The organism is Nocardia sp. NPDC055029 (assembly GCF_053608525.1).
In genome coordinates this window covers 1-57,671 of record NZ_JBSGVQ010000036.1, presented here as the reverse complement: position 1 = coordinate 57,671, position 57,671 = coordinate 1, and the positions used below count along the sequence as shown (strand labels likewise).

The following is a 57,671-nucleotide window of genomic DNA, read 5'->3' as shown; positions in this document are numbered from 1 at the left end:
GCGATCCGCAACTTCCGTGAAGCTGCCGCCAGCGGTGACAAGGAAAAGGCTGCCGAGCAGCTGCAGTTCGCGAGCCGCAAGCTCGACAAGGCCGCTTCCAAGGGCGTCATCCACGCCAACCAGGCGGCCAACAAGAAGTCCGCGCTCGCGCTGGCTCTGAACAAGATCTGATCGGAGCGGGCCTGGTACCCGCTCAGCAACACTTCGCAAGACGCAGCCGCCGTGGCCTCGATGACCACGGCGGCTTTTGTCGTCGGCTACCATTCCGCGCATGTTGACGGTGTACGCGAATCAGACGGTGGTACGAGGCGACGACCTGGCCGAGGTGATCCGCGCTGCGGAGATCCTGGGGATCGGTCTCAAGATCGAGAACGTGATGGTGCCCGACGAGGACGGTGGCTTCACGGCCGCGTGGATCGTCACCAGGGAGGACGAGGTCCCGCTCTACGACGAGTGGGAGGGCCGCTACGAGGACCTCGAGGACGACGAGGAGCAGCTCGCCGTCATCGGCGACTGATCGGGCTCAGTTCACACAGGGGATCTGCCCCGAGGTGATGTCGCCGCGGACCGGCTTGCCCGCGTCGGGAGTCCCCGACACCGGCGCGGTCGTGCTGGTCTGCCGGGCGCCCGTGGATGTTTCGCCCGGCCACGCGGCGGGTGGTTCCGTCCGCGCCGCCGTGCGCCGGGTCGTCGTGGCGGCGGGGACGGGCATCCCGAACGCGGCGGCGATCTCGCGGCGGATCGCCTGCCGGTCCACGATGTTCACGTCCTGGCCGTTGACGACGTCGAAGCGAAGAACCGGTAGCGTGCGGAATTCGACCTGCGGGTTCTCCGCGGTGCCGAGGGTGCGCACGAACTCGGTCATGTTCCAGCCGTCCGACAGCACGATATTGCGGTGCGCCACCTCCATCAGCTGCCCCAGTTTGCCCGGATCGGTGAGGGTGCCCGCGCGGCGCAACTGCCGGGCCACCGAGGTGAGGAACGCCTGCTGACGGTGCGTCCGGTCCAGGTCGCCGTTCTCCAGGCCGTGCCGCTGCCGCACGAAGGCCAGCGCCTGTGCCGGATCGAGATGCTGGCGGCCTGCCGGGAAGTCGGCGCCGGAGAACTCGAGGTCGCGCACCGGATGATTCAGGCACACCTCCACCCCGCCGAGCGCGGCGGCCAGATCGTAGAAGCCCGCGAGGGTGACCTCGGCGAACCGGTCGATCGGCACGCCGGTCAGCTCACGCACGGTCCTGACGATCGCGGCCCGCCCCGCCTCCCGTCCCGCCTGTTCCAGCCGCCGCTGATCGGTGACGCCGCGCGCGATCAGCTGGTCCTGCACGGCGGCCTTCTTCAACCCGTACGCCTCCTTGATCTTGGCGTGGGTATAGCCGGGGATGCCGCTGACCGGCACGTAGTTGTCGCGCGGGATGGACACCGCGACGATCTTGTTCAGCGCGGCCGGAATATGCACCAGGATCAGCGTATTGGCGTTGTACCCGCCCTCGTCCCCGTCACCGGCGTGCAGCTGGTCGAGCACCTCGCGCGGCAGCTCGTTGCCGTTCTGATCGCGCCGGGTATCCAGCCCGATCAACAGGATGTTGAGATCGCCACCGAGCGAATGGGGCGCGTCGTCTTCGATGGCCTGCGACCGCAGAAACCCCGCGTCGAAGGTGCCCGCGGTAGACCACCCGTACGCGGTGACCGCGACCACCACGGCCGACAGACCGGCCGCCATCCCCTTGACCACGCCCCTGGCCCACCAGCCCGCCGAACTGCGAGCGCGTCGACCTAGCTCGCGCTCCCCGGTCCGGCTAACCGTCGGGTCGTCCATGTCATGATCAACTGTGCCAGCTCTGATAGCGGGAAGACATCGCGATTCGATCCCGATTACATGGCGGCACGGCGTGTCGCTTCATGGTGGTGCCCCAGCTGTGCGATCAGGAGCGGCACCGACGTCCTGGGTTCAGCCTGCGGCGCGGAGGTCGAGGATGCGGGAGAGCGCGTGTTCGAGGGCGTAGGTGGCGTCGGCGGCGCCGCCCTTGACGTCGGCGTTGAGGGTGGCGACCACTTGGAGGGCGGTGCCGATGGTGGCGGGGTTCCAGCCGCGGGTCTGGGCTTGGGCCTTCTTGACTTTCCAGGGGGGCATGCCGAGCTGCTGGGCGAGTTTGAACGGGTCGCCGCGGCCGGCGGAGCCGACCCGGGCGATGGTGTGCACGGAGTCGGCGAGGGCGTCGGCCAGCAGGACGTGCGGTACGCCGCGGTCGGTGGCCCAGCGCAGGGCTTCCATCGCGGCGGGGCGATCGCCCGCGACAGCGAGTTCGGCGACGTCGAAGCCGGTGACCTCGGCACGACCGGAGTAGTAGCGGCGCACCGCGTTCACATCGACCTTGCCGCCGGTGTCGGCGACCAACTGTGAACAGGCGGCGGCGAGTTCGCGCAGTTCGGAGCCGACAGACTCGATCAGCACCTGCACCACGTCGGCGGCCACCCGAACCCCCGCAGCGCGGAATTCTCCGCGCACGAACTCCATCCGCTCGGAGGCCTTGGTGAGCTTGGCGCATTCGTGCACCACCGCACCCTGCTTCTGCAACGCGGGCGCCAGCGCCTTGGCCCGGCCACCGCCCGAGTGCAACACCATCAGCACCACCCCGGCGGGCGGGTCGGCCGCGGCGTCGGTGATCACCGCGACCGCGTCCTTGCCCGCCTCGGCCGCCGACTCGAGCACGATCACCCGGTCCTCGGCGAACAGCGACGGGCTCAGCAGCTCCGCCAGCTCGGCAGTGCTCGCGTCACCGGCGCGCAGCCGGTCGACCGGCACCGACTCCGGATCGGGCGCACCCGCCCGCACCTGCCCGGTCACCTGCGCCACGGCGCGTTCGACCAGCAGCTCCTCGTCACCGAGAACCAGATGTACCGCGGCAGGGCGTTCGCTCACGAGGCGATCCTACGTTCGGCCACCGACAGGCTGATCGCCCGCGGTCTCCGAGCCGACCGTGACCGCCGCGGGTCCGACGGCGGGAGGTCACCGTCCGTAGGTCGGCGGCGGTGCCGAGGACGATGACATCACCATGGCGGTCTGTCCGGGCGGTGGTGGCGCCGAGTGTGTCCAGAGCGGCGGTGATCGTGGGGTGTGGATGACCGAACGTGTTGTCGGTTCCGGCACTGATCAACGCCAGGCGTGGCCGGACCGCTCGGAGGAATTCCGGTGTGGTGGTGCGGGATCCGTGATGTGGCACTTTGAGGATGTCGGCGCGGATGTCATTGTCGTGCAGCACACGGGACTGTGCGGCGGCCTCGATGTCACCGGTGAACAGGATCGAACCCACTGCGGTGTGTGCCTTCAGCACGAGGGACCGATCGTTGGCTTCGTCCAATTCCAGTGAGGACGGCACCTCACGGCTCGGTGCGAGCACCGCCAGTTCCACTGCCCCAAAGGTCAGCACATGCCCCGCATGGAGTTCCATCAGCGGGATTCCGGCAAACTTCGCGATCTCGACAACCCGCTCGACACCGCCGGACCCAGTGCCATGATCAGCCGAATGCCGCTGCGCTACAGCTGATTCACTGCGGGTTCGATCGCGTGAACCCTCGGCAGTTCCGCCCGAGCACGACGCTGTCACCTCGCCGGGGTGCGCTGGATGTCCCCCGGACACTTCCGCCACATCTGCCGAGGGCGATGCAGAAGCCTCAGGCCCGGGCGCGGGATGGGGTGCTGTCGCGGGTGTCGCCGGCATGGACGCCTGGCCTGGGAGTGACTGTTCCGAGTTCCCGGAGGAGTGGCGTGGTCGGGTGGTAGGTGCCGGTGGGGTGTGGGGATGCCTGTCGTCCGGGCAGTGGTCGCTAGTGGCGCGGAGTTCGCCTGGAGCCGTCGCGATGGCGTCGACGGTGCGGCCGCGGAGTGCGCCGGCCAGGCCGTCGATGTGGTCGGCGTGCGGGTGGGTGAGTACCAGGAGCCTGATCTGGGTGATGTGTAGCCGGTCGAGGCAGCGGCGGATCGGGCGAGGGTCGGGGCCCGTGTCGATGACCACGGCCGCGCCGGGTCCGACCGAGAGCGCGAGGCCGTCCCCCTGGCCCACGTCGCACATGGCCAGTACCCAGCCGTCGGGCGGCCATCCGGGTTGCCAGAGCCGCACCGGGACGAGCACCACGGCGACGCCCAGGGCTCCGACAGTGAGGAGCCGACGGGTCTTCGACCAGCGCAAGGCCGCCACGATTGTGACGACGATCGCCGCTGCGACCAGTCCTCCGGTCAGGCCCGACGGCACCGTGACGGTGGCACCGGGTACAGCGGCCGTGTAGTCGGCGACCGAGAGCAACCACCACAGCGGTGGGCGTGCGCACCACAGCGCCCACACCGCCGCGTCGTCCCACACGCACGCGAGCACCGCGCCCACTGCCCCGATCACCGTGATGATCCCGACCACCGGCGCGACGAGTGCGTTCGCGATGATCGCCACGAGACTCACCCGTCCTGACAGCGCGACCATGAGTGGCAGCGTCACGACGAAGGCCCCGGCGGACACCGCGACGATCTCCGCGGGCGCACGCCACCATCCGCGTGCCCGCAGCCAATCCGCCCAGCTGGGGGCGAGCAGGATCAGCCCCGCGGTGGCGAGCACCGACAACGCGAATCCCGCACTCACCGCCAATTGCGGTGCCACACCGAGCAATCCGATCACGGCGGCACCGAGCGCAGGCAGTGCCTGTTTGCGCCGGCCGGTGAGCAGCGCGAGCACCGTCACCGAGCCCATTGCCGCCGCGCGCAGCACACTGGGGTCGGGACGCGCGAGGACGACGAACAGCACAACCACCCCGGCGGCTGCCGCGGCGCTGGTGCGCGGACCTGCCGTGAGCAGCCGGGTGAGTGCCAGCAACGCAGTCAGCAAGATCGTGAAATTCGCCCCGCTGACCACACAAAGGTGTTGCAGGCCTGCGATTTCGAACGCATCGCGAACATCATCGGACAGTTCGGAGGTATCGCCGACGACCAGTGCCGGTAGCAGGCCCGCCGCGGCGGGCGGTAGCGCTCTCCCTGCTGCTTCGACAAGGTCTGCCCGCACGTCCGCGGCGAGCCGCTGCCACCACGGCAGGGTGCCGACGAGCTCCGGATCGGCCACCGCGTTCAGGGTCGCCACCGTCAGATCCGCCCGATTCGGTTCACTCACCCGGGCCCGGAACCGGATCACCTGCCCAGGCGACAGGCGGGCCCATTCGTCACCACCGGCGAGGACGACCACCGCCCCACCCACCCGCATCGTCGACGCACCGCCACCGAACTCGCGCAGCCCGGCATGGACAATCCACCGCCGCTGCCCACCGAACCCGCCGGCACGCATCGGTTTCGCGTCATCGGTGACAACGGCCAGCACCGTCACCGACCGCCCGAGCGATTCCCGCAACGGGTGCGCCTGCACGTGATACTCACGCCACGCACCCGCCGCCCCGAAACCAGCCGCGAGCAGCATCGTCGCCAGCCCCGCCACCGCGACGACTCGCCACCGCTCCCGCTTGTGCGCGATCGCCCACAACAACACGACCCATAACCCGATCGCCACCACCACGGCACCGACCGCCAGGACCAGCCCCGCGAACCAGCCAAGGGACACCGCAACGATCGTCGCAACCCAACACCCGAGTGCGGCAGGCACCAGCCGCATATCGAGAACCTGCCGCTCCGGCTCGTCCACCACCTCCTCTTCGCGCGGTGCCGCCTTCATTCGCCAGCCGGATTCGCGCCCGGGCCATCGCCTCGTACCGCACTACGCCCGACGACCGACCCGACCCCGAAGCACCCGAATTCCACACTGCTGTACGAATGTCCGACACAGTCCACGAAGCAGGGCGAGAAATCACCTGGCGAAGCAACGTGGTCGGCGCTCGACGCCACGTTGTCCGCAGTTGACCCGACGCATACTGCGGCAGCCGATGTCACACGTGCGGCGGTCGATGCCACGTGGCCTGGTCTCGACGCGACGCTGCCCGGGGCCAATGCGACAGGGTCTGCGACCGATGCCACGAGGTCGGCCGTCGATGTCAGGTGGTTGGGGGTTGAGGTTGGTGCGGGGCCGACCGATGCCGGGCATTCGCCCTGCGGATCGGTATCTCTGGTGGGGTCGGTTGTTTCGCCGATGCCGACCGGATCGGGCGGCCTGGTCATGTCGTCACCAGGTCGCGCAGGCGGGCGAGGCGGGCAGGGCCGATACCGTCTACTTCGCCTAGTTGGGCGACATCGGTGAATCGGCCGTTGGTCGAGCGCCAGGCGAGGATCGCTGTGGCGGTTACCGGTCCGACGCCGGGTAGTGCGTCGAGCTCCGCTGCCGTCGCGGTGTTCAGGTTGAGGCGAGCCTTGCCGCCTATTCCGTTCGAGGCGGTGTTCGTGCCCGTGACACTCGCCGCGCTCGGTGCGGTAGCGGGGGCGGGGTCGGCGGAGCCAATCATGGTGCTGCCCAGGCGTGGTGGTCCTGATTGGGGGCCGGTCGCGCCGACCACGAGCTGATCGCCGTCGGACAGGCGTTGCGCCAGGTTCAAGCCCGCCAGGTCCGCGCCGTCTCGGGCACCGCCTGCGATCTCGATGGCGTCGGCGATGCGGGAGCCACCGGGCAGACGGTGCAGACCCGGGCGGTCGACCAAACCCACCACGCTGACAACGACTTCCGTGCTCGCGCTCGGTCCGGTTCCTGCCACCGCGGCGGCTGTGGCGGTCGGCTCGGTTCGCCCGCCGATGCTCTCCGCACGAACTACCGGCACCGGCGGTATCGCCTGCCGCGTCGGCTGATCGCGCACCACGATGATGCCGGTGAGCACGACCGCGACCAGGCCCACCAAGCCGAGTACCAGCGCACCCCGGCGGCCGGGATCGAGGCGCGCCCCGCGGAACCGTTCGGGCACAAGCCGTTGCAGGCCGCCGGGTTGCGCGCCGTCGTCGAGCCAACCCGGCGCACGCACCTCCCCGCCCGACGGCGTGAGTTCATCGTCGTCCCAACGCCCCTCGGCGCCGCCATCGGTGCGGGCCCCTGCCGGTGTGGGTCCGCGAACTGACTCGCTGCGCAAGCCGCCCTGTCCCACCTTCTCGCGTACCGCCAGCCCGCCCAGCCGTTGCCGTACCCGCTCGTGCTCGTCGTGTCGTGACATGGCAGTGACGCTACGAGGCAGCGACCTCGGCAAACCGCCGCCGACCTGGGTGGGAAACGAACCTGTGGACAACGTCGAGCCTGTGGACAACTCCCGATCCTGGCGGCCGCACGCGTGCACGGCGAGGGCTTGGTCGGCCTCGTCGTCATCATCGGAAAGGCGGCCACGTCACGACTGGGACGTGTGCTGCTCGGCTCGAGGATGGTGCCGGGTCCAGGCGGCGTAACGCTGGGCCAGGGGTGCGGCACTGAGTCCATGGGCCAGTACCGAAAGTCCGATCGTCACGACCGCGGTGGTCAAGAGAAGATCTTCGTGGGGCAGTTCCTGGTGTTCTTCGAGGATGAGGATGACGAAGACGATGGTGGCGAGCCCGCGGGGGCCGAACCAGCCGACAAAGGCAATGGTCGGGGCCCGGGCGTGGGTGCCGATCATCGATAGCGCGACCGGGACCATCCGGACAACGGTGAGGCTCAGCACCGCGTAGCCCAGTACCGCCCAGGACAGGTGGCCGAGGGCGGGACCGAGCAGCACGGCGCCGAAGACAATGAAGGTGACGGCGTTGAACAGGTCGCCGGATTCGTCGAGCAGGCCGGCGTCGTCGCTGTCGTTCGCGGTGCGGCGGCGGATCGTGCCGAACGTCAGTCCGCCGACGAACGCCGCGATAAATCCCGACCCGCCCAGTGGCACGGCGACGGTGTAACCGAGTAGGGCGGCCGCGACGGGAACGATCTGCGCCCATAGTGGGTCGATTGTGCGGTGCCGCTGCGCAGTGACCAGGATCGTGGCGGCGATCGCCCCGGCGACCAGTCCTGCCAAGACGCCGTACCCGATCTGTTCGGAGACCAGCCGTGCCGCGGCGCCGCCGCCGATCGCACCGGATTCGGCGTGTGCGATCGCCAGCACGATCAAGAACAAGGGCACGCAGATTCCGTCGTTGAGACCACTTTCGACATTCAGGCCTTGCCGCACCCGTGCCGGCAGCACCGGAAGCGTGACCACCGCCTGTCCCAACGCGGCGTCGGTAGGAGCCAGAATGACCGCGAGCAGCAGCGCCTCTGGCCAAGCGAGGTCGCCGAGCACGACCACCGCTACAGCGAAACCCGCCGCGATAGTCAATGGCAAGCCGATTCCGAGCAGCCTCACGGGAAGAGAGATCTCAGCACGCAACTCGGCCAGGTCCACCCGCGAGGCATCGGAAAACAGCACCATCGCCAACGTCACCTCGGCGAGGAGTTTGATGATCTCGGCGGTGGCTTCCACATCGATCAGCCTCAGCGACACGCCCCCGAGTAACAGGCCGGCGGCGGTGAAGATCATCGGTGCGGTGATCGGTGTACCCGAGACCCGTCCCGAGATCGACGCGAAGATCAACAACACCGTGGCGATCGTCGGTAATGCCCACGTCACGCGTGCTCCGCGGAAACGATCAGGAACAGTCCGCCCGCACCACGGCCGTGGCCGGGAAGTCCGAATGTGATCCGTGCCGGAACGGTGTCGCGATCGATGCTCATCTCTCGGTATTCCCTTCCATCCGGGTAGGCGATGTCGGACAGAATCTGGCGTGAGTACGCTCGGCCGACTGCACGGCCACGCAGTATCAGGCCGGCGTCATAGGCCAGTTCAGCAATAGCTTCCTCCGAAAGTGCCGCTCACGCTTCACACGAATCGGGTGAGGCTCCCATACTTCGCTCACTCGGTTTCCGATCACCCCATGGGCGCCCTCTGGCGCGCCGACGCCGTAGAAATACTGCCGCCGACCGACCAGACGATCCCGCCCCGACTGTCGCCCGGCGCCCACCTGCTCGCACAGCGCGGCGAACTCGACCTCGAGCTGGCGGGCAGGGCCGAAGCGACGCAGGAAACGAACCTGTGGACAACGGCGAGCCTGTGGACAACGTCCGGTCAGCGAGCGCTGAGCGCGGAATCCGCGCGGTCCGAGCGAATACGGTGCGCGCATGGCCGAAACGACGTACGGATGGTGCCATGGACCTGGCACACCGATTCCGCGACTTCGCGTATCGCGAGGTACACAGCAATTCCCCGCTCTACCTTCGGCGGGCCGTCGACATCGCCGAGGACCCCGCGGTGCTGGCGTTGATCGCCGAGCTGCCAACGGACAAGCAGCAACCCAACCTGATCCTGGCGGCCGCGCGCGTGAACGGCGCGATCGCGGTGCCCTACCGCGAGTTCCGCGGGCAGCTGATCGCGCGCTGGCCCGCGATCTCGGCGACAGCGCTGGCCAGACGCACCCAGACGAACGAAGCCGGCCGCGCGGCAACACTGCTACCGGTGCTCGCCCGGCTTCCCGGACCGCTGGCGCTGATCGAGGTCGGCGCCTCGGCGGGACTGTGCCTGTACCCGGACCGTTTCAGCTACCGCTACGACGGGACAGCACTGGATCCCGCCGATGGTCCGTCCCCAGTGGTGTTGCCGTGCACGGTAACCGGCGACGCACCGATACCGGCTCGGCTACCCGAAGTGGTACATCGAGCCGGAGTCGACCTGAACCCGCTGGACGCGAGAGACATCCGGGATCGGGAATGGCTGGAAGCACTGGTCTGGCCGGGACAGGACGAACGTCTCGCGAGGCTGCGAGCGTCCTGCGCGATCGCTGCAGCGAATCCACCGCTCCTGGTGGCGGGCGACGTGAACGAGAAGGTCGCCGAACTGGTCCACACCGCGCCGCCCGACAGCACGGTGGTCGTGTTCCACAGCGCGGTGCTCACCTATCTGCCCGCACAGGCCCGCGAGGAGTTCATCACCTCGGTGCGTGCGCTGCCCTGTCATTGGGTGTCCCAGGAGGGCACCGGTGTGATCGCGGAGTTCGCCGACCGGCTGCCCGCAACAGACTCGGGCACAGCGCGGATGGTGCTCGCGGTGGACGGCGAGCCGGTGGCCTACGCCGGGCCGCACGGCCAGTCGCTGGACTGGTTCGGCCCGGCGTAGCGCGGTCGACGTCAGATCCTGCGCATCACCGAAACGACCCGGCCCAGGATCACGGCCTCGTCGCCGTCGATGACCGAGTAGGCGGGGTTGCGGGGCTCGAGTTGCACATGGCCGTTGCGCCGGCGATACACCTTGACCGTGGCTTCCTCACCGATCATGGCGGCCACGATGTCACCGGAGTCGGCCTCGCGCTGGCTGCGGACGACGACGAGGTCGCCGTCACAGATCGCGGCGTCGATCATCGAGTCGCCGCGGACGCGGAGGCCGAAAACCTCGCCGCGGCCGACGAGTTCACGCGGCAGGGTGAGCAGGTCGTCGACGTGCTGCTCGGCCAGGATCGGGGTGCCCGCGGCGATGTCACCGACCACGGGCACGGTCACCGACCCGCCGGAGCCGCCTGCCGGTGCGTGCCGCAGGAACAGACGCACATCGATGGGGCGGGTCATCGCGGCACCGCGGCGCAGGAAGCCGTCCTCCTCCAGCGCTTTCAGATGCTTGGAGACCGTGGACGTGGAGCGAAGGCCGACGGCGTCGGCGATCTCCCTGGCGCTGGGCGGGTAGCCGTGCGCGAGCACCGAATCCCGGATCACGGCGAGGATGTGTTGCCTGCGATGCGGCAGGTGCGCGGTGTCGGGGTAGTCGAAGTCGTCGTATCCGGTCACCGGGGCATCGTAGATGCCCGCGGGTTCAGACCGTCGGCGCAGGCTACCGGCGTGGCAGCCCGCAGCGGAACTCGGTGCCGGTCACGAACACCCGCCGGGCACAACGAGCACGCCGAGCGCGCCGACACCGAGGTGCACGCCCAGGGTGGGGCCGAACTCGGCGACGTAGAGCTCCTCGACCTCGGGCACCTGTTCGCGCAGCTGGGCGGCGATCGTCTCGGCGGCATCGGCGGCCCCCAGATGCTGGACGGCCAGCGCAGCGCCGTCCCCGCCCGCGGCATCCACCGCGGCCGCCACCAGCTTCGCGTAGGCACGCGATCTGGTCCGCACCTTCTCGCGCAGCTCCAGTTTGCCTTCGACCAGCTGCAGCAGTGGCTTCGTCACCAGTTCGCTGCCGAAGAACGCGGCGGCACTGCTCAGCCTGCCGCCCTTGCGGAGCTGTTCGGTGCGGTTGACCAGGATGAATGTGCGGGCGCGCGCGGCGGCCGCCACCGCGCGTTCGTAGACGGCATCCAGCGCCTCGCCCGCACGGGCCCGGCGCGCGGCGGCGAGCACAGGCAGACCGGTCGCCAAGCCGGCGCCGAGCGAATCCACCAGGCGCACACGATCTTCGGCGCCCATATCGCGGACCGCCTGCCGCCCCGACTCCCAGGTCGCCGACAGGGTGCGCGACAAATGCACGGCGACGACACCGTCGCCGTCGCTATGGCTCAGCGCGCGTTCGTAGGCCTCGCGCAGCTCTCCCGGCGAGGCAGCCGAAGTGGTGACCGAATCCGTCGAGTAGTCGATCTCGACGGGATCGATGCCCTCCCGGATCTCCCGGTCGCCGACGAGCACATGCAACGGCACCACTTCGATACCGAGCTCGGCGACGACGTCGGCGGACAGCCCGGCCGCCGAATCGGTGACCACCACAACGGCCACGGACTACCGGACCTCCTGCAGCGCCTTGGTCATCGCCGTCGCCACCGCCGCGTGCCCCGCCCAGCCCCAGTGGATGCCGTCCGGGTTCGCCGCACCCGACTCGATGTCCTCGCGCACGGCCTCACCGAGGTCGACCAGCGGCACCGAGGTACGGCCCGACCACGCCTGCAGCGCCTTGACCGCGCGCGCACGGCCCCGGTGCACCCGCCCGTAGGCATCGCACTGGTGTACCGACGGCAGCACCGCGACCACGGGCAGCTCGGGACGCAGATGGTTCAGCGCCTCGCGCGACTGCTCCAGGTAGTCGACACTCACCTTCGGCGGAAGCGCCACGGGCCGACCGAGTTTCGACAGCTTGGGCTGCAGCCAGTTGTAGGAAGCGCGCACGCCACGGCGCAGCTTCGGGGGACGGATGTAGCGGATCAGCTCCCGCAGCGCGGTGGGCAGCGGGGAGGGCAGGGTGTCCATACCACCGACGGCGAACACGACCGCGCCTGCCCGCGGCACCGCGGCCCAGACCCGGGGGTCACCGATGAGCGCCCAGTAGGCGTCGCGGCAGGTCCAGCCGATCCGGGCGATCAGCTCCACATCCCAATCCAGTTCGGCGGCCACCATATTCGGCCAGATCCGCGGATCGTCCGCGGGCAGACCACCCTTGGGGCCGTAATACGCGAGGGAGTCGGCGATCACCAGCAGCACGGGGCGCGGCGACGCGGATTCCACCGGCCGGGGCGCGGTCGATTCCTCGACGAGCACGACCTCCACGGCCGCCTCGGCGAGCGATTCCCCCTGTGCGACAGCGGTCTCCCCAACCAGCGAGTCCGGAGCGAACACCTCGGCCACCGAGGCAGAGTCCGCAGACACCGCGACGGACTCCTCCGCCACCGTCTCGGCCGAATCGCCCACCGTCTCGGCAACGGCAGCGGTGTCGGCCTCCGACGGATCGCTGGAACCACCAGCCGCACTGGCCGACTGGAGGTCTTGCGCCGCGGCGGGCTCTGCCACGGAGTTCGTCGTCGCCACGAGATCGTCAGCATCCGCAGCGGGACTGGTGCCGTCGGACAGCTCCGTGACGGACACCGCCGACTCGTCGGTATCCGACTGCGCAACAGCCGATTCGGCGTCGGCAGCATCCGGCTGCCCGGCAGAGTCCGCTACAACCTCAGTCGCGACCTCGGGCTCAGCCGCGGCCTCGGCGACACCATCGCCCGCTGTGGCAGGCTCGCCGTCGACATCGGCGTCCGAGTCCTCCGACGAGTCGCCCACCGACGCGGAATCGCTTGCCGCGGAGTCGACCTGCTCGGGCTCGGCGGCTACCGGCGCCGGCGGCGGGCCGAACAGCGCGTCGGGTAGCGAGCGTTCGCTGCGCGCGGTGACCTGCTTGAAGAGTTCGTCCGGCACCGAACGGATGGGCTCCTCACGCTCAGGGCGTGCGGGCCGAGCGGGTGGCGGGCCGAACAGCGCGTCCGGCAATTGCCGTCCGGGCTTGGCCGTCACCTGCTGGAACAGTTCGTCCGGTACCGATCGGACGGGCTCTTCAGAGGACATCGGGAGCTACCTTCGCCGCTGCGTTCCAAACATCGAGGCGCCAGCCGGGTCGGTCGATGTCAGGGCCGTGACTGGACAGCTGTACCCAGCTCGTATTGGCCAGCCCACCGAGGGCAGGCCAGTTCTCTGGGGGCAGTTCCAGCAACGCGGCCGTGAGGGCAGCGATCAGCCCGCCGTGCGCCACCAGGATGATAGTCCGGCCGGGCCAATCCTGTCGCTCGTTGTACAGTTCGCGCACCACGGGCAGCGAACGCGCACCGACCTCGAGTTTGCTCTCGCCACCGGGCGGTGTGTAGGTGGCGTCGAGCCGCCACTGCACGCGCGCGCCCGGGTAGTCGGCGTCGACCTCGAGATGGGTCAGACCCTCCCAGTCGCCGAGGTGGGTCTCGCGCAGCCGCTGATCGGTGACGACCGGCAGCTCGCTGATGTCGCCGAGCGCCTGCGCCGTCTCTTTGGCGCGCCGCAGATCGGAGGCGTGGATGGCGATGGCATTGCGCGAAACCAGTTCGCGCGCCGCCTCTTTGGCCTGCTGACGACCTAGCTCGGTGAGATCGGTATCGATCTGCCCCTGCATCCGGTCCGCCGCGTTCCATTCGGTCTGCCCGTGCCGCAGCAGGATCAGCGTGCGCACATGGGCGTACTTGCTCACTCGGTGTCGCCCTCTACCTGTGCGTCGTCGGCGGCCGGAGTCGGCGGGGCGGCGATGCCATCGACAGGGACGGTCGGGCAGTCACGCCACAACCGCTCCAGCGCATAGAAATTGCGCTCGTCGTTGTGCTGGATGTGCACGACGATGTCGACGTAGTCGAGCAGCGCCCAGCGACCCTCGCGGGTGCCTTCGCGACGGACCGGCTTGTGCCCGGCTTCGCGCAGCTTCTCTTCGACGTTGTCGACGATCGCGTTGACCTGGCGCTCGTTGGGCGCCGAGGCGATCACGAAGCAGTCGGTGATCACCAGCTGTTCGGAGACGTCGAGGACGACGACATCGGTGGCGAGCTTGTCGTCTGCCGCGAGTGCGGCGACCTTGGCCATTTCGACCGCTTCGGCGGTGGCACTCATGCGTCCTCCCCCAGACAGGTCAGACCCTCGATCGTGTGGCTCAACGTCAGCTACCTTCCGTTCCTGCGGGCCCATACAGGTGCCGCTTCGATATGTACTGCACCACGCCGTCGGGGACGAGGTACCAGACCGGCCGACCCTCCGCGGCGCGGCGGCGGCATTCGCTCGACGAAATGGCCAGCGCGGGGATCTCGATCATCGTCACGGCATCGGCGGGCAGGTCCCGCAGATGCTCCTCGAGATGGTCGGTGTTCAGCTCGTACCCCGGACGGCTCACCCCGACGAACTTCGCCAGTTCGAACAGTTCGGTCCAATCCTGCCATGTCAGGATGTTGGCCAGCGCGTCCGCACCGGTGATGAAGTACAGCTCGGCGTCGGGATGAGCGCTCTGCATCTCGCGCAGGGTGTCCACCGTGTAGGTGACCTTGTTGCGTTCGATATCGGCCCGGCTGACCGAGAACCTCGGGTTGGACGCGGTGGCGATGACCGTCATCAGATACCGGTCCTCGGCGGGGCTGACCTGCTTGTTCACCTTCTGCCACGGCTGACCGGTCGGAACGAAGATGACCTCGTCGAGCTCGAACCGGTTCGCGACCTCGCTGGCCGCGACCAGGTGGCCGTGGTGGACGGGGTCGAAGGTGCCGCCCATGACGCCGAGCTTGCGGCGCGGCCGAGCTGTTTCGTGCATGAGGTCCGAGCTTAACGGGACTGCCACCGTCGGAGCGGACCGGACCGCTCCGTGGCAGCTCGGCGTCAGCACGGACCCGACGCCTGCGCGCACATCTGCGCGAACTGGGCGCGGGTGCGATCCAGCTCATCGGCGATGTGCGGGCCCGGATCGGTGGCGAGCCGGTTGTTCAGTTCGGCCATCAGCACGTCGATCGTGACCCACCACGGCCCGCGGACCCTGCCCCGGGGTCCACGCAGCTGCAGCCAGGCCGCCGCGCGGAGGCAGCGGGCACGCGGCGCGATCTTGCCCAGCTCACCCCACAGGCCGGCGGCCCGCAGATAACCGCCCAGCGCGGCCGACTCCTGCCCGCAACATTCCCGGGCCACGGCCGCCGACCACACCAGATCGGCGTGCCGATGCCGCTGCGTGGCCGAACCGGCGAGCAGCCGCGCCGCCTCGGTGAACTGCCAGGCGGCCTGGCGGTGACGGCCGAGCCGCATCAGCGACTCGGCGAACTCGGCGCGGACCAGCGCGAGCTCGCCGGACGGATAGCCGGCGACGCCGCTCAGCAGGGGCCGGTCGAAGGCGGTGACGGCCTCGACGTGCCTGCCCGCCCGATGCCAGGCCCGGCCCGCGACCAGCCACAGGTGCGCGGAATCGGCCGCCGAGATGGAGTGCCAGCACGCGGCGGCCGAGGCTGCTGCCCTGGCCACATCGCGGTCGCGGCCCGGTTGGGCGGCGATCGCGGTGACCAGCCGGGTGCGCAACTCGGCGAGTTCCCGGCCACCGATTTCGCCGAAGCCGACGACCAGCGCGCGACGCAGCTGCTCTTCGGCGGCGGCGGGCGCGTCGGCCAGCCGCGCTGCCGCGATCCCGGCCAGCCTGCGCGCTGCCCGTGCTCCGGAACCTGGGGGCAGGTGCCCGGCCTGCACCGGCTCGCCGGCGGGTTCGACTGCTGCACACAAACTCTCGTTGGAGGATGGGTCGGTCACCAGGCGAACCACATCCACCGCGCGACGGCTCGGGCCCGCCGCGCTGTCACCCTGTCCGATACCCGTCGGTCGGACCGCTCGTCGTCGCGCGACGCCCCTGCCAGCATGGCGGTGATCTTGGTGGGCAGGCCATATGAGCGGCTTAACGTCCGCTGAAGCCGTCAGGCCTTGGGGCGCTTCGACTTCGGGAGCTTGGCCACGACGGCGTCGTAGGAGGCGTCGATCAGCTCGCGCAATTCGTCGGGCGGGACGGCGCCGCCGACACTGATGCTGTTCCAGCCGTAGCGCCCGATATAGGCGGACGCGCTGACGTCATCGGGGTAGATGTGGACCAGCTCGTCGGCCTCGCCGCGGTCGCGCCCGCATTTGAGCCCGATCGACGTGCCTTCCCCGAGGAAGGCGAAGATCTTGTCGCCCACTTTGGCGACGACGTCGCCCTCCCACGGTTCGTCTTGCCAGGCACCGGGTTTGGCCAGGCAGTAGGTCAGCAGATCCTCGCTCATCACCAGCTCCTTCAGACGGGCAACAACCGGGAGACCACGTCGGTCAGCTGGCGCGCGGATCGGCATTCGTGCATCTCGATCACCTCGCCGTACTCGCGAGCCGCCGAATCGCCGGTACCCCACAGATTCCGCGGTTCGGGATTCAGCCAGTGCGCGTGCCGGGCGGTGTCGACCAGCTGCCGCAGGGTGTCCAGCTGCGGATTGCGGTAGTTGGTGCGGCCGTCGCCGAGCACCAGCAGGGAACTTCGGCTGGTGACCGCGTCACCGAAATTGTCGGCGAAGGTGGTCAGCGCCTGGCCGTAGTCGGAGTGCCCGTCGGCGTCGATGATCCGCGACTCGGTGAAGATCCTGGTCAGCACGTTGTCGAGGCCGGCATACGGGTCGAAGAAGGTGGTCACTTCGTCGGTGCGGTCGACGAAGGCGAAGATCCTGACCCGGGAGAACTGCTCGCGCAACGCGCTGACCAGCAGCATGGTGAAGTTGCTGAATCCGGCGACCGAGCCCGAGATGTCGCACAGCAGAACCAGTTCCGGGCGGCCGGGCCTGGGCTTGCGGTTCACCAGGTCGATCGGCACGCCGCCGGTGGACATCGAGGCCCGCAGCGTCTTGCGCAGATCGATCTCGCCGCGGCGGGCCTTCTTGCGCCGCACCGCGAGGCGGGAGGCGAGGATCCGGGCCAGCCGCTGGCTGCCACGCCGCAGTTCGACGAGCTCGCGTTCGGAGGCGCGCAGGAAGTCGGCGTCCTCGGCCTGGCGGGCGACGCCGTAGGTGGCGACGCGATCGCGACCGATCTGCTCGGCGACCCGGCGATTGGTCTCGGCTTCCACGCTCGCCCGGAAGCCGGCGATGCGTTCCCGGACGATCCGCTGCGCGACCTCGGTATCGCGGTCGCTCGCGTCCGGGGGCAGGCCCAGACCCGCCAGTACCCGGGCCAGCAAGGTTTGTGGCGCGAGGTCCTTCAACGCCTGATACGCCGAGAACGACGGCCCGCGCGCCGACTGGTACTGACCCAGCTGCTCGACGACCTGCCCGGCCAGCAACTGCAACTGGGCGCCGCTGTCCTCGGCGGTGAGCAGTTCGGCCAGCTGTTCACGCAGAGCCGGCAGGTCGACCTGGCCCTCCGGCGTGCGCGGCAGGTCGGCGGCCTCGGCACCGCGCTCCCCCACCGCGACCGGGAACCACAGGTCGAACAATCCGTCGAAGGTGCGCCGGTGGGTGGGACGGCGCAGCAGCGCGCACGCGAGTCCCTCGCGCACCGACTCGCGATCGAGCAGGTCGAGCACGGTGAGTACCCGGCCCGCGTCGACAGTTTCCGAGGGCCCGACCGGCACGCCGCGGGCCCGCAGCGCCGCGACGAACCCGGCGACATGCCCGCCGAGTCCGTGCGGGCCAGGCGCTGTCATCTCAGGCCAGCTTCAGCTCGGCCAGCGCGCGCTGGTGGTCGCTGCGATGCTTGAGCACCACGCCGAGCGTGGCGCGCACCGTGGCGTCGTCGAGGTCTGCGGCGCCCAGCGCGAGCAGGGTGTGGCCCCAGTCGATCGATTCGGCGACCGACGGCAGCTTCTTGAGCTGCATCCCGCGCAGGACGTGCACGATCCGCACCAGCTGCTCGGCGACCGTGACCGACAGCTCCGGCACCCGGCTGGCGAGGATGCGACGCTCGAGTTCCTCGTCGGGGAAGTCCAGGTGCAGGTACAGGCAGCGGCGCTTGAGCGCCTCGGACAGCTCACGGGTGGCGTTCGAGGTGAGGACGACGAACGGTTTACGGGTCGCGGTGATGGTGCCGAGTTCCGGGACGGTCACCGCGAAATCGCTCAGTACCTCGAGCAGCAGGCCCTCGATCTCGACGTCGGCCTTGTCGGTCTCGTCGATCAGCAGCACCGTCGGCTCGCTGCGCCGGATGGCGGTGAGCAGCGGGCGCGAGAGCAGGAATTCCTCGGTGAAGACGTCGGCTTTGGTTTCGGCCCAATCGTTCTCACTCGAGGCCTGGATCCGCAGGATCTGCTTGGCGTGGTTCCACTCGTAGAGGGCGCGGGCCTCGTCGACGCCTTCGTAGCACTGCAGCCGGACCAGCTCGGCCCCGGCGACCTGGGCCACCGCACGCGAGAGCTCGGTCTTGCCGACACCGGCGGGACCTTCGATGAGCAGTGGCTTGCCCAGCCGGTCGGCAAGGAAGACCGAGGTGGCCGTGGCCTTGTCGGCCAGGTAGCCGGTGTCGGCGAGCCGGGCGATGACGTCGTCGACCGAGGTGAAGATCGGTTCTTGTACCAGTGTCACGATCACACCGGCCGAGTCTGGCCGTCGCCCCACACGATCCACTTGGTGGAGGTGAGTTCGGGCAGTGCCATCGGGCCGCGGGCGTGCAGCTTCTGGGTGGAGATGCCGATTTCGGCGCCGAAGCCGAACTGCTCACCGTCGGTGAAGGCGGTGGACGCGTTCACCATCACGGCGGCCGCGTCGACGCGGGAGGTGAACTCCCGTGCGGCGGCCAGGTCGGCGGTGACGATGGCCTCGGTGTGGCCGGTGCCCCAGGTGTTGATGTGCTCGACGGCGGCGTCGAGACCGTCGACGACCTTCAGCGCGATATCCATGGTGAGGTACTCCTCACCCCAGTCGGCGTCGGTCGCCGGGACCTGACCCGGCAGCTCGCCGTGGATGGTGACGCCCGCGTCCTCGAGCGCCTTGCTCAGGCGCGGCAGGGCGGTCTCGGCGACGGCCGCGTCGATCAGCACGGTCTCGGCCGCGTTGCAGACGCTGGGGCGGCGGGTCTTGGCGTTGAGCAGGATGGCCTCGGCCATGTCCAGGTCGGCGGCGGCGTGCACGTAGACGTGGCAGTTGCCGGTGCCGGTCTCGATGGTCGGCACCTGGGCGTCGCGCACCACCGCGTTGATCAGGCCCGCGCCGCCGCGCGGGATGACCACGTCGACGAGGCCGCGGGCCTGGATCAGGTGGGTGACGCTGGAACGGTCGTTGCTGGGCAGCAGCTGCACCGCGTCGGCCGGGATGTCCTGGGTGACAAGGGCTTCGCGCAGCACCTCGACCAGGGTGGCGTTGGAGTTCGCCGCCGAGGAGGAGCCGCGCAGCAGGGCCGCGTTGCCCGACTTCAGCGCGAGGCCGAACGCGTCGACGGTGACATTGGGCCTGGCCTCGTAGACCATGCCGACGACGCCGAGCGGCACGCGGGTCTGGCGGATCTCGAGCCCGTTGGGCAGCGTGGAACCGCGGATGACGCCGCCGACCGGATCGGGCAGGCCTGCCACCTGGCGCAGGCCCGAGGCGATGCCGTCGATGCGCTCCTTGGTCAGCCGCAGGCGGTCGAGCAGGTTCTCCTCGGTACCGGCGGCCTGCGCGGTCGCGATGTCGGTGGCATTGGCCGCGAGCACGCGATCGGCGGCGGCGAGCAGCGCGTCGGCCGCCGCGTGCAATGCGTCGTTCTTCTGCGCCGTGGTCAGCTGAGCCAGCACGCGGGACGCGACGCGAGCCCTGCGGGCGGCGTCGTGCACCGCTGCGCGGATGTCGAGCTCGGGGGTCACTTCTACCGTCATGGGTATCAGCGTACGCAGTGCGGCTGTCCCGCTCGCCGCCACCCGGACCCCGGAATACGGCTCCGACCGGCGGCGGGACCGAGTTGTCCACAGGATTTCGCGCTGCCGCGTGACTTGTCCACAGGTCACGCCGCGCTCGCCACCCGAAATCGCCGCCGACCATGCCGCCGCCGCTAAATTTGCGGCCATGGACTTCGCCGCATCCACCGTCGTCGTGCTCGGCAGCGTCAACATGGATCTGGTCACCACCACGGCGCAACGGCCGGCACCGGGCGAGACCGTGCTCGGGTCCGGTTTCGCGACCGTCCCCGGCGGCAAGGGCGCGAACCAGGCGATCGCGGCGGCGCGCTCAGGCGCACCGGTGCGCTTCCTCGGCGCCGTCGGTGACGACGCGTTCGGGACCACACTGCGATCCACGCTGGCCGAGGCCGGTGTCGACACCGCGCTGCTGCGCACGGTCGACGGGCCGAGCGGCGTGGCGACGATCGTGGTCGACGAGACCGGCGAGAACAGCATCATCGTCGTCGTTGGCGCGAACGGGCGGGTGACCCACCTGACCGAAGACGAACTCGCGGCGATCGCGGCCGCCGACATCCTCCTGTGCCAGTTGGAGATTCCGCTCGACACGGTGGCCGCCGCCGCCCGGCACGCCCGTGCATCGGGCACGATCGTCGCGCTCAACCCCTCACCCGTGCAACCGCTACCCGCCGCGCTGTGGGCCGACGTCGACCTCGCCATCGTGAATTCACTGGAGTCCGACCGGTATTCGGCCGAACTGAACCAGATACCGCAGGTGGTGCGAACCCTCGGCGGCGGCGGTGCGGTGTATCGATCCACCGACGGCTCCGAGTTCGCGGTCGCCGGGCGCAGGGTCGATGTCGTCGACACCACCGGCGCGGGCGACGCCTTCACCGGCGCCCTCGTCGCGACCTGGGCGACCGGGCCGCACGCTTCGGTGACCTGGGCCAATGCCGCCGGTGCCGTGGCGACCACCCGTCTCGGCGCCAGCTCCTCGATCCCGGACCGCGCCCGGATCGAGCGCGCGCTCGCGGTGGACTGATCCGCCGCCGAGCCCGGCGAAATTCACGTGCACCACACGGTTCGGGGTCCTACCGTGGGTAGTACATCAAGGAAAGGACCGACCATGTTTCCCGTCGAGCTGCGCGGTACCCGAGCGCAGACGCTCATGTGGGCCAACGAGCACGAGATCGAGCAGTCAGCGCTGCGTCAGCTCCGCAATATCGCGGAACTGAAATGGGTGTATGGACTGCGCGTGATGCCCGATGTGCACCTGGGCAAAGGCGCGACGGTGGGGTCGGTCATCGCCATGCGGGACGCGGTCGCGCCTGCGGCGGTCGGTGTCGATATCGGGTGCGGGATGGAGAGCGTGAAGACCGGGCTCACCGCCTCGGACCTGCCCGATGATCTGCGGTCGCTGCGGTCGCGAATCGAGCGGGCGGTGCCGGTGGGGTTCAACGCGCACAAGGAGGCGGTGAACGTCGGTGCGCTGCATGCCGGTTCGCACGGGCAGTCGGCGCGGACGAAGGGCTGGGACCGGTTCTGGCGTGAGTTCGGCGAGCTGCATCCCGGTGTGTCGTCGCTGGAGTCCAAGGCGCACAAGCAGATCGGATCGCTCGGCGGCGGCAATCACTTCATCGAGGTCTGCCTCGACCAGGACGACGCCGTGTGGATTCTGCTGCACTCCGGGTCGCGCAATATCGGCAAGGAGCTGGCGGAGCGGCACATGGCGATAGCGCGGGGGCTGCCGCACAACCAGTCACTGCCCGATCGCGATCTGGCGGTATTCCTCACCGGGACACCGGAAATGGACGCCTACCGGCGTGACCTCACCTGGGCGCAGGAATACGCCGCGCGGAATCGCGCGGTGATGCTGTCGCTCGTGTGCCGGGCGGTGCGCGACGAATTCGCAGGCCGTGACGTGCGTTTCGACGAGCCGATTTCGTGTCACCACAACTATGTGGCGGAGGAGATCATCGACGGCGTGCCGATGCTGGTGACCCGCAAGGGTGCGGTGCGGGCGGGCGCGGGTGATCTCGCGTTGATTCCCGGATCGATGGGGACGCGGTCGTATGTGGTGCGTGGCAAGGGGAATCCGGCCTCGTTCCAGTCGGCGTCGCACGGTGCGGGGCGGCGGTTGAGCCGGACCGCGGCCAAGAAGCAGTTCACCGTCGCGGATCTGGTTGCCCAGACCGAGGGCGTGGAATCGCGCAAGGACGCGGGTGTGGTCGACGAGATCCCGGCCGCGTACAAGGACATCGACGAGGTGATCGCGGCCCAGGCCGACCTGGTCGACGTGGTGGCGACGCTGCGTCAGGTCCTCTGCGTGAAGGGTTGAGTCATCGTCGGCGCAGGGTGCCCGCCACACCAGCGCCGACGAGCAACAGCCCGAGGACGAAGGTGAAGCCGCTGGTGATCCACGCGTTGAGCGCGATATGCAGCTCGTCGGTCATCAGCGGCAGATCCCCCACCAGCCGCCAGGTGCTCTCCGGCGACACGAAGTAGATCAGCCCGGGCAGCACACCCCACACCAACCCGGCCAGGATCGTCGCGATCGGTGTGGACCCTGCCAGCGCGCTGACCAGCAACAACAGCAGCGCACCCACGATGATCTGCAAGGTCGAGCCGAGCCGATCTGCGGCGTCACCAATGATCACCCACCGACTGGTGTCCAGCGCACCGTGCGCGGCCAATGCCATCCCGACGGGTGTCACAACCAGCGCGAGAAACAGGCCTGCCACCGTGCGAGACGTTCCAGAATTCGACCGGAACTGTGACCCGGGCGGCGTCCACCCCGCAGGCGGATCGAATCTGTTCGCCATGGAGCCCCTCCGGCAATCCGGTAACTCGCCCTATTGTCCTCTCCTACTCGGCATTACGCGGAACGAATGCCCCATCCCATGCCGCATCGCCCTATGTTGCCCACTGATCTCGCAAGAACATGGGTAACTCCCCGGGCACGGGCGAACCAAGCCACCGCCCCCTCCGTCGGCCGCCTGCCTCCGCCCACCGCACCTAGCTCTGGCCTGAATCGCGGAGAGGCGGGACTGTACCGCTGATCAAACCTGTCGGTGGGGTCGGGCAGCATGGGGCGCATGACCTCAGCGACCGGCAACGACGTGCTCGATCTGACGGCTCCCGACCTGCGCGAACGCGCGGAGGAGTTGTTGCGTGAGCTGGCCGGGCCCGAGGCGCGGTTGCGGGAGGACCAGTGGATCGCGATCGAAGCGCTCGTGGTGCAGCGCAGGCGGGCGCTGGTGGTGCAGCGGACCGGCTGGGGCAAGTCGGCGGTGTACTTCATCGCGGCGAAATTGCTGCGGCGGGCCGGGCGGGGGCCGACGGTGATCGTGTCGCCGCTGCTGGCGTTGATGCGCAACCAGGTGGCGGCCGCCGAGCGGGCCGGGGTGGTGGCGGACACGATCAACTCGGGCAATGTCACCGAGTGGGACGAGATCCATCAGCGGGTGGCCGACGGCGCGGTCGATGTGCTGCTGGTGAGCCCGGAACGGTTGAACAATCCCGACTTTCGCGATCAGGTGCTGCCGCGGCTGGCCGCCGACGCCGGGCTGGTGGTGATCGACGAAGCGCACTGTGTGTCGGACTGGGGGCATGATTTCCGGCCCGACTATCGCCGTATCCGCACGCTGATCGCCGACCTGGGCTCCGACGTGCCGGTGCTGGCGACCACCGCGACCGCCAATGACCGTGTGGTCACCGATGTGGCGGGCCAGATCGGTACCGACACGCTGGTGTTGCGCGGCACGCTGGATCGTGCGTCGCTGCATCTGTCGGTGGTGCGGTTCGACGATGCCGTGCAGCGCACCGCCTGGCTGGCCGGGCAACTCGACCGGCTGCCCGGATCCGGGATCATCTACTGCCTCACGGTGGCCGCCGCGCACGATCTGGCCGACGTGCTGAATTCGCACGGTCACACCGTCGCCGCCTACACCGGCCAGACCGACCCGGCCGAACGCGAAGTGCTCGAGGGCGCGCTGCTGAACAACGGGGTCAAGGCGCTGATCGCGACCTCGGCGCTGGGTATGGGTTTCGACAAACCCGATCTCGGGTTCGTGGTACATGTCGGTGCGCCGTCGTCCCCCATCGCCTACTACCAGCAGGTCGGACGCGCGGGCCGAGGTACCGAGCGGGCCGAGGTGGTGTTGCTTCCCGGCGCGGAAGACAGCCGGATCTGGAGCTACTTCGCCTCGGTGGCGTTCCCGCGCGAGCACATCGTGCGCGCGGTGCTTGCCGCTCTCGACACCGATCGGCCGATGTCGACGATCGCGCTGGAACCGCTCGTCGAGCTGAACCGGTCCCGGCTGGAAATGGTGCTGAAGGTGCTCGACGTGGACGGTGCGGTGCGCCGGGTGCGCGGTGGCTGGCTGTCCACCGGCGAACCGTGGACCTACGACACCGAGCGCTACGAACGTCTCGCCGCCGCCCGCGATACCGAGCAGCAGGCGATGATCGACTACCAGGCGACCACCGCCTGCCGGATGACATTCCTGCGCCGCCAGCTCGACGACCCGGGTCTCGGCGCGCTCGACGCCGCGACCCCCGACTGCGGGCGCTGCGACAACTGCACCGGCACCCGCCCCGACACCACCGTCGACGCGGCCGCCGTCGCCGCCACCAGGGCTAGGCTGGACCGCCCCGGCCTCGACCTGGCGCCGCGCAAGCAGTGGCCCACCGGCATGGCGAAGCTGGGAATCCCGTTGTCCGGCAAGATCTCCGCGGGCGCCGACACCGGTCGCGTCCTCGGCAGGCTCACCGACCTCGGCTGGGGTCAGCGCCTGCGCGCCCTGCTCGACGGCCCGGACGCCCCGGTGCCCGATGCCGTCTTCGACGCGTGCATCGCCGTGCTGCGCGACTGGAACTGGGCCACCCGCCCGACCTCGGTCCTTGCCCTGGAATCGCCCCGCTATCCCCAGCTCACCGCGAGCCTGGCCGCCCGGCTCGCGCAGATCGGGCGGCTGGACAACCTGGGCATCCTGCACACCAGGCCGGACCGGCCGCCGGTCTCGGCGGCGAACTCCGCCCACCGGGTGGCCGGCCTGTTCGACTCGTGGGAGGTGCCCGACCTCACCGGCGTCGAAGGCCCCATTTTGCTGGTCGACACCCTCACCGACACCGGCTGGACCATGACCGTCGCCGCCCACGCCCTGCGCACCAGCGGCGCGGACGCCGTCCTGCCGTTCGCCCTCGCAACCCCGACCTGATCCCCATCGCCTGCTCCGGCGGAGCCGGCACGACCCTGTACGCCGCGGGCCGACGTGGCACTGCGAAGGCCCACCGACCTCAGGGTCTGCCGCGCCCTCTCCCCCGACCCCTCCCCATTCCCGTAAACTCAGTCCGTCCGTGCAGGTCAACCGGCCGACGATGGAGTCGTCATGACGTCCACAGCACTGAAGAAGATTCCCCCGCTGCCCGTGCTCCGTGCGATCGACCGGGTGCGTGACACTCTCTCCTCGGCGTACCGGAAGTTGGTACCCGGCCACATAGCGCTGCTGGAACTACAGATCGCGGGGTTTCTGTCCCAGGCGATCAGCACGGCCGCTGAGCTCGGGATCGCTGACGAGCTGGCCGACGGACCGCGCACGTCGGTCGAGCTGGCGCGGGCAGTCGACGTCGACGAGGACGGGCTGCGCAGGTTGATGCGCCTGCTGGTGAGCTACGACATCTTCGCCCAACGCCGCGACGGTACCTACACGCTCACCCGGATGGGTGACGCGCTGCGCAGCGACGCCGAGGTGACTCTGCGTGACATGTCCCGGTTCTTCGGTTCGACGTTCCACCGCAACCACTGGACCCACCTCACCGACGCGGTGCGCACCGGCGAAGCGGTCGGCCGGAACCTGGACGGGTCGAACTTCTTCGAGTACGCGGCGGTGAACCGCGAGGTCGGCGAGCTGTTCGATCGCGCGATGACCAGCGTGAGCACGCTGTCGATCGAACCGCTGCTCACCGCCTACGATTTCGGCCGGTTCGGCACGCTCGTCGACGTCGGCGGCGGGCGCGGCAGCCTGCTCACCGAGATACTCGGCCGGTTTCCGACGACACGTGGCATCGTGTTCGACCTGCCGAACGTGGTCGACGACCTGAACGCCGACCTCGCCGCGGTTGGCCTCGCGCAACGGTGCGCGGTGGAGAGCGGGTCGTTCTTCGATGAGGTGCCCCAGGGTGGTGACGCCTACCTGCTCAAGCACATCCTGCACGACTGGTCCGACGAGCAGGCCGAACTGATCCTGCGCACCGTCCGCGCCGCGATGAGCCGCTCGGCGACATTGCTGGTGATCGAACTGGTGCTGCCGGATCATCAGCGTCCGCATCCGGGCAAGTTCATCGATCTGGAGATGCTGGTGAACACCGAGGGCGGCCACGAACGCACCGAAAAGCAGTTCCGCGACCTGCTGGCGCGCTGCGGGTTCACGCTCCGGCGCACGGTGGAAACGGCGGCGCCGGATTGCGTGCTGGAGGCCGTCCCGCGCTGACTCCCCTGCTCGACACGCCGCCGTCGATTGTGGGTGTGACCCGCCACCGGTGTTTCAATGCGGCTATGACCAGGACCTCATTTGCTCGATCCCTGATGGCCGTCGCCGCGGGCTGTGCGGCCGGATTCACCCTGTTGACCGTTCCCGCCCAGGCGTCGAACGAGAACCCGCTCGACTGCGCCGGCGTGCCGGGCGCCCGGGCCGCCGCCGATCGCGAGAGCGCGCGGCGCGGCATCGCGATCACCCCGCTGTGCTTCAGCGGCGGCCTCTACAGCAACATCCACGCGGGTATCCCGCTGGCCGTGCTGAACCCGCTGACCATGCCTGGCACCGCGAGCGTGTGCGTCGACGAACGCGGAACCGTCGAGGCCGCAGCCAGATTCGAATGGACCGAGCAGGTCCACGTGATGCCGATGTGCATCCAGAACCGGGCGTTCGGGGTCTATGAGCTGTAGTTTCGCGCCCCGCGCGAGCGGTCCGCACGGAGTCGATCCGTGCGGACCTTTTTTGACTCTTGCCCTATACGTATACATCTACTTATAGTGAGACGGACGGGACGCAGAGTCGCCGCACAACCGCACATCGACCGTGACGACGAGCCGAAGCAAGGGGCTCGCCGCTCGTACACCCATGCCCATATGCGCACGCACTTATCGAACTGGAGTGATCAATGACCACCGAAACGCACACCGAGGCACCCGCGATCGTGGACACCGTCAAGCCCACCGCGGACGGATTCGGTCCGATCGTCGTGAAGGTCGGCCCCGGCGGCGGGCGCACCCAGCGATTCACCGGACGCAAGGTCGGCGAGTCACGGCAGGTGACCAGGAAGGCCGTCGAGGTCGTCCGCGTGTACCTCACCCACAAGGGCAACTACGTGGTGCAGAAGCAGATCGCCGAGTGGTCGGAGTTCTCGCTGCCCGAGAACTGGACCAGGGACTGGAAGAACTGGCGCGCGATGGTCGGCATCGGGGAGCAGGACTGGGGCGATTTCACCGTCGAGGTGGCCGATTCGCTCGAGGCGCTGCGCGATCAGGTCCCGCCGAAGGTCTACCTGACGATCGTCGACCGCGTCAGCCACCCGCTGATCCAGGACCTCGACATCTGACTTCCAGACCCGGAAAGGACCTCCCACCATGTTCGCCAGACTGGGGCGCGTCGTCGTCCACCATCCGTGGAAAGTGATCGGCCTGTGGGTGATCGCGATCGTCGCCGTGTTGTCGACGGCGCCCGCCCTCACCGCGACCACCGACCAATCCGAATTCCTGCCTTCGCATTACGAGTCGATCCAGGCGATGAAGCTGCAGGAGCAGGCATTTCCGCAGCACGCCGCACCCGCGGCACTCATCGTGGCCGTGCGGGCCGACGGCGCGGCGCTGACCGAGGCCGACTCGGCGACGGTGAGCGCGGCCGCGGCCGCGCTCACCGCGCAGAACATCAAGGGCGTCACCGGAATCCAGGTGACACCGCCGTCGGAGAACCGCCTGGTGCAGGTCATCGCGGTACAGATGACCAAGCTGACCGACGCCGCCGACAAGACGCAGGGCGAGGCAGTCAAGAGCCTGCGCGAGCACCTGAAGGAGCAGGTGCGTGACACCGGATTGAAGGCGGGCATCACCGGCACCGCGGCGCAGACCCTCGACCAGACCGAGCAGGGCGAAAAGGGCATGGCGATCATCGGCATCGCCACGATCGTGCTGATCCTGGTGCTGCTGCTGATCATCTTCCGCAGCCCGGTCATCGCGCTGCTGCCGGTGGTCACCATCGGCGCGATCTCGAGCACCGTCGGCGGCCTGATCGCCATGGCGGCCAAGGCCTTCGACCTCGAGATCGATACCTCGGTGAACTCGATCCTGCTGGTCGTGCTGTTCGGTGTCGGCACCGACTACATCCTGTTCCTGATGTTCCGCTACCGGGAACGGCTGCGGGCGGGCGACGACCCGAAGACCGCGATGGTCAATGCCGTCGCCAAGGTCGGCGAGGCCATCACGTCGGCGGCGGCCGCGGTGATCATCGCGTTCATGGCGCTGACGCTGTCGAGCCTCGGGATGTTCCGTGCACTCGGCCCCGCACTGGCGATCGCGGTCGCGGTGGCACTGCTGGCCGGGCTGACGCTGGTGCCCGCGATCGTCTCGCTGCTCGGCACCAAGGTGTTCTGGCCGTCGAAGGCCTGGCAGGTCGAGCCCAAGGGCGCCCGGTTCGGCGCGATCGGCGCGGCGATGGGCAGGCGGCCCGGCGTGTTCGCCGTCGCCTCCGGTGGCGTGCTGGTGGCGCTCGGGCTGTTCGCGGTCGGCTTCAACCCGACCTTCGATCTGAGCTCGGGCTCCACCACCGACGCCTCCGAATCGGTGGCCTTCACCACCGAACTGCTCAAGGGGATGCCCGCGGGGGCGACGCAACCGTCGGATGTGCTGCTGCGGTCGACAACTCCGCTGGCCGACGACCAGCTGGCGACCTATCGCACGGCGCTGACCCAGGTCGACGGTGTCGGCCAGGTCGGGCAGGCGCAGCTCTCGGCGGACCGGACGATCGCGAACTTCCAGGTGACCCTCGCCAACGCACCGGAATCCGATGCCGCACTCGACACGGTGGCAGGCCCGCTGCGCGAGGTCGCCCACCAGGCGGCCCCCGCGGGGGCGACGGCGGCGGTCGGTGGCATGACCGCGGTGTACGTCGACTTCGAGGACGCGATGAACCACGACTACCGGATCGTGTTCCCGGTGGCCGCGATCCTGATCATGCTCGTGCTGGCGCTGCTGCTGCGCAGCCTCGTCGCACCCTGGTACCTGATGGCCTCGGTGTTCCTCGGTTTCGCCGCGACCCTCGGCGCGACGGTGCTGGTGTTCCAGCAGATCCAGGGCGAGCACGGGCTGATCTTCACGCTGCCGGTGATCATGTACCTGTTCGTCGTCGCGCTGGGCACCGACTACAACATCCTGATGGTCGCCCGGTTGCGGGAGGAAGCCCGTGCGGGGCACACGCCCCGCGAGGCGGCGGCGCTGGCCGTGCGGCACACCGGTCCGACGGTGGCCGCGGCCGGTCTCATCCTGGCGGGCACCTTCGCCTCGATGATGCTGGCGGGCAACAGCAGTCTGTCGCAGATGGGCTTCGCCATCTCGGTGGGCATCGCGATCGCCGCGTTCGTGATGGCACTGTTCTTCACCCCGGCGGTCACGGCGCTGCTCGGGCGCCGCGCCTGGTGGCCGGGACACGGTGGGGACAGCGACGAGGAACGCTCGCCCCGCTGGGCGGAGTACTCCTACGCCGAGAGCTACTACACGCCCCCGGCCAAGAGCCGCCAGGGCTGACACACCCGCCCACCGCAGGTCCGCTCCCCCGCCGGGAGCGGGCCTGCTCGTCTATCGTTGCGCAGGTGGCCAAGTCTGCGACACCGGCGGTCGAGCTGGCGGTGGGTGAGCACACGGTGCGGGTCAGCAACCCGGACCGGGTGTATTTCCCCGAGCTCGGCGCGACCAAGCTCGACCTGGTGCAGTACTACCTGAGCGTGGGCGACGGGATCGTGAACGCGCTGCGGGACCGGCCGTGCATGCTGCACCGGTTCCCGAAGGGCCTGCCCGGCGGGAAGGTCCATCAGAAGCGGTTGCCCGGTGGCGCGCCGGACTGGATTTCGACTGTGCGCGTGTACTTTCCGCGCTACGGCAGACACGCCGACGAACTGTGCGTGCAGGAGCTCGCCGACGTGATCTGGGCCGTGCAGATGTCCACGGTCGAGTTCCATCCGTGGAATTCGCGGGCGAGCGACACCGAATCCCCCGACGAATGGCGCATCGACCTCGACCCCATGCCGGAGTGCCCGTGGCCGCGGGTGCAGCGGGTCGCCGGCGTGGTGCACGAGATCCTCGACGAGCTGGGCGCGGCCGGCTGGCCCAAGACCTCCGGCGGCTCCGGCCTGCACGTCTATGTGCGGATCGCCCCCGAATACGGGTTCAAACAGGTCCGCAGGGCGGCGCTGGCCTTCGCGCGGGAGGTGGAGCGCAGGGCGCCCGATGACGTGACGACGGCCTGGTGGCGGCGCGATCGCGATCCGGCCCAGCTGTTCGTCGACTACAACCAGAACGCCCGCGACCACACCATCGCCGCTGCCTACTCCGTCCGCGGCGTGCCCGCGGCGACGGTGTCGACCCCCGTGCGCTGGACCGAGATCGACGACATCCATCCCCGCGACTTCACCATCGAGACCGTCCCCGCCCGCTACGCCGCGCTCGGCGACATCCAGGCGGGCATGGACGGCGCCGTCTTCGACATCGCGCCCCTGCTCGAGCTGGCCGACCGCTACGGCATCGACGAGCCCGTCGACCTCGACGAATCGTGAGCGCGCCCGACGGGGAAGAATCGAGGCTCCGGGTCCGCGTACGCGCGGCGACGGCAGCAGTTCACTACACAGGAGGACCCGTGCAGGAATCCGCGACCACGATCGCGATCGGCCCGGACCGGCAGCCACCTCGCCTGCTCGAGAAGGCCGTCGTCGGAGCGGGCGCGAAGGTCGGCGAGCTGACCGACGCCGACGCGCTGATCTGGACCGGCGCGCCCGGTGACTTCCCCGCCACGCTGCCCGCCGGGGTGCGCTGGGTGCAGCTGCCCGCCGCGGGTATCGAGGACTTCTTCGACGCGGGCGTCTTCCGCGCGCACCCGGACGTGCTGTTCACCTCGGCGGCGGGCGCGTTCGCGCACAGCGTCGCCGAGCACGCGCTCATGCTGCTGCTGGCGGGCGTGCGCTATCTGCCCGAGCATCTGCGGGCGACGTCGTGGCAGCAGCGCGAGTTCTTCCCGCATGTGGGGTCGTTGCGTGGCAAGACGGTGACGATCGTCGGTGCGGGCGGGATCGGGCGCGCGCTGATTCCGATGCTGGCGCCGCTGGGTGCGCATGTGATCGCGGTGAACCGGTCGGGCAGGCCGGTGACGGGCGCGGGTATTCCGGCCGACGTGGAGACGGTGCGCGCCGACCAGCTGGGCCGGGTGTGGTCGCATACCGACCACGTGGTGGTCGCCGCGCCGGCGACGGCGCAGACCAGGCACCTGATCGGCGCGGACGAGCTGGCCAGGTTGCGGCCGTCGTCGTGGGTCGTCAATGTGGCTCGCGGCAGCCTGATCGATACCGATGCGCTGGTCAGCGCGCTGTCGCGGGGAGTGATCGGCGGCGCGGGCCTCGACGTGACCGACCCGGAACCGCTGCCGGACGGGCATCCGCTGTGGACATTGCCGAACGCGATCATCACCCCGCACGATTCGAATCCGCCGCAGCTGCGGCTGGCGGCCTTCGCCGATCACGTCGGCGCGAATATCGCCCGGTTCGTGGCTGGCGAGCCGCTGCTCGCGGTCGTCGAGCCGGAGCGGGGTTACTGAGCGATCCCGCCGCGGCCGGCCAAGGCAGCGATCTGGGTCCAAGCGGTTCAGAAGGTTCCATTCGGCAGGTTTGGCGGGTGATCGATGCGCCGGAATCGGACACTGCGGTTAGGCTGTGCTCGTCCTGGTTCGGTAAGGATGGGATCGGCAATGGGATGGACCTTCAGCGCTGACGAATTCGCGCACGTGTGGCGGGAATTCGGTCAGGACCGAATGCCCTTTCCGATCCGGGTGCTCGAGTCGCCACGCACCGAGTACGAGGCAACCCGCTTCCGCGCGGGCCTGGACCACCGACTACCCGGCGGCGGCGACCCCGACCTCGCCGCCTGCCTGCGGATCATCGCCGCACCCCACGCCAGGATCGTGCTCGTCGGCGGCGCGCACACCCCCGGCAGCGAGATCCGGTTGCTCGCCTGCTCGGTCTTCGACCACGCCGTGCTCGTGCTCCAGGAACCCGGCACCCGCCCCGATTACGGTGGCAGCGTGCGTGTTTCGATCGGTCATACCGCGGGGATCGGCGCCAGGGTCGCGGCCTGCCTGCCCGACACGCCGCCCGGACGCGAACCGGCGCGCGAGGCCGATGCCGCCGCCGTCCGCGACGAGGAAACCGTGATCGCGACCCATCCCGCCGTCCCCCGGATCCAGCGGCTGCTGCGCAAACCGCACACCGCCGAAGGGCATATCCGCATCGAGACCGGGCTCGACCGGGACACCCCGGCGCCACCGGTGCACTACAGCTGGATCGATGTCGCGGACGACGGCCGCTACCTGCTGCGGGCGGGCGAAACCGTGCACGTCGTCCCCGCGGCGGCCGGTCAGCTCGCCGCCCAACTGCAGCGCAGGCTCGCACCGGTGCACAGTTCGAACACCAGAAGGTCCGGCTAGCCTGGACGCCGACGCACGATCTGGAGGGGACGCGATGACGATCGACAGCAGCAGAGCCGAGATCTCCCGGTTCCGCAGCGCCGCCGCGGCGGGGTCCGTGAAGTTCGATCCCGATGCCGCGCGCCGGTGCGCCGACCTCTACGAACAGCAGGCCGATCGGCTCGCCCAGCTTCGTCAACGTCTCGAATCCGCGTCCGAGGCAGAAGGATTCGGTGGTTTCGTCTCCGCCCAGCAGCTGCAGGCCGGCTTCGCGCACAAGGCGCGTGACGCCGCCGACCTGATCGATCACTACATCGAAGCCGCGTACCGGATGAAGGAGGCGTTCCTGCTCAGCGGCGGTCTGCTGGACGAGGCCGATGCCGCCGCGGCCGCCGCACTGCGCGCCGTCGAGACGAGGCTGCGCTGATGAGCGGTACCGATCCCACCTACATCGGTGCGATGGAGCATTTCGAGTCCATGCCGCACGAGCAGATCTACGCGCGCACCCAGCAGATCGACGCGGCCGCCGTGCTCGGCGCGTCGATGGCCTGGTTGGAGAGCGCCGCCGCGCTCACCACCTCCCTGCCGCTGACCAGGTCCAATGCCGAGCGGGTCATCGAGGAGACCGGCTGGGAGGGCGCCGCCGCCGACGCCGCCTTCGCCAGCACCCGCAGCTTCGCGGCCGCGCTCGACGAACTGGCCGAGGTGTTCGGCGAGGTCGGCGCCCGCCTCGGCGGGGTCGCTGCCGCCGCGGAAGCGGTGAAGCTCGCGGTGGTCGCGCCCGGTGGTTCCGGGCCGATCGGGACCATCGCGCGGTTGCTCGAGGCCGCCCATGTCATCGACGCCCAGATGGCGGCCGAAGCGCTGCGCCAGGAGGCGGTACTGGCGATGAACATGATCTACAAGCCCGCGTACACGCTGGCCGGGACCGGAGTGCCCGCGTTGCCCGCGCCGCCGGGGGCTTCCCAGGGATCGTCTGCGGGGCAGGGCGGTTCACGGAACGGGTCTGCGCCGGAACGCGCTGCCGAACCCGGTACCGCACAAGGCGATTCGGGGCAGAGCGGTAGCACGTCGCAGAACCCGGAATCCGGCCCTGGCACGACCGCTCCAGGCACGCAAGCTCCTACACCGTCCGGCGAGAGTCCCGCGCCAAGCCAGACGCCGCCGACCACCACCCCGGCACCCTCCGGCCCGAACACCGCGGAACCCACCCCCGCGCCGACCAGCCAGGCCCCCGCTCCCCCGAGCTCGGGACAGCCACCGACGCAACAAGATTCGGAAACGCCGACGCCCCAGACGACGGAACAACCTGCTCCGACATCGGAACAGCCGACACCGCCACCGCCGACTACCGACCAACCGGCACCGGCCCCGACATCGGAACAGCCTGCCCCACCCAGTACCGAACCGGCACCCGAGACTCCGCCAACTTCGGAACAGCCCGCGCCGCAACCGGAAACATCAGCGCCGCAGCCCGCACCGCGAGCACCCGAACCGGCGCCGCAAGCCCCCGCGCCCACCTCGGAACAGCCTGCGCCGCAAGCCCCCGTGCCCACCTCGGAACAGCCTGCGCCGCAAGCCCCCGTGCCCACCTCGGAACAGCCTGCGCCGCAAGCCCCCGCGCCCACTTCGGAACAGCCTGCGCCGCAAGCCCCCGCGCCCACTTCGGAACAACCTGCACCACAACCGGAAACATCAGCGCCGCAGCCCGCACCGCGAGCACCCGAACCGGCGCCGCAAGCTCCCCCGCCCACCGCGGAACAGCCCGCGCCGGAACCGCCCGCACCGCAGCCCGCACCCCGCGCGCCCGAGCCGCAGGCGGCCGACCCGGCACCGCCGGTGCACGGGGGCTCGGTCGATCCGGGTGGACAACCCGGTGTCACCGGCCCCATTCCGGACACGAATGTCCCGGGCCCGCAACCGGTTACGCCGCCCGCACCACCGATCGATCTCGATCAGCCGGGTGTCATCCCACCGCGACGGTGATCGCCGCCGGACAGGGAGGACGCAGTGGAGTACTTGCTGTTCGCGATGATCTTCGCCGCAGCCGTGATCGGACTCGACCAGCTCGCCCTGTGGGCGGAGCGGCGAGGCTGGATCTACTGGCGCAAGACACGCAGAACCACCGGTGCCGGACCCGGCATGCTGGGGGTGGTGGACGACCTGTTCAATCCGGCGTCCAAGCACGTTGTCGAGGAACGGGAATCCAAGCAGTTGGTGCGTGTCGAGGCAGGCTCGGGCCGTGAGCTCGACCTCGACACGCGAACGGTCTACCTGCGCAGGGTGACTCCGTCGCCGGAGAACGAGCCTCCGGGCGCCGGCCTCACACCTTGACGAGGTCGTCGGCGTGGATGACCGGGCGCTGCATGGTGTCGGGGAGTTCGGTGGTGGAGCGGCCGAGCATGGTGGACAGTTCGGTGCTGTCGTATTCGACTACGCCACGGGCTACCACGCGGTTGTCGGGGCTGACCAGGTCGACGACGTCGCCGCCGAAGAAGCGGCCGCGGACACCGGTGATGCCCGCCGCGAGCAGGGAACGGCGTTTGGCGACGGCCTCGACGGCGCCCGCGTCGATGAGGACCGAGCCGCGGGTGTCTGCGGCGTGGCGGACCCAGAACTTGCGGCCGGACAGGCGGACCGGGCGGGCGGCGAAGGCGGTGCCGACGGTGCCGTCGGCGAGCGCGGTCGCGGCGTCGGCGGCCGAGGCGAGCAGGACGGGGATGCCGGCGTCGGCGGCGAGGCGGGCGGCGGACAGTTTCGATGCCATGCCGCCGGTGCCGAGCGCGCCGCCGCTGCCCGCGATGACGCCGTCGAGGTCGGCGCTGCTGCGCACCTCGGGAATGAAGTTCGCGGCGCCCTTGCGGGGATCGCCGTCGTAGAGGCCGGAGACGTCCGACAGCAGGATCAGGGCGTCGGCGCCGACCAGGTGCGCCACGAGGGCGGCGAGGCGGTCGTTGTCGCCGAAGCGGATCTCTTCCGTCGCGACGGTGTCGTTCTCGTTGACCACGGCGATGGCGCCGAGTGAACGCAACCGGTCGAGGGTGCGCTGGGCATTGCGGTGATGCTCGCGGCGGGCGAAGTCGTCGGCGGAGAGCAGGACCTGACCGACGGTGCGGTCGTAGCGGGCGAACGAGGTGCCCCAGGCGTGCGCCAGTGCCAGCTGACCGACGCTGGCCGCGGCCTGCTTGGTCGCCAGATCCTTGGGTCTGCGGGACAATCCGAGCGGCGCGATGCCCGCGCCGATCGCGCCCGAGGACACGACAACCACGTCCGACCCGGCGCGCATGCGCGCTTCGACGGCGTCGGCCAGCCGGTCGAGCCGGTCGGTGTCGAGACCGCCCTCGAGGCTGGTCAGCGCCGACGAACCGATCTTCACCACGACCGCGCGCGCCGACACGATGGCCTGGCGCGCCGCACTCAACTCCGAACTCACCTGCATTGCCTTACTCCCTGCACCGCGATCACCGTCGTCGACGGTCCCAGCTCATGCCGGTGACCCACCGCAGTATGCCGATCGAACGGCCGCGTCCGACACCGGTTTTCGACCGGCGCCGACGCGGCCGGACCCCTATTTCCCGTCTTCGTCGAGCAAGCCGCGACGGGCCCGCGAGGCGAGCTTGCGCTCGGCCGCGCCGACGCGGTCGTTGTTCTCCAGCCGGATGTCGGTACCCCGGCCGGTCGGCACGATGTCGACACCGGCGGACACCTGCGGCTCCCACTCGAACGACACATCGCCGATCGTCACCGAGCAACCCGGCACGGCACCCTGCTTGACCAGCTCGGCCTCGACACCGAGGCGGGCAAGGCGGTCGGCCAGGTAGCCGACGGCTTCGTCGTTGTCGAACTGGGTCTGGCGCACCCAGCGCTCCGGGCGGGTGCCGCGCACGATGAAGCCACCGGGCTCCTGCGGGTCGGCGATCACGCTGAAACCGGACTCGTCAGTCGCGATCGGGCGGATCACCGGGCGCTTCGGAGCGGCCTTCGGGTGATCTTCGCGATACTGGCGGACCATGTCGGCCAGCGCGAAGGTCAGCGGGCGCAGACCGGCGCGGCTCACCGCGGAGATCTCGAACACCGGCCAGCCGCGTTCGGTGAACTCGGGGGTCACCATCTCGGCGAGCTCCGCCGCGTCGGGGACGTCGGTCTTGTTGAGGATGACCACGCGGGGCCGGTCGGCCAGGTCGCCCAGGCTCTCGTCACCGGTCAGCGCGGGCTTGTAGGCGGCCAGTTCGGCCTCGAGCGCATCGACGTCGGAGACCGGGTCGCGGCCCGGTTCCAGGGTCGCGCAGTCGACGACGTGGGCGAGCACCGCGCAGCGCTCGAGGTGGCGCAGGAAGTCCAGGCCGAGGCCACGGCCGTCGCTGGCGCCGGGAATCAGACCCGGCACGTCGGCCACGGTGAAGGTGGTGTCGCCACTGGCGACCACGCCCAGGTTCGGGACGAGCGTAGTGAACGGGTAATCGGCGATCTTCGGCTTGGCCGCGGAGAGCACCGAGACCAGCGAGGACTTGCCCGCCGACGGGAACCCGACCAGGCCGACGTCGGCGACCGACTTCAGCTCCAGGACCAGGTCCAGCTCTTCGCCCTCTTCACCGAGCAGCGCGAAACCGGGCGCCTTGCGCGCCTTGGACGCCAGCGAGGCGTTGCCCAGACCGCCACGGCCGCCCTTGGCGACGACGAACTGGTTGCCCACGCCGACCAGGTCGACCACGACCTTGCCGTCGTTGTCGACCACCACGGTGCCGTCGGGCACCTTCAGCACCAGGTCGGTGCCCATCTTGCCGTCACGGTTGCCGCCCTCGCCGGGCTTGCCGTTGCCCGCCTTGGCGTGCGGGTGGAAATGGAAATCGAGCAGGGTGTGGACGTTGCCGTCGACTTCGAGGATCACGTCCCCGCCGTTGCCGCCGTTGCCGCCGTCGGGTCCACCCAACGGCTTGAACTTCTCACGATGCACCGAGGCGCAACCGTGTCCACCTCTACCGGCACGAACATGCAGCACGACGCGGTCGATGAATTTGGACATGGGTTGATCCTCCTCCTTCTGACTGGTCGATTGCGGTAAGGGTGGGCGAACACGACGGAGCGGGTCAGGGAAACAACCCTGACCCGCTCCGGTGTCCGTGGGGAGCTGACGCTCCAGGCGGTCAGGCCTGGACCGGCTCCGGGACGACGATGTTGACGGTCTTGCGGCCACGCTTGGTGCCGAACTCGACCGCGCCCGCCGCGAGGGCGAACAGGGTGTCGTCGCCGCCACGACCGACGTTCACGCCGGGGTGGAAGTGGGTTCCGCGCTGACGGACGAGGATCTCGCCCGCGCTGACCTTCTGGCCACCGAAGCGCTTCACGCCGAGGCGCTGGGCGTTCGAATCACGACCGTTCCGGGAGCTGGATGCACCCTTCTTATGTGCCATTGCTTCGTCTCCTCGGGATGTCTTACTTGATGCCGGTGACCTTGATGACCGTCAGCGGCTGACGGTGACCCTGGCGCTTGTGGTAGCCGGTCTTGTTCTTGAACTTGTGGATCCGGATCTTCGGGCCCTTGGTCTGGTCGACGACCTCGGCGGCCACGGAGATCTTGGCCAGCTTGTCGGCGTCGGTGGTCAGATCGGCGCCGTCGACGACGAGAACCGGGGTCAGGGCCACGGCGGTGCCGGGCTCGCCCTCGATCTTCTCGACCTTCACCAGGTCACCGACCGCGACCTTGTACTGCTTTCCGCCGGTCTTGACGATTGCGTACGCTGCCATCGGTCGGCTTCCTCCACTCACGTTGGTCCTGCACATGTCCACGCCACAGCTGCGACGTGTATTTCTGGGCTCATCCCCGCAGAGCGGGGGAAGAACGTTTGGCTGCCTGCGGAATCATCCGGCCGTTCGGCCAGATGCCCAATCGCGGGGCAGCGACCGACCTAGGTTACCAGAATGGCAACCCCTCCCCCAATTCGGCCGGTCAGGGCCGAATCGGGGGCCTGCGGGTTACTTCGTTTCGGCGGCAGGCGCGCCCGCGGGACGCGCCACCGCGCGACGGCGCGGCTTCCGTTCCGGGACGATCACCGGCTCTGCGGCGAAGTCAACCACGGCCGCCGCGGGCGGCTGGTCGTTCGCTGAGAGCACGAACACCGCGCCCGCACTGTCGGCTGCCGGAGCGGCCGTCGACCTGGCCACGCGACGCCTGCGGGGCGCGCGCGGAGCGGGCTCCTCGGCGACGGGGGCCTGCTCGGCCGCTACCGGTTCGGGCTCGGCGGGTGCGGCCTCGGGCTCGACCTCGGCGGCCGCCGGTTCGGTGGCCACCTCCGCCGGCTCGACCGGCGCCGCGGGCTCCTCGGCCGGGGCTTCCGCCTCGACCGAAGCTTCCGCTTCGGCCGAGATGACCCCGGTCAACGCCTGGCTCTCGGCGGCCTGCTCACTGGCTGCCGCACTCCGGCTCGACCGGCGCGAACGCGAACGCGAACGCCGGGTCGGCTCGGCGGCGACGGTCTCCTCGACCGCGACCTCCTCGGCCGGGGCCGTCGTCGCCTCGTCGGCGTCTTCACCGTGGTGGGCGGCCATCGCGAGCGCGACCGGGTGGGCCCGCTTGACCGCGATGTCCTCCTCACCGTGCTCGGCGGCGGGCGCGGTGCCGTTGGTCGAGGGTGCGGCGGACGCGGCGGGCGCCTTGTCCTGGCCCTTGTCCTTGCCGCGGCGACGGCGCGAACCGCCCTCCTTGGCCCGGCCGGCCTGCTCGTCGGCACCCGACCCGGCGTCCACCGGGTAGGAGTGCACGAGAATGCCGCGACCGTGGCAGTGCTCACAGGTGGTGGAGAACGCCTCGACCAGTCCGGTGCCCAGCTTCTTGCGGGTCATCTGGACCAGGCCGAGCGAGGTCACCTCCGACACCTGGTGGCGGGTGCGATCCCGGCCCAGCGCCTCGGTGAGCCGGCGCAGCACCAGGTCACGGTTGGATTCGAGCACCATGTCGATGAAGTCGACGACGATCATGCCGCCGATGTCGCGCAGCCGCATCTGGCGCACGATCTCCTCGGCCGCCTCCAGGTTGTTCCTGGTGACGGTCTCCTCCAGGTTGCTCGACCCCGAACCGGTGAACTTGCCGGTGTTCACGTCGACGACGGTCATCGCCTCGGTGCGGTCGATCACCAGGGTGCCGCCCGAGGGCAGCCACACCTTGCGGTCGAGCGCCTTGGCCAGCTGCTCGTCGATGCGCAGGGTCTCGAACACGTCGACACCGTTGTTCTCGTGCCGGTTCACCCGCGGCAGCAGGTCCGGCGCGACGGTGCGCACGTAGTTCTCGACGGTGCTCCACGCGCGCTCACCTTCGATGACCAGCTTGGAGAAGTCCTCGTTGAACAGGTCGCGGATGACCTTGACCAGCAGGTCCGGCTCCTCGTAGAGGGCCTTGGGCGCGTTGGACTCCTTGGCCGCCGCCTCTTCGATGGTGCGCCAGGTGGCTTGCAGCCGCTCGACGTCGCGCGCCAGCTCGGGCTCGCTGACACCCTCGGACGCGGTCCGGATGATCACACCAGCGTCGGCGGGCACGATCTCGCGCAGGATCTCCTTGAGCCGCTTGCGCTCGGTGTCGGGCAGCTTGCGGCTGATCCCGGTGGAGGTACCGCCCGGCACGTACACCAGGAAGCGACCCGCGAGGGAGATCTGGGTGGTGAGGCGGGCGCCCTTGTGACCGACCGGGTCCTTGGACACCTGCACCAGCACCTGATCGCCGGGCTTGAGCGCCTGCTCGATCTTGCGCTCCTTGCCGCCCAGACCGGCGGCATCCCAGTTCACCTCACCGGCGTAGAGCACGCCGTTGCGGCCGCGGCCGATGTCGATGAACGCCGCCTCCATGCTGGGCAGCACGTTCTGCACCTTGCCGAGGTAGACATTGCCCACCATCGACGCCTGGCCGGAACTGGTCACGAAGTGCTCGACGAGGATGTTGTCCTCGAGCACCGCCACCTGGGTGGTGATCTGGTGACCCGGCGCGTGCTCGGCGGCGTCGAACGCCTTCTCCCGCACGACCATCACCCGGTCGACCGCCTCGCGGCGGGCCAGGAACTCCGATTCGGTCAGGATCGGCGGACGACGGCGCCCGGCCTCGCGGCCGTCGCGGCGGCGCTGGCGCTTGGCCTCGAGCCGGGTGGAACCGGAGATGCCCTGCACCTCGTCGGACCCGGACCGGTTGCGGCTCTTGTTGCGCGGCTCGCGCTCGTGCACGACGGTGTTCGGCGGATCGTCCTCCGAGGACGTGTCGGCCTCGCCGGACTCCCCGCCGACCTTGCGGCGGCGGCGACGGCGACGGCGACGGCTCGCGCCCTCCGGCTGCGAATCGTCCTCGTCCTCGGTGTCGGTCTCGACGTCCTCGGCCTGCTCGGACTCGTCGGTGGCTGCTTCGGCTGCCGGGGCGGCGTCGTCCTCGGTGTCGTCGGTGTCGGTGTCCTCGCCGTCGGCGGACTGCTCGCCACGGCCACGGCCGCGACCACGACGGCCACGACGACGGCGACGCGGCTGACCGTCGGCATCGTGGTCACCGGCGGCATCGGCGTCGGCGGACTCGTCCTCGACCGTGTCGGTCTCGGGCTCGGCCTCCTCGACGGGCTCCTCGGTGCGCTTGACGGTCCGCTCGGCGCGACGGCGCTTGCGGGCCTCCTCGGCGGCGGTGGCGTCCGGCGGCAGGAACAGCGGCGCCGTGAAGGCGGGCGCCTCGAAGGCCACCGGCTCGGCCGGGGCGGGCGCCTCGGTGCTCCGGTGGGTGAACAGGCCGGTGTGCGCGTCGTCGGCCATCGCGGCGAACACTTCGTCGGTGCGCGCGACCTCGGGTGCCGAGAACATCGGCGCGGGCGCTGTGGTCGTGTCGGCCGGCTGCTCGGCGACGGGGGCGGTCGACGGCTCGGCAGCCGCCGCGGTGGTGGTGGATGCCGGGGATTCGCCGGTGTCGGCGTCAGCGGCGGCGATCGCGTCGCGCACCGTCTCGGCGACGGCGCGATCCACATTCGATTGAACGCTGCGGGCCTCGGCCCCCAGCTCGGCCAGTTTGGCCAGGATGCGTTTGCTGGTCACTCCCAACCGCTTGGCCAGTGCATGAACTCGAATTCGCTCCGGCAATTGATCGGCATCCTGTTGTGTTGTGTCCAGCGGCTCTGTATCGGCCACGAAGTCTCCTCGGGCCCCCGGGCGCGTCCATCCCCGGTACGGGAGTGACGCGGCCGACGCGGGGGCATCGTCCGTGCACCTCGTACCCGATGGTACGAGGGTCATCTGGTCTCGCCCCGCGTGTCCGGTCTCACCTCGATCGATCTGGCGGGCCAACCGGTCACGCGGCGCCTGGCTGTGCGGCGTGACGCCACGCTCCGAGCGCTCATCCAGCGTGCCTGCGCGGGCAACCCCAGCAACAGGGTCGTCCGTGGCAGCGATGATCGGCATCCAACCGCGGTGTCATCCGGTCATGTCCGCCACCGCTGTCGCGTACCTGCGCGACAAGCTGTCACCAACCGCCCTGTTTGAGCATCGGCGTCGAACACATCCGTAGTCAGTATCCCATACGGTTCGCGCGGGGATCGCCATCGGCGCAACTCACGCGAACCTCGCACCGCTCGAGCCCGTCGCGCCCGCAAGGACGCGACGAGCGAGTACAGCGCGAATCAAGCAGGAAATTCGGGGAACCAGAGCGCGATCTCGCGCTTGGCGGACTCGGGCGAGTCGGAACCGTGAACGAGGTTGAACTGGGTCTCCAGCCCGAAGTCACCGCGGATGGTGCCCGGGGTGGCCTTCTCGACCGGGTCGGTGCCACCGGCGAGCTGACGGAACGCCGCGATCGCGCGGGGGCCCGACAGCACGGCCGCGACGACGGGGCCCGAGGTGATGAACTCGATCAGGGATCCGAAGAACGGGCGCTCGGCGTGCTCGGCGTAGTGCTCTTCGGCGAGCTCGGTCGACACGTTCTTCAGCTCCAGCGCCTCGAGGGTCAGCCCCTTGCGCTCGATGCGGGCGAGCACCTCGCCGACGAGGCCACGGGAGACGCCGTCCGGCTTGATGAGTACCAAAGTCTGCTCAGTCACGGCGTCACTCTAACCGGCGTCGCCGCCCTGAGCCGAACTCGTGCCGGTTCGGCCGCCCATCCGCTGACTGGGCAGCAGGCCCGCGTCCATCCGGCGCTGCACGTCCGCGCGCAGGACGAGGATGAACGCCCACACCGCGGCGAACACCAGGCCGATGATCCCGATCGACAGGTGGATGAACGTGCCTGCCAGCAGCAGCACCTGCAGGCCGAGGTTGAACGGGATCGCCCACGGCTTGCGCTGCACGCCCGCGCCGAGAATCATCAGCAACGCCAGCACCACGAGATAGGTGCCGGAGAACCAGGTGATCCCGCCGCCGACATCGGCGACCACCGGCAGCGCCAGCAGCACCACGATGGCCTCGAGGACCAACGTGCCCGCCATGACCCCGCGCAGACCCTTCCACGGATCGGTCGCCGGGGGTGGAACCTCACTCATGCCGGACCCTTTCCGAAGAGGGCGCGCGCCGCGCCCGCGGTCACCACCGAACCGGTGACAACGACACCGGCGCCGGAGATCACGTCACCGTCGTCGCCCGCCTGCTCGGCCAGCGCGATCGCCGATTCCAGCGCGTCGGGCAGGGTGTCGGCGGTGATCACCCGCTCGTCGCCGAAGCGCTGTACGGCCAGGTCTGCGAGGGCGTCGACATCCATGGCCCGTGGCGAACCGTTGCTGGTGACCACTATCTCGTCGAACACCGGCTCCAGTGCGTCCAGGATGCCCGCCGCGTCCTTGTCCGCGAGCACGGCGACGACGCCGACCAGCTTGCGGAAGTCGAACTCGCTGGTGAGGGTGTTCGCCAGCGCCTGCGCGCCGGCGGGATTGTGCGCCGCGTCGACGAAGATGGTCGGCGCGTTGCGCATCCGTTCCATCCGGCCGGGGCTGGCCGCGCTCGCGAAACCGGCGCGCACCGCCTCGATGTCGAGCTGACGATCCGCGCCCGCGCCGAAGAACGCCTCCACCGCGGCCAGCGCGAGCGAGGCGTTGCGGGCCTGGTGCTCACCGTGCAGCGGCAGGAAGATCTCGTCGTAGACGCCGCCGAGTCCCTGCAGGGTGAGCAGCTGACCGCCGACGGCGACCGCCCGCTCCAGCACCCGGAACTCCGCGCCCTCGCGGGCCACCGCGGCGTCGACCTCGACGGCCCGGCGCAGCAGCACGTCCATCACCTCGGGCTCCTGCTCGGCGATCACCGCGACGGTGTCGACCGGGATCAGCGCCTCGGGCGCGCGCTTGATGATCCCGGCCTTCTCCCCGGCGATCGAAGCCAGGTCGGGGCCGAGGTACTCGGTGTGGTCGAGGCCGATCGGGGTGATCACCGCGACCTGTCCGTCGATCACATTGGTGGCGTCCCACGTGCCGCCCATGCCGGTCTCCACGACGGCCACGTCGACCGGCGCCTCGGCGAAGGCGGCGTACGCCATGCCGGTGAGCACCTCGAACTTGCTCATCGCCGGGCCGCCCGCCGCCTCGGACTGCTGGTCGATCATCCCGATGTAGGGCTCGAGTTCGCGGAAGGTCTCCACGTAGCGGGCCGGGCTGATCGGGGCGTTGTCGATGCTGATCCGCTCGGTCGCCAGCTGCAGGTGCGGGCTGGTGATCCGGCCGGTGCGCCGGTGCAGCGCGGTGAGCAGGGCGTCGATCATCCTGGTCACCGACGTCTTGCCGTTGGTGCCGGCGACATGGATCGCCGGGTAGCTGCGCTGCGGGTTGCCGAGCAGGTCCATCAGCGTGGCGATCCGGGTCAGCGACGGCTCGATCTTGGTTTCCGGCCAGCGCTTGTCCAGCTCGGCCTCGACCAGCGCCATCTCGGCCAGGTCGACCGGCGACGGCCCGGCGCCGAGTGGAGCCGGGCGGTGGTCGTCGGCTTCGTACTGCGGCTCCGGCTCGTCGTTCACTTGCCGCTCAGCTCCGCCAGGCGGGCGCCGATGCGCGTGACTTCGGCCGCGGCCACATCCCGGCGGCCGGTGATCTTGTCGACGACCTGCTGCGGGGCCTTGGCCAGGAACGCCTCGTTGCCCAGCTTGGCCGTGGTGGTGTCGAGGTCCTTCTGCGCGACCGCGAGATCCTTTTCCAGCCTGCGGCGTTCGGCGTCGAGGTCGATCGCGCCGGAGGTGTCGAGCTGCACGGTGACCGTCGCGCCGGACAGCCGGACCTGCACCTCGGCGGTGGTGGCGAAGTCGTCACCCGGTTCGGTCAGGCGGGCCAGGTTGGCCACCGAGCCGGCGAACGCGCCGAGCCCGGCCTCGTCCAGGCCGACCAGCGTGGCCTTCACCTTCTGCTTGTCGGCCAGGCCCTGATCGCTGCGGAAGCGGCGGATCTCGGTGATCAGGCGCTGCGTGTCGGCGACGCGCTGCGCGGCGACGGTGTCGGTGGCGATGCCGCTCGCGGCAGGCCACGGGGCGACGACCACCGACTCACCGCCGGTCAGCGCCTTCCACAGGGTCTCGGTGACGAACGGGATCACCGGGTGCAGCAGGCGAAGGACCGCGTCGAGCACCGTGCCGAGCACCACCGCGGTGCTCTCGGCGCGGGCGTCGGACTCGGCGAACTGCACCTTCGACAGCTCCAGGTACCAGTCACACAGTTCGTCCCAGGCGAAGTGGTACAGCGCCTCGCAGGCCTTGCCGAACTCGTAGGCGTCGAAGGCGGCGTCGACCTCGGCGCGCACCTCGTCGAGCCGGTCGACGATCCAGCGATCGGTGTCGGTGAGGGTCTCGCGCGGGGGCAGCTCACCGGAGCGCGCGCCGTTCATCAGCGCGAACTTGGTGGCGTTGAACAGCTTGGTGACGAAGCTGCGCGAGGCCAGCGCGTGCGGTTCGCCGACCGACAGGTCACCGCCGGGCTGCGCGCCACGGGCCAGGGTGAAGCGCAGCGCGTCGGCGCCGTAGGAGTTGATCCAGTCCAGCGGGTCGATGCCGTTGCCGCGCGACTTCGACATCTTCTTGCCGTACTGGTCGCGGATCAGGCCGTGCAGGAAGACGTCCTCGAACGGCACCTGCTTCTGCCCGCCCTTGCCGACAGTGAGCGCCGGGTCCTCGCTGACGAACATGCCGAACATCATCATCCTGGCCACCCAGAAGAACAGGATGTCGTAGCCGGTGACGAGCACGCTGGTCGGATAGAACTTCGCCAGCTCCGGGGTGGCCTCGGGCCAGCCCATCGTGGAGAACGGCCACAGGCCCGAGGAGAACCAGGTGTCGAGCACGTCCGGGTCCTGCACCCAGCCCTCGGGCGCTTCCTCGTCCGGGCCGAGGCACACGATCTCGCCCTCGGGGCCGTACCAGATCGGGATGCGGTGACCCCACCACAGCTGGCGCGAGATGCACCAGTCGTGCATGTTGTCGACCCAGTCGAACCAGCGCGGTTCCTGGCTCGCGGGGTGGATCTTCACGTCGCCGTCGCGGACGGCGTCGCCCGCGGCCTTGGCCAGCGACTCGACCTTGACCCACCACTGCATCGACAGGCGCGGCTCGATCGGCTCGCCGGAGCGCTCGGAGTGGCCGACGCTGTGCGTGTACGGCCGCTTCTCCGCGACAACGCGACCCTCGGCCGCGAGGCGCTCGCGCACCTTCACGCGCGCCTCGAAGCGGTCCATCCCGTCGAATTCGGTTCCGGTGCCGGTGATCCGGCCACCCTCGTCCATGATCGTCGGCATCGGCAGGTTGTGCCGCAGGCCCATCTCGAAGTCGTTGGGGTCGTGCGCGGGGGTGATCTTCACCGCGCCGGTGCCGAACTCCGGGTCGACGTAGTCGTCGGCGATGACCGGGATCTGGGTGCCGGTGATCGGGTGGTAGACGGTGGAGCCGATCATCGCGGCGTAGCGCGGATCGTCGGGGTGCACGGCCACCGCGGTGTCACCCAGCATCGTCTCCACGCGGGTGGTGGCGACGACGACGTGCGGTTCGTTGTCGTCGAGCGAGCCGTAGCGCAGCGAGACCAGCTCGCCCTCGACGTCCTTGTAGTCCACCTCGAGATCGGAGATGCCGGTCTTCAGCACCGGCGACCAGTTCACCAGCCGCTCGGCCCGGTAGATCAGGCCGGCGTCGTACATGCGCTTGAAGATGGTGCGGACGGCGCGCGAGAGGCCCTCGTCCATGGTGAAGCGGTCGCGGCTCCAGTCGATACCGTCGCCGAGCGCGCGCATCTGCCACTGGATGGCGCCACCGGACTCGCGCTTCCAGTCCCACACCTTGTCGATGAACAGCTCGCGGCCGAAGTCCTCTTTGGTCTTGCCGTCGGCGGCGAGCTGCTTCTCCACCACGGTCTGGGTCGCGATGCCCGCGTGATCCATGCCGGGCAGCCACAGCACCTCGTAGCCCTGCATCCGCTTGCGGCGGGTGAGGGTGTCCATGAGGGTGTGATCGAGGGCGTGGCCCATGTGCAGGGTGCCGGTGACATTCGGCGGCGGCAGCACGATCGAGTAGGCGGGCTTGCCGCTGGTCGCGTCGGCGCCGAAGTATCCGGCATCTACCCAGCCCTCGTACAGGTCGGCCTCTACCTCGCTGGGGTTCCAGCTCTTGGGCAGGGCATCGGCACGATTACGCGAGTTGTCTGGGGCTGCGCTGGTCACCCACCAATCCTAAGGGGCCCCGGCAAAGCAATTGACGCCCCCCGCCACAGCACGGCAGCACCGAAAAAACAGAGACGGAATCTTCGGTGGATGAGGGACACCGAAGACTCCGTCTACCCCTGTGATACTACCGGCGATTCACCACGACCCGGGGGATCCATAGGCAATTCTCAGCTTCGCTCCCACGGCCGGGTGGCGTTTTGTCACCTGAGCACAACGACACGCGGAAGTTGTTGTGAGCCAGGCGTCTCCGCCGAACATCCGGGTGATCCCCGATTGCCGAATTGTCTGTTTTCCCGGAGTCTGGAGAGGGTGACGCCCCCGCTCGATTCCGCCGCGACTCCCCCGCCCCGATCCGCGCCGCCGCGGATCATCGCTCCCCACGCGCTGGTGGACCTACGCGCGGGCGAAGTCGACCAGCTCCACTACCCCGCCGCCAGCGTGCTGGTCTTCGCCGGCGTGCCCGGCGCGGGCAAATCCACTGCGCTGCACCGCTTCTTCGCCGCCGGTCCCGATGCCGAGGAGCCGGTGCGCACGGCTTCGGGTGCGCTGGTGCTCGATTCGAATCACACCCGCAACCGGTTGCGGCACCGGCTCGGCCTGCTGCCGTATCCGCTGTGGCGGCCGCTGGTGCACCTGGCGCACTACCGCGCGATCCGCGACGCGCTGCGCGCCGCCGACGGGCCGGTGGCGATCCACGACTGCGCGACGTTCGCCTGGAGCCGCCGGATGATCGCCCGCTGGGCGCAGGCCGGGCGCCGCGAGCTGCACATGGTGCTGATCGATGTGCCACCGACGCAGGCCAGGCACGGTCAGGTCACCCGGGGCAGGCGGGTCAACAGCGTGGCGTTCTCCGCGCACTGCCGCCGATGGGAGCGGATGATGCGGTCCCTCGGCGCGCGCGAACCCGGACCCGTCGCGCCGGTCCCGGAGCCGCTGGACTCGGCGTCGGTGGTGATCGTCGACCGGCCGACCCTCAGCTCGGTCACCCGTATCAGCTTCGACGCCGCCTAGGGCCTGTCTCGACCCGCAGCGCGGGCAGCCGCCTTTATGGCACGAGCACCGTCAGCGCGCCCGGCATCGCCTGCACGGTGACCGGCAGCATCCCGGCCGGTTCGCCGTCGGCCGTGGCGTAGCCGCCGTCGGCGGTGACGGTGATCCGCCGCGCCCGGTAGCGCTTGGTCGCCGGATGGTCGATGCGCTTACCCGCCGACAGCGCGGGCAGCAGCCGCGCCATCTCGAGCCGGGAGACCGCGCCGACCACGGTGATGTCGAGGTAGCCGTCGTCGGCGAGCGCGTCCGGGCAGACCAGCATGCCGCCGCCGTAGGTGCGGGTATTGCCGATCGGGGCCATCACGGCATCGGTGTGGATCACCGTCTGTTCGCCATCGGGGTTGTCGAGCGCGCCGGGCGCGAGGCCCGACAGCTCGATGGTGAACGGCAGCGTGTAGCCGCGCAGCAGCTCGGCCACCGCGGCGACGGTGTAGCGCAGCGGGCCACGCGGGTAGCGCATCTTGTTGGCGCGCAAGGTGACTCGCGCGTCGAATCCGGTGCCGACGACGGTGGCGAACCAGGTGGGTGTCGCGTACGTCGACTCGATCCGGCCGAGATCGACGTGGCGGACCCGGCCGCGCAGCACGATGTCGGTGGCCGCCTCCGGGTTGCCGGTCGGGATGCCGAGCTCCCTGGCCAGATCGTTGCCCGTGCCGGCGGGCACCAGACCGAGCGGCACGGTGCTGTGCGCGACCGCGGCCAGCAACACGTTCATCAGCCCGTCGCCGCCGACACAGATCACCGCGTCGGGCCGCCTGAGCTCGCTGGTGACGGCCGCCCTGACCTGCTCGACCGATTCGGCCGCGCTGGGCGCCCGCACCTCGGCCACCTCGACACCCTGAGCCAGCAGCCGCTCCAGCACCGCCTCGGCGACGCCGTCACCACGCCCCGCACCCGAATGCGGATTCGTGACGACGAGTACCCGCCGCACCGAAAGTTCACTCACGACTCCCCCTCGCCAGAGCTCGGCTCCGTCGCGCGCGAACGCGCGCTCTGCATCCGGTTCACTCGCCAAAGCTCCCTCACGGCAACAGCTTTCCAGGATTGAGCACCCCGGCGGGGTCGAGTTCGCGTTTCACCGCGCGCAGGATACGAACGCCCAGGTCGCCGACCTCGGCCGACATCCACGGACGGTGGTCGGCGCCGACGGCGTGGTGATGGGTGATGGTGCCGCCCGCGGCGATGATCGCGTCACCGACCGCGGACTTGGCGATGTGCCACTGCGCGATCGGGTCGTCGAGCTGCTTGGCGACGATGGTGAAGTACAGCGAGGCGCCGGTCGGGTAGGTGTGCGAGATGTGGCACATCACCAGCGCGGGCGTGCCCTGCGCGCCGAGCGAATCCATCAGCGCGCCGGTAACCTTGGTCTTCAGATTCGACAGGTTCGCCCAGGTGGTCGCGGTTTCCAGGGTCTCGCACAGCACACCGACATCGAGCAGCGCGTCACGCAGGTACGGCGCGGCGAAGCGGCCGTGCTCCCACTGCTGCGCGGGCGCCTCGCCGAGCGCGGTGCCGCCCGCGGCGGTCAGCAGGCCGCTCGCCTCCAGCGCGCGGGCGGCGACGTGCTCCTCGGTGCCCTCGTAGGTGGTGATGGCCAGGCAGCCCGCGACCGAAGCGCCGCCGACGTCGCCGGAGCGGGCCAGGTTCAGCCCGGTCTCGGCCTCGTCGGACAGCCGCAGCACCGTCGGCGCCGCACCGGTCTGCACCAGCGAGCGCAGCGCGGCCGCGCCGGTGGCGAAGTCGGGGAACGACCAGGCCTGGTAGGCGGTGGTTTCCGGGACCGGATGCACGCGCAGCGTCACCGAGGTGATGATGCCGAGGGTGCCCTCGGAGCCGACGAACAGCTCACGCAGGTCCGGCCCGGCGGCCGAGGCGGGTGCCCGCCCGAGTTCGACGGTGCCCTGCGGCGTGGCGATCACCAGTCGCTCGACCATGTCGTCGAAGCGGCCGTAGCCCGCCGAGGCCTGACCCGACGACCTGGTCGCGGCGAACCCGCCGATGGTCGCGAACTCGAAGCTCTGCGGAAAGTGCCCGAGCGAGAGCCCGTGCTCGCCGAGCAGCGCCTCCGCCCGCGGTCCGGCGAGACCGGCGCCCAGGGTCGCCAGGCCGCTGACCGGGTCGACCCCGGTGACGGTGTCGAGCCTGCGCAGATCCAGCGCGATGACGGTCGTGAACTGTCCGCGCACCGGATCGACACCGCCGACCACGCTGGTGCCGCCGCCGAACGGGACGACGGCGATGCCGTGCTCGGAGCAGTAGCTCAGCAGGGCAAGGACCTGGGCATGATCGGCGGGGAAGAGGATCGCGTCGGGCGCGTCCTGCGGGCCGTCGGCCCTGCGGCGCAACAGATCCGGGGTGCTCTTGCCGCCCGCGTGGCGCAGCCGGACGACATCGGCGGTGCTGAGATGTTCGTCACCAACGACGGCCGTGAGCCCGGCCCGATCGTCGGCCGTGAGAGTGGAGGGGCGCAGCGGCACGTCGCCCTCGTCGCGACGCGCCACCGGCTCGCCCGAGATACCGAACACCTGCGCGAGCAGGCCGCGGATCTGCGCCGACAGGGGCTGGTGTCCAGCGGGGACACCCCAGGCGTCCCACACCATACTCGGCTGCAGGGTGGTGGCACCGGCATTTTCGGATTGCGTCTCGACCATGCGTTACATTCTGACATATAGTGTCAAGCAGTAACCAGTACGATAAGTCCTCGAGTCGGCATCCGACCGCTGTCGGATGTCACTGCCCCGCATTCACGACACCGACCCCGCTGGTCCGCTCGATACCCTTGAGCGTTGCCAGCTCGACCACTGCGCCGGATCCGGCGCCGCCGAACACACCGGGGTGAAGCACGATGATCGAAATCGCGACCAACGCGGACGAGCAACTCTCGCCCACCGACGTGGCGATTCTCGATGCCACGCGGGCCTGCGTCGTCGACTTCGGCGTCCGTCGCACCACCCTCACCGAGGTGGCGCGCCGCGCCGGGGTCAGCAGGCCGACGGTGTACCGGCGCTGGCCCGACACGGGTTCGCTGATCGCCGAACTGCTCGTGCGCGAGCTACGCACGATCGTCGGCGAGACCATGCCCGAGATCGGCCTCGGCCGGGACCGGCTGGTCCGTGGCATCGTCGCCGGTGCCGCGGCGATCCGGGCGAACGCGGTGTTCGCCAAGATCTTCCGCACCGACACCGATCTGATGCTCACCTATGTGTTCGGCAGGCTGGGGCGCAACCAGCGCACGCTGATCGAGCTGTTCGCGACCGCGATCCGGCTCGGCCACGACGACGGATCGATCCGTGCGGGCGATGCCGAGCAGATGGCGGCCATGCTGCTGCTCATCACCCAGTCCGCGGTGCAGTCCGCGGGCACGGTGGAGCCGCTGCTGGCCGGTGCGCAGTTCGACGCGGAGCTGTCGAGGGCGATCGAGGGTTACCTGCTCCCGCCACGCGACAAGGACTGTGATGACTCCTGATTCGAAGTTCGCCCTCAACGCGACCCGCCGCACCGCCGACCTGACCGCCCTCGGCGATCGGCCCGAAGTCGACGTCCTGGTGATCGGCGGTGGCGTGACCGGCGCCGGTGTCGCCCTCGACGCCGCGTCCCGTGGCCTGCGCACCCTGCTGGTCGAGCGCGCCGACTTCGCGTTCGGCACCAGCCGCTGGAGTTCGAAGCTGGTGCACGGCGGCCTGCGGTACCTGGCGAGCGGGCGGGTCGGGATCGCGCACGAGAGCGCGGTCGAGCGCGGCGTCCTGCTGCGGACCACCGCGCCGCACCTGGTGCGCCCGCTCCCCCAGCTGGTGCCGCTGCTGCCCGGTATCAAGACGGCCCAGAGTTCACTCATCCGCGCGGGTTTCGCCGCCGGTGACGCGCTGCGCATCGCCGCCCGCACCTCCGCCGACACCCTGCCGCGCTCGCGCCGGGTCGCCGCCGCCGAGGCACTGCGACTGGCGCCGACCGTGCGCCGCGACGGGCTGCGTGGTGGTCTGCAGGCCTGGGATGGCCAGCTCGTCGACGACGCGCGCCTGGTCGTCGCCCTGGCCCGTACCGCGGCCGCCGAGGGCGCGACGGTGCTCACCCGTATGGAAGCCGTTGCCGCGACCGGCGATTCGGTCCAGCTGCGCGACACCCGCACCGGCGAGACGCTGACCGTGCGGGCGCGCGCGGTGATCAACGCGACCGGCGTGTGGGCGGGCGAGGTCGACCACAGCATCAAGCTGCGGCCCAGCCGCGGCACCCACCTGGTGTTCGACGCCTCCGCGTTCGGCGGCTTGAGCGCGGCGCTGACGGTGCCGGTTCCTGGCAGCATCAGCCGTTTCGTCTTCGCTCTGCCCGCCGCGCACGGCCGCGTCTACCTCGGACTCACCGACGAGGAGGCGCCCGGCCCGATCCCGGACGAGCCGCAGCCCACCGAGTCCGAGATCGACTTCCTGCTCGACACCATCAACACCGCGCTGCGCGAACCGCTGACCCGCGCCGACATCCGCGGCCGCTTCGCCGGCCTGCGCCCGCTGCTCGAGACCGCCGACGACAGCACCGCGGACATCTCCCGCGAGCACGCGGTCCTGACCTCCCCCGACGGCCTGATCACCGTCGTCGGCGGCAAGCTCACCACCTACCGCCAGATGGCCCAGGACGCCGTCGACGCCGCCGTCGCCCACGCCGCGCTGCCCGCGTCGAACTGCTGCACGACCCGCCTGCCCCTGGTCGGCGCGGTCGCGGGCGCGGCACGCGACCGCATCGACGCACCCCCGGTCCTCATCGAGCGCTACGGCAGCGAGGCGGGCCAGATCGTCTCGGCCTGGCTGGCCGACCCGTCCCTGCGCGAACCGGTCGCCCCCGGAATCGACGTCACCGCCGCCGAATTCGACTTCGCCATCAGCCACGAGGGCGCCCTCACCGTCGACGACCTCCTCGACCGCCGCTCCCGCATCGGCCTGGTCCCGTCCGACCGCGCCGCCGCCCTTCCCGCCGCGGAAGCCGCCTTCGCCCGGGCTGTCGTCGGCAGCTGATCGCGCGACTGCCCGGTCAGCCGTCGACCCAGGTGGCCAGGTCTACGCGCATGCAGGCGCGTGGCCATTCGTCGAGGCCGTGGGCGATCTCGGCGGCGCGGATGGCCCGCAGCTCCGGTGTCTCGTCGGCGGCGGGGATGTAGGTGAAGCCGAGGCGCTCGTAGTACGGGCCGTTCCACGGCACCTCGGTGAAGGTGGTGAGGGTGATCTCGTGCAGCCCACGGTCTTTCGCCCAATGGACCGCGTGGTCGATCAGGCGTTTGCCGAGGCGAAGGCCCGCGTGGGCCGGGTCGACCGACACCTGGTCGATGTGCGGCTGTCCGTCGACGAGACCGAGCACCAGGTAGCCGATCGGGCGGCCGGTGTCGTCGGGCCACACCCACGCGCGCTCGGCGGCGATGTATTCGCGCAGGGTGTCGGCCTGCGGCGGCTCGTCCTCGGCGACCGCGGTCATTCCCACCTCGGCGAACGGCGCACCGGCACGTTGCTCGATCTCCTGCAGCACCGGGATCTCGGACTCGCTCGCGGGCCGGATCGGGCCGCCGACCACCGGTCGCCGCTCGGCGGTCCCTGGCTGATCGACGCCGGTCACCGCGTCCGCCGGGGTGGCGATGATGCCGCTGAGCAGGGCGCGCAGAGCCCACCGGGCGCGGGCATCGCCGCCCGCGGTCATCTGCGCACGCAGGGCGACGATGGTCGGGTAGCGCTCGGCGGGCAGTTCGGCGAAACGCTCGGCGATGTCGTCCGCCTCGGTCCCGCCCTCGACGTCGCAGGCGGCCCGCTCGGCGGCTTCGGCGGTGATGTGCCGGTGGATCAGGTCGACGGCCCAGGTGGCGGTCGCCGGATCGAGGCCGCCCTCGCGGAGCAGGGCGAGGAGCTGTTCGATCAGGCCGAGCGCGTGTTCGGTCGCCGGGAGCCTGCCGAAGGCGTGCGGCGCGAGACCCGCGTGCTTGCCGAGCGCCTCGATCGTGTTCTCGACGACGGCGGTCAGGCGCTGCCGCCAGTCACCATCGGTGGGCGTGGTCACGGTGGACAGGACGTGGTCGAGCATGCCGGTCATGAGGTCGTCGCGATGGGCGACGTAGACGTAGAGCGAGGCGGCGCCGGTGTCGAGTTCCTGGGCGACCCGGCGCATAGTCAGCGCGGCCAGGCCGTCGGTGTCGAGGATGCGCAGTCCGGTCCGAATGACCACCTCGCGGCTGAGCGGGGCTTTCGCCGGTCTGGCCCGGCGACTGACGGGTGCGGCATTCATGCGCCGATCCTACGCGGCGCACGAACGACGTTTGGCACGAACAACGTTCGAACTCCGCACCGACCTCAACCCTCAGCCCCCGCGCGCCAGTCGTTCTATGCTGACAACGGCCAGTCCGACAAGGAGGCATTGATGCGCGCGCATTCGTCCACCGTGGCCATCGTGCCCGGGACCGGGATCGTCGCCCGATTCGGCGACGTCGTCGTCTATCTCGCCGGCGAGACACCGTCCACCGATCGCCTACTCGGCGCGGTCGAGACCGTCGCGATGAGTACCGCGGCCTCGTCGCCCGGTGCGGCGCTGGCCCAGCGACTGGCCGGTGTCGTCTTCGGTGGCGCCTCCGCACCGCCGCCGTTCGGTGTGCTGGCGCCCACCGCCGACGGGATGCTGATCTTGTTGCGCGGCGCGGTGATCGCCGAGATCTCCGGCGCCGAGGGCAATCGCCGCCTCGCCGGCGACCGTGCCTTCACCTGGGTCGACGAGATCATCCGCGAACCCGTCCGCCGGATCGCGGTCGGCGCCGAGATGGCCGACCCGACCAGCGCCAATCCGCGCACCGATCTGCGGGCGGGCATCGTCACCGGCAACGGTTTCGTGCTCACCCTCGGCCGCCGCCGCAATCCGGCGCCGCGCCGCGTCGAGGCGATCGACGAGCCACCGCCGACCGAAGCCACCGGTTTCCGGGCATTGCGCGAGCCGTCCGGCCACATCGAGAACGGCGAGGCAAGGCCCGCCACCGCCGGTTTCGCCCTGCCCGGCGACTCCGCGCCCGGATCCACCGGTCCGGCAACCGGTTTCGTGCCCGAGGCGGGCAGCGCCGACGGCGAGACGGTGAGCACGGGCTCGCGGCCGAACACCGGTGACGGCGTCACCGTCAGCACCGGCCCGCGCAACACCCCGGCCACCAACGCTCCCCTGGCCTGGTCACAGGCCTTGGATGCCGCGAAGCTGGCCGAGCCCGTCGCGCTGGGAAAATCCGGGCCGCAGCCGAGTAGTCCGCGCGGCGCCCTGGTCACCGAGGACGGGCTGAGCTACCCGCTGGACCGGCCCTACGTCCTCGGCCGTAACCCCTCCGGCGACGAATCGGTGCGGGCTGCCGCCGCCACCCCCATCCTGATCGAACGCGACCGGCTCGTCTCCCGGGTCCATGCCTTCGTCGCCCCCGACCGTGGCAAGGTGTTCGTCCGGGAAGCCCCCGCCACCTCCGGTACGTTCTTCGCCGCCCCCGATTCCGAACGCTGGTCCCGCGTCGGCACCCTGCCCATCGAGCTACAGCCGGGCTGGCGCCTGCGGATCAACGATTTCCTGCTGACCTACTGCGTCTGAGAGACCGCTTCAGGCCGAACTATCCCGACGCCCGTGGTGTGCACGCTGTGCGTCCACGGGCGTCGGATCGCTGTTCGGCTCAGGCCTCGAGGGCGTCGAGCAGCGCCGCGCGCTGGCGAGCACCGAGCCCGCCGATGCGGCGATCCTCGGGGATCTCGGCCTGATCCATCAGCTTGGCCGCCTTCACCGGGCCGACACCCGGCAGCGCCTTGATCACCGCAGCGACCTTGGTCTTCTTGACCAGGTCGTCGCTGTCGGCCTTCTTGAGCAGATCGGCGACGGTGACCTTGCCCTCCTTCACCTTGCCGATCAGTTCCGAGCGCGCCTTGCGCACGGCAGCCGCTTTGGCCAACGCCTCGGTGCGCTGTTCGGCGGTCATCGTAGGCAGTGCCATGTCTCCTCCGCTTCCACTCGTCACTCGAACAACTCGAACATCTGATTGACGGACCGAGTAAACAGCAACCGAACGGCAGCACCAGTCCGACACACCGCGAGGATACGCCGATGAGTTTTGCGTGGTGAGCCCGTCGTAATGGGTGAACGCCCAGTAAGACGGACGAAACGGACGAAACTCCGCCGAGTGACGCGCGTAACACCACACCGGCCTGCGACGAAAAATTCAACAGAAGCACCGAACGGGATCAAGGTTCAACGGCGAACCACGGAGGATCAACGAAGCTCCTCGGCCCCGGGCGCGACCGGTTCCCCGGTCGTCACCGTCTCCCCGTGACAGTGCGGTTCCAGCTACACAGTTGTGCGCCAGACGTTTTCCGGCCTCCGCGGGCCGGCCCTAACCGGCCCGCGGTTGTGCTCTCTGCCACCTTATGCGCAAGAATGACGCGACCCGGCGAACCCTTTTGCTAACTGGAGTTGCGATGCGCGAGGAACACCCGCTCGATGACGAGGTCGTTGCGTTGCCGGTCCGGGTCGAACGGGCCAGGCGACGCATCGCCTACCAGTCCGATCCGGCCCTGACCGACGCACTGTCCGAGGACGAGCTGCGCGCCGAGCGCGAACTCGCCGAGAAGATCCGCACCTACGAGCGCGACCAGCGCTGGAAGCAGATCAAGTCGGCCTCCATGCACGCCGATCGGCTGCGCGAGACCACCGCCGAGATGGAGCGGGCCGAGATGGCCGACGTGATGCTGGCCCGCAAGGCCATCGCCGCGCAGCGCCGCGAATCCAACCCGCGCGCCCGGCTGGCCTCGCTCTACCAGCACCGCACGTGGTCGCTGCGCGCACTGGCAGGCGTGGTGATCGCGGGCATGCTGTGGTCGGCGGTCAACGTCCAGCACAACATCGCTCCTGGCGGGCCGAGCGACCCGCTCTACTGGGCCAGCTTCGGCCTGGAGGCGATGATCAGCGTCTGCCTGATCATCATCATGATCGGCACCACCCGCGTGGCCGAGTGGGGCGTGATGGGCAACCGCACCCAGGTCCTGGTCGCCGAGCTGTTCCTGCTCGCCCTCACCATCGCCCTCAACACCTATCCGCACCTGAGCGCCGGGCACTGGTACGACGCCGCGGTGCACGCCGTGGCCCCGGTGATGATCGGTGTCGCCCTGATGATCCACAACGCCGCCAGCGCCCGCTACAGCACCGCCATCGCCCGCGCCTCGGCCGAGATCCCCACCGACGACGCCGAAGACCTCCTCTCGGCGGCTCCGGCCTTCCGCGAGGGCTAGCAGAACGCGAAGAGGGCCCGTACTCCGATCGGAG

Annotated in this window: 51 protein-coding genes (1 of these 51 running past the window's edge); 21 read left to right on the top strand and 30 right to left on the bottom strand. The window is 69.9% G+C overall.

Annotation, left to right across the window (positions count from 1 at the left end; translation table 11 throughout):
* Together rpsT and ACWF9G_RS26400 are read left to right on the top strand one after the other, a co-directional pair.
* Positions 1-171, top strand: the 3' portion of a protein-coding gene (rpsT, locus tag ACWF9G_RS26405) for a 30S ribosomal protein S20 (RefSeq protein ID WP_019045815.1). The gene continues 90 nt to the left of window position 1, outside the view; only the last 171 of its 261 coding nucleotides appear in the window; its start codon lies off the left edge, out of view; the stop codon is at positions 169-171.
* Between the two features lie 100 nt (positions 172-271).
* A complete protein-coding gene (locus ACWF9G_RS26400; protein WP_379305017.1) occupies positions 272-517 on the top strand; it encodes a hypothetical protein in 246 nt (81 codons plus the stop codon).
* Positions 518-523: 6 nt separating this feature from the next.
* On the opposite strand, the gene ACWF9G_RS26395 is transcribed toward ACWF9G_RS26400, so the two are convergent.
* The 5 genes from ACWF9G_RS26395 to ACWF9G_RS26375 form a co-directional block, all read right to left on the bottom strand.
* Entirely contained in the window at positions 524-1,816 is a 1,293-nt protein-coding gene (locus ACWF9G_RS26395; protein WP_452518559.1) for an LCP family protein, read from the bottom strand.
* A gap of 132 nt (positions 1,817-1,948) precedes the next feature.
* Positions 1,949-2,920 carry a DNA polymerase III subunit delta gene (gene holA / locus ACWF9G_RS26390; protein WP_379305021.1) on the bottom strand — a complete coding sequence of 324 codons (972 nt, stop codon included), beginning with the start codon at positions 2,918-2,920 and terminating at the stop codon, positions 1,949-1,951.
* A complete protein-coding gene (locus tag ACWF9G_RS26385) occupies positions 2,880-5,672 on the bottom strand; it encodes a ComEC/Rec2 family competence protein (RefSeq protein WP_452518558.1) in 2,793 nt (930 codons plus the stop codon). Before ACWF9G_RS26385 ends, holA begins: the two co-directional genes overlap by 41 nt.
* A gap of 466 nt (positions 5,673-6,138) precedes the next feature.
* Positions 6,139-7,116, bottom strand: a complete 978-nt coding sequence (locus ACWF9G_RS26380; RefSeq protein WP_452518556.1) for a helix-hairpin-helix domain-containing protein — start codon at positions 7,114-7,116, stop codon at positions 6,139-6,141.
* A 168-nt stretch (positions 7,117-7,284) separates the two neighbouring features.
* Complete coding sequence (locus ACWF9G_RS26375; RefSeq protein WP_452518554.1) at positions 7,285-8,523, bottom strand: cation:proton antiporter; 1,239 nt, start codon at positions 8,521-8,523, stop codon at positions 7,285-7,287.
* Positions 8,524-9,099: 576 nt separating this feature from the next.
* Between ACWF9G_RS26375 and ACWF9G_RS26370 the strand changes: the two genes are divergently transcribed.
* Positions 9,100-10,062, top strand: a complete 963-nt coding sequence (locus ACWF9G_RS26370; RefSeq protein ID WP_452518552.1) for a DUF2332 domain-containing protein — start codon at positions 9,100-9,102, stop codon at positions 10,060-10,062.
* Positions 10,063-10,073: 11 nt separating this feature from the next.
* Here ACWF9G_RS26370 and lexA read toward each other — a convergent pair whose 3' ends face one another.
* From lexA to ACWF9G_RS26315, 11 genes are all read right to left on the bottom strand, one after another.
* A complete protein-coding gene (lexA, locus tag ACWF9G_RS26365; protein WP_452518550.1) occupies positions 10,074-10,724 on the bottom strand; it encodes a transcriptional repressor LexA in 651 nt (216 codons plus the stop codon).
* A gap of 81 nt (positions 10,725-10,805) precedes the next feature.
* The gene (locus ACWF9G_RS26360) at positions 10,806-11,648 is read right to left on the bottom strand and encodes a DegV family protein (protein WP_379305033.1); all 843 of its coding nucleotides are present in this window, start codon (positions 11,646-11,648) and stop codon (positions 10,806-10,808) included.
* Between the two features lie 3 nt (positions 11,649-11,651).
* Positions 11,652-13,196, bottom strand: coding sequence for a diglucosylglycerate octanoyltransferase (gene octT / locus ACWF9G_RS26355; RefSeq protein WP_452518549.1), 1,545 nt, complete (start codon positions 13,194-13,196; stop codon positions 11,652-11,654).
* Complete coding sequence (locus ACWF9G_RS26350; RefSeq protein WP_189033018.1) at positions 13,186-13,845, bottom strand: histidine phosphatase family protein; 660 nt, start codon at positions 13,843-13,845, stop codon at positions 13,186-13,188. Before ACWF9G_RS26350 ends, octT begins: the two co-directional genes overlap by 11 nt.
* On the bottom strand, positions 13,842-14,255 hold the full coding sequence (gene rsfS, locus ACWF9G_RS26345; RefSeq protein WP_379305039.1) for a ribosome silencing factor: 414 nt from the start codon (positions 14,253-14,255) through the stop codon (positions 13,842-13,844). The genes ACWF9G_RS26350 and rsfS overlap by 4 nt, the downstream gene beginning before the upstream one ends.
* A 46-nt stretch (positions 14,256-14,301) precedes the next feature.
* A complete protein-coding gene (gene nadD, locus ACWF9G_RS26340) occupies positions 14,302-14,943 on the bottom strand; it encodes a nicotinate-nucleotide adenylyltransferase (RefSeq protein WP_378848310.1) in 642 nt (213 codons plus the stop codon).
* Between the two features lie 65 nt (positions 14,944-15,008).
* On the bottom strand, positions 15,009-15,917 hold the full coding sequence (locus tag ACWF9G_RS26335) for a hypothetical protein (protein ID WP_452518547.1): 909 nt from the start codon (positions 15,915-15,917) through the stop codon (positions 15,009-15,011).
* A 161-nt stretch (positions 15,918-16,078) separates the two neighbouring features.
* Positions 16,079-16,420, bottom strand: coding sequence for an MmcQ/YjbR family DNA-binding protein (locus ACWF9G_RS26330; protein ID WP_452518545.1), 342 nt, complete (start codon positions 16,418-16,420; stop codon positions 16,079-16,081).
* A gap of 11 nt (positions 16,421-16,431) precedes the next feature.
* Positions 16,432-17,823: a vWA domain-containing protein gene (locus tag ACWF9G_RS26325; RefSeq protein WP_379305045.1), complete on the bottom strand. Its 1,392-nt coding sequence runs from the start codon at positions 17,821-17,823 to the stop codon at positions 16,432-16,434.
* A 1-nt stretch (position 17,824) separates the two neighbouring features.
* Positions 17,825-18,703, bottom strand: coding sequence for an AAA family ATPase (locus ACWF9G_RS26320; protein ID WP_379305047.1), 879 nt, complete (start codon positions 18,701-18,703; stop codon positions 17,825-17,827).
* The gene (locus tag ACWF9G_RS26315) at positions 18,700-19,965 is read right to left on the bottom strand and encodes a glutamate-5-semialdehyde dehydrogenase (RefSeq protein ID WP_379305049.1); all 1,266 of its coding nucleotides are present in this window, start codon (positions 19,963-19,965) and stop codon (positions 18,700-18,702) included. The genes ACWF9G_RS26320 and ACWF9G_RS26315 overlap by 4 nt, the downstream gene beginning before the upstream one ends.
* 187 nt (positions 19,966-20,152) lie before the next feature.
* Between ACWF9G_RS26315 and ACWF9G_RS26310 the strand changes: the two genes are divergently transcribed.
* Both ACWF9G_RS26310 and ACWF9G_RS26305 read left to right on the top strand, forming a co-directional pair.
* Positions 20,153-21,025, top strand: a complete 873-nt coding sequence (locus ACWF9G_RS26310) for a ribokinase (RefSeq protein ID WP_452518543.1) — start codon at positions 20,153-20,155, stop codon at positions 21,023-21,025.
* Between the two features lie 84 nt (positions 21,026-21,109).
* Entirely contained in the window at positions 21,110-22,321 is a 1,212-nt protein-coding gene (locus tag ACWF9G_RS26305) for an RtcB family protein (protein WP_379305053.1), read from the top strand.
* A gap of 1 nt (position 22,322) precedes the next feature.
* Here the strand turns inward: ACWF9G_RS26305 and ACWF9G_RS26300 are convergent, their stop codons facing one another.
* Positions 22,323-22,724 (bottom strand): hypothetical protein, encoded by a 402-nt coding sequence (locus tag ACWF9G_RS26300; protein WP_452518541.1) that lies wholly within the window; start codon positions 22,722-22,724, stop codon positions 22,323-22,325.
* 354 nt (positions 22,725-23,078) lie between these two features.
* Between ACWF9G_RS26300 and ACWF9G_RS26295 the strand changes: the two genes are divergently transcribed.
* From ACWF9G_RS26295 to ACWF9G_RS26245, 11 genes are all read left to right on the top strand, one after another.
* A complete protein-coding gene (locus tag ACWF9G_RS26295; protein ID WP_452518540.1) occupies positions 23,079-25,202 on the top strand; it encodes a RecQ family ATP-dependent DNA helicase in 2,124 nt (707 codons plus the stop codon).
* A gap of 171 nt (positions 25,203-25,373) precedes the next feature.
* Entirely contained in the window at positions 25,374-26,474 is a 1,101-nt protein-coding gene (locus ACWF9G_RS26290; RefSeq protein WP_452518539.1) for a methyltransferase, read from the top strand.
* Between the two features lie 65 nt (positions 26,475-26,539).
* Positions 26,540-26,929, top strand: a complete 390-nt coding sequence (locus ACWF9G_RS26285) for a hypothetical protein (RefSeq protein ID WP_379305059.1) — start codon at positions 26,540-26,542, stop codon at positions 26,927-26,929.
* Positions 26,930-27,144: 215 nt separating this feature from the next.
* Entirely contained in the window at positions 27,145-27,582 is a 438-nt protein-coding gene (locus ACWF9G_RS26280) for an EXLDI protein (protein ID WP_452518537.1), read from the top strand.
* A 28-nt stretch (positions 27,583-27,610) separates the two neighbouring features.
* A complete protein-coding gene (locus ACWF9G_RS26275; RefSeq protein ID WP_452518535.1) occupies positions 27,611-29,782 on the top strand; it encodes an MMPL family transporter in 2,172 nt (723 codons plus the stop codon).
* Between the two features lie 65 nt (positions 29,783-29,847).
* A complete protein-coding gene (gene ligD / locus ACWF9G_RS26270; RefSeq protein ID WP_452518533.1) occupies positions 29,848-30,807 on the top strand; it encodes a non-homologous end-joining DNA ligase in 960 nt (319 codons plus the stop codon).
* Positions 30,808-30,887: 80 nt separating this feature from the next.
* A complete protein-coding gene (locus tag ACWF9G_RS26265) occupies positions 30,888-31,838 on the top strand; it encodes a D-isomer specific 2-hydroxyacid dehydrogenase family protein (protein WP_452518531.1) in 951 nt (316 codons plus the stop codon).
* 150 nt (positions 31,839-31,988) lie between these two features.
* A complete protein-coding gene (locus tag ACWF9G_RS26260; protein WP_379305067.1) occupies positions 31,989-32,723 on the top strand; it encodes an ESX secretion-associated protein EspG in 735 nt (244 codons plus the stop codon).
* Positions 32,724-32,757: 34 nt separating this feature from the next.
* Positions 32,758-33,129 (top strand): hypothetical protein, encoded by a 372-nt coding sequence (locus ACWF9G_RS26255; protein ID WP_379305069.1) that lies wholly within the window; start codon positions 32,758-32,760, stop codon positions 33,127-33,129.
* Positions 33,129-34,688 (top strand): hypothetical protein, encoded by a 1,560-nt coding sequence (locus tag ACWF9G_RS26250; protein ID WP_452518529.1) that lies wholly within the window; start codon positions 33,129-33,131, stop codon positions 34,686-34,688. The genes ACWF9G_RS26255 and ACWF9G_RS26250 overlap by 1 nt, the downstream gene beginning before the upstream one ends.
* A gap of 24 nt (positions 34,689-34,712) precedes the next feature.
* Positions 34,713-35,036, top strand: coding sequence for a DUF6191 domain-containing protein (locus tag ACWF9G_RS26245; RefSeq protein ID WP_452518528.1), 324 nt, complete (start codon positions 34,713-34,715; stop codon positions 35,034-35,036).
* Here the strand turns inward: ACWF9G_RS26245 and proB are convergent.
* The 9 genes from proB to ACWF9G_RS26200 form a co-directional block, all read right to left on the bottom strand.
* Complete coding sequence (gene proB / locus ACWF9G_RS26240; protein ID WP_444543807.1) at positions 35,026-36,141, bottom strand: glutamate 5-kinase; 1,116 nt, start codon at positions 36,139-36,141, stop codon at positions 35,026-35,028. The two genes, ACWF9G_RS26245 and proB, sit on opposite strands and share 11 nt — an antisense overlap.
* Before the next feature lie 129 nt (positions 36,142-36,270).
* The gene (gene obgE, locus ACWF9G_RS26235; protein ID WP_379305075.1) at positions 36,271-37,725 is read right to left on the bottom strand and encodes a GTPase ObgE; all 1,455 of its coding nucleotides are present in this window, start codon (positions 37,723-37,725) and stop codon (positions 36,271-36,273) included.
* Positions 37,726-37,846: 121 nt separating this feature from the next.
* A complete protein-coding gene (gene rpmA, locus ACWF9G_RS26230) occupies positions 37,847-38,113 on the bottom strand; it encodes a 50S ribosomal protein L27 (protein ID WP_067486232.1) in 267 nt (88 codons plus the stop codon).
* A gap of 22 nt (positions 38,114-38,135) precedes the next feature.
* Positions 38,136-38,447: a 50S ribosomal protein L21 gene (gene rplU, locus ACWF9G_RS26225; RefSeq protein ID WP_110039506.1), complete on the bottom strand. Its 312-nt coding sequence runs from the start codon at positions 38,445-38,447 to the stop codon at positions 38,136-38,138.
* A 228-nt stretch (positions 38,448-38,675) separates the two neighbouring features.
* The gene (locus tag ACWF9G_RS26220) at positions 38,676-41,843 is read right to left on the bottom strand and encodes a translation initiation factor IF-2 N-terminal domain-containing protein (RefSeq protein WP_452518526.1); all 3,168 of its coding nucleotides are present in this window, start codon (positions 41,841-41,843) and stop codon (positions 38,676-38,678) included.
* 488 nt (positions 41,844-42,331) lie between these two features.
* Complete coding sequence (gene ndk / locus ACWF9G_RS26215; protein WP_218721467.1) at positions 42,332-42,748, bottom strand: nucleoside-diphosphate kinase; 417 nt, start codon at positions 42,746-42,748, stop codon at positions 42,332-42,334.
* Positions 42,749-42,757: 9 nt separating this feature from the next.
* Positions 42,758-43,186: a DUF4233 domain-containing protein gene (locus ACWF9G_RS26210; protein WP_379305080.1), complete on the bottom strand. Its 429-nt coding sequence runs from the start codon at positions 43,184-43,186 to the stop codon at positions 42,758-42,760.
* Complete coding sequence (gene folC, locus ACWF9G_RS26205) at positions 43,183-44,553, bottom strand: bifunctional tetrahydrofolate synthase/dihydrofolate synthase (RefSeq protein ID WP_379305169.1); 1,371 nt, start codon at positions 44,551-44,553, stop codon at positions 43,183-43,185. Before folC ends, ACWF9G_RS26210 begins: the two co-directional genes overlap by 4 nt.
* 86 nt (positions 44,554-44,639) lie before the next feature.
* Complete coding sequence (locus tag ACWF9G_RS26200) at positions 44,640-47,318, bottom strand: valine--tRNA ligase (RefSeq protein ID WP_452518523.1); 2,679 nt, start codon at positions 47,316-47,318, stop codon at positions 44,640-44,642.
* A 312-nt stretch (positions 47,319-47,630) separates the two neighbouring features.
* On the opposite strand from ACWF9G_RS26200, the gene ACWF9G_RS26195 reads away from it, so the two are divergent.
* Positions 47,631-48,332, top strand: coding sequence for an AAA family ATPase (locus tag ACWF9G_RS26195; protein ID WP_452518522.1), 702 nt, complete (start codon positions 47,631-47,633; stop codon positions 48,330-48,332).
* A gap of 34 nt (positions 48,333-48,366) precedes the next feature.
* On the opposite strand, the gene ACWF9G_RS26190 is transcribed toward ACWF9G_RS26195, so the two are convergent.
* Together ACWF9G_RS26190 and ACWF9G_RS26185 are read right to left on the bottom strand one after the other, a co-directional pair.
* Positions 48,367-49,317, bottom strand: coding sequence for a YegS/Rv2252/BmrU family lipid kinase (locus ACWF9G_RS26190; RefSeq protein ID WP_452518520.1), 951 nt, complete (start codon positions 49,315-49,317; stop codon positions 48,367-48,369).
* A gap of 76 nt (positions 49,318-49,393) precedes the next feature.
* A complete protein-coding gene (locus ACWF9G_RS26185) occupies positions 49,394-51,022 on the bottom strand; it encodes an FAD-binding oxidoreductase (RefSeq protein WP_452518519.1) in 1,629 nt (542 codons plus the stop codon).
* 194 nt (positions 51,023-51,216) lie between these two features.
* On the opposite strand from ACWF9G_RS26185, the gene ACWF9G_RS26180 reads away from it, so the two are divergent.
* Positions 51,217-51,837 carry a TetR/AcrR family transcriptional regulator gene (locus ACWF9G_RS26180; protein ID WP_379305090.1) on the top strand — a complete coding sequence of 207 codons (621 nt, stop codon included), beginning with the start codon at positions 51,217-51,219 and terminating at the stop codon, positions 51,835-51,837.
* A complete protein-coding gene (locus ACWF9G_RS26175; protein ID WP_452518517.1) occupies positions 51,827-53,374 on the top strand; it encodes a glycerol-3-phosphate dehydrogenase/oxidase in 1,548 nt (515 codons plus the stop codon). Before ACWF9G_RS26180 ends, ACWF9G_RS26175 begins: the two co-directional genes overlap by 11 nt.
* Positions 53,375-53,390: 16 nt before the next feature.
* Here the strand turns inward: ACWF9G_RS26175 and ACWF9G_RS26170 are convergent, their stop codons facing one another.
* Complete coding sequence (locus tag ACWF9G_RS26170; protein ID WP_452518515.1) at positions 53,391-54,626, bottom strand: GNAT family N-acetyltransferase; 1,236 nt, start codon at positions 54,624-54,626, stop codon at positions 53,391-53,393.
* 132 nt (positions 54,627-54,758) lie between these two features.
* Between ACWF9G_RS26170 and ACWF9G_RS26165 the strand changes: the two genes are divergently transcribed.
* On the top strand, positions 54,759-55,952 hold the full coding sequence (locus ACWF9G_RS26165) for an FHA domain-containing protein (protein ID WP_452518513.1): 1,194 nt from the start codon (positions 54,759-54,761) through the stop codon (positions 55,950-55,952).
* Between the two features lie 79 nt (positions 55,953-56,031).
* Here ACWF9G_RS26165 and mihF read toward each other — a convergent pair whose 3' ends face one another.
* Positions 56,032-56,346, bottom strand: coding sequence for an integration host factor, actinobacterial type (gene mihF / locus ACWF9G_RS26160; protein WP_019045768.1), 315 nt, complete (start codon positions 56,344-56,346; stop codon positions 56,032-56,034).
* Positions 56,347-56,827: 481 nt separating this feature from the next.
* On the opposite strand from mihF, the gene ACWF9G_RS26155 reads away from it, so the two are divergent.
* Complete coding sequence (locus ACWF9G_RS26155) at positions 56,828-57,637, top strand: hypothetical protein (protein WP_379305098.1); 810 nt, start codon at positions 56,828-56,830, stop codon at positions 57,635-57,637.
* Positions 57,638-57,671: the final 34 nt, after the last annotated feature.

Excerpts from the sequence above, each read along its gene's own strand:
- rpmA (WP_067486232.1), bottom strand. The coding sequence starts at position 38,113 with ATGGCACATAAGAAGGGTGCATCCAGCTCCCGGAACGGTCGTGATTCG.
- nadD (WP_378848310.1), bottom strand. The coding sequence starts at position 14,943 with ATGCACGAAACAGCTCGGCCGCGCCGCAAGCTCGGCGTCATGGGCGGC.
- ACWF9G_RS26285 (WP_379305059.1), top strand. The coding sequence starts at position 26,540 with ATGACCAGGACCTCATTTGCTCGATCCCTGATGGCCGTCGCCGCGGGC.
- ACWF9G_RS26330 (WP_452518545.1), bottom strand. The coding sequence starts at position 16,420 with ATGAGCGAGGATCTGCTGACCTACTGCCTGGCCAAACCCGGTGCCTGG.
- ACWF9G_RS26370 (WP_452518552.1), top strand. The coding sequence starts at position 9,100 with ATGGACCTGGCACACCGATTCCGCGACTTCGCGTATCGCGAGGTACAC.
- ACWF9G_RS26250 (WP_452518529.1), top strand. The coding sequence starts at position 33,129 with ATGAGCGGTACCGATCCCACCTACATCGGTGCGATGGAGCATTTCGAG.
- ACWF9G_RS26255 (WP_379305069.1), top strand. The coding sequence starts at position 32,758 with ATGACGATCGACAGCAGCAGAGCCGAGATCTCCCGGTTCCGCAGCGCC.
- ACWF9G_RS26290 (WP_452518539.1), top strand. The coding sequence starts at position 25,374 with ATGACGTCCACAGCACTGAAGAAGATTCCCCCGCTGCCCGTGCTCCGT.
- proB (WP_444543807.1), bottom strand. The coding sequence starts at position 36,141 with ATGCAGGTGAGTTCGGAGTTGAGTGCGGCGCGCCAGGCCATCGTGTCG.
- ACWF9G_RS26170 (WP_452518515.1), bottom strand. The coding sequence starts at position 54,626 with ATGAATGCCGCACCCGTCAGTCGCCGGGCCAGACCGGCGAAAGCCCCG.
- ACWF9G_RS26380 (WP_452518556.1), bottom strand. The coding sequence starts at position 7,116 with ATGTCACGACACGACGAGCACGAGCGGGTACGGCAACGGCTGGGCGGG.
- ACWF9G_RS26325 (WP_379305045.1), bottom strand. The coding sequence starts at position 17,823 with ATGACAGCGCCTGGCCCGCACGGACTCGGCGGGCATGTCGCCGGGTTC.
- ACWF9G_RS26305 (WP_379305053.1), top strand. The coding sequence starts at position 21,110 with ATGTTTCCCGTCGAGCTGCGCGGTACCCGAGCGCAGACGCTCATGTGG.
- ACWF9G_RS26180 (WP_379305090.1), top strand. The coding sequence starts at position 51,217 with ATGATCGAAATCGCGACCAACGCGGACGAGCAACTCTCGCCCACCGAC.
- obgE (WP_379305075.1), bottom strand. The coding sequence starts at position 37,725 with ATGTCCAAATTCATCGACCGCGTCGTGCTGCATGTTCGTGCCGGTAGA.
- mihF (WP_019045768.1), bottom strand. The coding sequence starts at position 56,346 with ATGGCACTGCCTACGATGACCGCCGAACAGCGCACCGAGGCGTTGGCC.
- ACWF9G_RS26155 (WP_379305098.1), top strand. The coding sequence starts at position 56,828 with ATGCGCGAGGAACACCCGCTCGATGACGAGGTCGTTGCGTTGCCGGTC.
- folC (WP_379305169.1), bottom strand. The coding sequence starts at position 44,553 with ATGGCGCTGGTCGAGGCCGAGCTGGACAAGCGCTGGCCGGAAACCAAG.
- ACWF9G_RS26185 (WP_452518519.1), bottom strand. The coding sequence starts at position 51,022 with ATGGTCGAGACGCAATCCGAAAATGCCGGTGCCACCACCCTGCAGCCG.
- ACWF9G_RS26395 (WP_452518559.1), bottom strand. The coding sequence starts at position 1,816 with ATGGACGACCCGACGGTTAGCCGGACCGGGGAGCGCGAGCTAGGTCGA.
- ACWF9G_RS26210 (WP_379305080.1), bottom strand. The coding sequence starts at position 43,186 with ATGAGTGAGGTTCCACCCCCGGCGACCGATCCGTGGAAGGGTCTGCGC.
- ACWF9G_RS26315 (WP_379305049.1), bottom strand. The coding sequence starts at position 19,965 with ATGACGGTAGAAGTGACCCCCGAGCTCGACATCCGCGCAGCGGTGCAC.
- ACWF9G_RS26310 (WP_452518543.1), top strand. The coding sequence starts at position 20,153 with ATGGACTTCGCCGCATCCACCGTCGTCGTGCTCGGCAGCGTCAACATG.
- ACWF9G_RS26165 (WP_452518513.1), top strand. The coding sequence starts at position 54,759 with ATGCGCGCGCATTCGTCCACCGTGGCCATCGTGCCCGGGACCGGGATC.
- rplU (WP_110039506.1), bottom strand. The coding sequence starts at position 38,447 with ATGGCAGCGTACGCAATCGTCAAGACCGGCGGAAAGCAGTACAAGGTC.
- octT (WP_452518549.1), bottom strand. The coding sequence starts at position 13,196 with ATGTCCTCTGAAGAGCCCGTCCGATCGGTACCGGACGAACTGTTCCAG.
- rsfS (WP_379305039.1), bottom strand. The coding sequence starts at position 14,255 with ATGAGTGCCACCGCCGAAGCGGTCGAAATGGCCAAGGTCGCCGCACTC.
- ACWF9G_RS26275 (WP_452518535.1), top strand. The coding sequence starts at position 27,611 with ATGTTCGCCAGACTGGGGCGCGTCGTCGTCCACCATCCGTGGAAAGTG.
- ACWF9G_RS26400 (WP_379305017.1), top strand. The coding sequence starts at position 272 with ATGTTGACGGTGTACGCGAATCAGACGGTGGTACGAGGCGACGACCTG.
- ACWF9G_RS26295 (WP_452518540.1), top strand. The coding sequence starts at position 23,079 with ATGACCTCAGCGACCGGCAACGACGTGCTCGATCTGACGGCTCCCGAC.
- ACWF9G_RS26280 (WP_452518537.1), top strand. The coding sequence starts at position 27,145 with ATGACCACCGAAACGCACACCGAGGCACCCGCGATCGTGGACACCGTC.
- ACWF9G_RS26175 (WP_452518517.1), top strand. The coding sequence starts at position 51,827 with ATGACTCCTGATTCGAAGTTCGCCCTCAACGCGACCCGCCGCACCGCC.
- ACWF9G_RS26260 (WP_379305067.1), top strand. The coding sequence starts at position 31,989 with ATGGGATGGACCTTCAGCGCTGACGAATTCGCGCACGTGTGGCGGGAA.